57 protein-coding genes, 1 pseudogene and 1 riboswitch (1 of these 59 only partly in view) are annotated in these 55,791 nt (G+C 63.8%); of the genes and pseudogenes, 26 read left to right on the forward strand and 32 right to left on the reverse strand.

What is annotated here, in order from left to right; translation table 11 throughout:
- Both ASG84_RS09460 and ASG84_RS09470 read right to left on the reverse strand, forming a co-directional pair.
- A pseudogene (locus tag ASG84_RS09460) lies at positions 1–293 on the reverse strand (hypothetical protein); the annotation flags it as partial.
- A 431-nt stretch (positions 294–724) separates the two neighbouring features.
- Positions 725–1,141 (reverse strand): MarR family winged helix-turn-helix transcriptional regulator, encoded by a 417-nt coding sequence (locus ASG84_RS09470; protein ID WP_057476787.1) that lies wholly within the window; start codon positions 1,139–1,141, stop codon positions 725–727.
- Positions 1,142–1,240: 99 nt separating this feature from the next.
- Between ASG84_RS09470 and ASG84_RS09475 the strand changes: the two genes are divergently transcribed.
- Positions 1,241–2,158: an alpha/beta hydrolase gene (locus ASG84_RS09475; RefSeq protein WP_057476788.1), complete on the forward strand. Its 918-nt coding sequence runs from the start codon at positions 1,241–1,243 to the stop codon at positions 2,156–2,158.
- A 75-nt stretch (positions 2,159–2,233) separates the two neighbouring features.
- Here ASG84_RS09475 and ASG84_RS09480 read toward each other — a convergent pair whose 3' ends face one another.
- The 6 genes from ASG84_RS09480 to ASG84_RS09505 all read right to left on the reverse strand — a co-directional run bounded on the left by ASG84_RS09480 (position 2,234) and on the right by ASG84_RS09505 (position 9,877).
- Positions 2,234–3,310 carry an XdhC family protein gene (locus ASG84_RS09480; protein ID WP_057476789.1) on the reverse strand — a complete coding sequence of 359 codons (1,077 nt, stop codon included), beginning with the start codon at positions 3,308–3,310 and terminating at the stop codon, positions 2,234–2,236.
- A gap of 1 nt (position 3,311) precedes the next feature.
- Entirely contained in the window at positions 3,312–4,754 is a 1,443-nt protein-coding gene (locus ASG84_RS09485; protein ID WP_057476790.1) for an NCS2 family permease, read from the reverse strand.
- A 110-nt stretch (positions 4,755–4,864) separates the two neighbouring features.
- The gene (locus tag ASG84_RS09490; RefSeq protein ID WP_235581606.1) at positions 4,865–7,189 is read right to left on the reverse strand and encodes a xanthine dehydrogenase family protein molybdopterin-binding subunit; all 2,325 of its coding nucleotides are present in this window, start codon (positions 7,187–7,189) and stop codon (positions 4,865–4,867) included.
- Complete coding sequence (locus tag ASG84_RS09495; RefSeq protein ID WP_057476791.1) at positions 7,186–8,538, reverse strand: 8-oxoguanine deaminase; 1,353 nt, start codon at positions 8,536–8,538, stop codon at positions 7,186–7,188. The genes ASG84_RS09490 and ASG84_RS09495 overlap by 4 nt, the downstream gene beginning before the upstream one ends.
- Positions 8,535–9,008 carry a (2Fe-2S)-binding protein gene (locus ASG84_RS09500; RefSeq protein ID WP_032378620.1) on the reverse strand — a complete coding sequence of 158 codons (474 nt, stop codon included), beginning with the start codon at positions 9,006–9,008 and terminating at the stop codon, positions 8,535–8,537. Before ASG84_RS09500 ends, ASG84_RS09495 begins: the two co-directional genes overlap by 4 nt.
- A gap of 2 nt (positions 9,009–9,010) precedes the next feature.
- Positions 9,011–9,877, reverse strand: coding sequence for an FAD binding domain-containing protein (locus tag ASG84_RS09505; RefSeq protein ID WP_057476904.1), 867 nt, complete (start codon positions 9,875–9,877; stop codon positions 9,011–9,013).
- Positions 9,878–10,024: 147 nt separating this feature from the next.
- Between ASG84_RS09505 and ASG84_RS09510 the strand changes: the two genes are divergently transcribed.
- On the forward strand, positions 10,025–11,530 hold the full coding sequence (locus tag ASG84_RS09510) for a PucR family transcriptional regulator (RefSeq protein ID WP_235581607.1): 1,506 nt from the start codon (positions 10,025–10,027) through the stop codon (positions 11,528–11,530).
- Positions 11,531–11,554: 24 nt separating this feature from the next.
- Positions 11,555–11,851, forward strand: a complete 297-nt coding sequence (locus ASG84_RS09515; protein WP_057476792.1) for a putative quinol monooxygenase — start codon at positions 11,555–11,557, stop codon at positions 11,849–11,851.
- Positions 11,852–11,919: 68 nt separating this feature from the next.
- Here ASG84_RS09515 and ASG84_RS09520 read toward each other — a convergent pair whose 3' ends face one another.
- Positions 11,920–12,312, reverse strand: a complete 393-nt coding sequence (locus ASG84_RS09520) for a winged helix-turn-helix transcriptional regulator (protein ID WP_057476793.1) — start codon at positions 12,310–12,312, stop codon at positions 11,920–11,922.
- Between the two features lie 128 nt (positions 12,313–12,440).
- Here ASG84_RS09520 and ASG84_RS09525 point away from each other — a divergent pair, with 128 nt between their 5' ends.
- Positions 12,441–13,355 (forward strand): zinc-binding dehydrogenase, encoded by a 915-nt coding sequence (locus tag ASG84_RS09525; RefSeq protein WP_057476794.1) that lies wholly within the window; start codon positions 12,441–12,443, stop codon positions 13,353–13,355.
- The gene (locus ASG84_RS09530; protein WP_057476795.1) at positions 13,355–13,744 is read left to right on the forward strand and encodes a nuclear transport factor 2 family protein; all 390 of its coding nucleotides are present in this window, start codon (positions 13,355–13,357) and stop codon (positions 13,742–13,744) included. Before ASG84_RS09525 ends, ASG84_RS09530 begins: the two co-directional genes overlap by 1 nt.
- Here the strand turns inward: ASG84_RS09530 and ASG84_RS09535 are convergent.
- The 4 genes from ASG84_RS09535 to ASG84_RS09550 all read right to left on the reverse strand — a co-directional run bounded on the left by ASG84_RS09535 (position 13,741) and on the right by ASG84_RS09550 (position 19,904).
- On the reverse strand, positions 13,741–15,603 hold the full coding sequence (locus ASG84_RS09535) for a bifunctional diguanylate cyclase/phosphodiesterase (protein ID WP_235581608.1): 1,863 nt from the start codon (positions 15,601–15,603) through the stop codon (positions 13,741–13,743). The genes ASG84_RS09530 and ASG84_RS09535 overlap by 4 nt on opposite strands.
- Before the next feature lie 82 nt (positions 15,604–15,685).
- On the reverse strand, positions 15,686–18,055 hold the full coding sequence (locus ASG84_RS09540; RefSeq protein WP_057476796.1) for a lysylphosphatidylglycerol synthase transmembrane domain-containing protein: 2,370 nt from the start codon (positions 18,053–18,055) through the stop codon (positions 15,686–15,688).
- 9 nt (positions 18,056–18,064) lie between these two features.
- Positions 18,065–18,652 (reverse strand): GNAT family N-acetyltransferase, encoded by a 588-nt coding sequence (locus tag ASG84_RS09545; protein ID WP_057476797.1) that lies wholly within the window; start codon positions 18,650–18,652, stop codon positions 18,065–18,067.
- The gene (locus ASG84_RS09550; protein WP_057476798.1) at positions 18,621–19,904 is read right to left on the reverse strand and encodes an MFS transporter; all 1,284 of its coding nucleotides are present in this window, start codon (positions 19,902–19,904) and stop codon (positions 18,621–18,623) included. The genes ASG84_RS09545 and ASG84_RS09550 overlap by 32 nt, the downstream gene beginning before the upstream one ends.
- Positions 19,905–19,993: 89 nt before the next feature.
- On the opposite strand from ASG84_RS09550, the gene ASG84_RS09555 reads away from it, so the two are divergent.
- Together ASG84_RS09555 and ASG84_RS09560 are read left to right on the forward strand one after the other, a co-directional pair.
- The gene (locus ASG84_RS09555; protein ID WP_057476799.1) at positions 19,994–20,308 is read left to right on the forward strand and encodes an ArsR/SmtB family transcription factor; all 315 of its coding nucleotides are present in this window, start codon (positions 19,994–19,996) and stop codon (positions 20,306–20,308) included.
- Between the two features lie 33 nt (positions 20,309–20,341).
- On the forward strand, positions 20,342–21,490 hold the full coding sequence (locus ASG84_RS09560) for a macrolide family glycosyltransferase (protein WP_156399449.1): 1,149 nt from the start codon (positions 20,342–20,344) through the stop codon (positions 21,488–21,490).
- Between the two features lies 1 nt (position 21,491).
- On the opposite strand, the gene ASG84_RS09565 is transcribed toward ASG84_RS09560, so the two are convergent.
- Together ASG84_RS09565 and ASG84_RS09570 are read right to left on the reverse strand one after the other, a co-directional pair.
- Entirely contained in the window at positions 21,492–21,950 is a 459-nt protein-coding gene (locus ASG84_RS09565; RefSeq protein WP_057476801.1) for a hypothetical protein, read from the reverse strand.
- A gap of 19 nt (positions 21,951–21,969) precedes the next feature.
- Positions 21,970–22,296: a hypothetical protein gene (locus ASG84_RS09570; protein WP_032378612.1), complete on the reverse strand. Its 327-nt coding sequence runs from the start codon at positions 22,294–22,296 to the stop codon at positions 21,970–21,972.
- Positions 22,297–22,325: 29 nt separating this feature from the next.
- Between ASG84_RS09570 and ASG84_RS09575 the strand changes: the two genes are divergently transcribed.
- Positions 22,326–23,078, forward strand: a complete 753-nt coding sequence (locus ASG84_RS09575) for an alpha/beta fold hydrolase (RefSeq protein ID WP_057476802.1) — start codon at positions 22,326–22,328, stop codon at positions 23,076–23,078.
- Here the strand turns inward: ASG84_RS09575 and ASG84_RS09580 are convergent.
- The 5 genes from ASG84_RS09580 to ASG84_RS09600 form a co-directional block, all read right to left on the reverse strand.
- Positions 23,067–23,810: an AIM24 family protein gene (locus tag ASG84_RS09580; RefSeq protein ID WP_057476803.1), complete on the reverse strand. Its 744-nt coding sequence runs from the start codon at positions 23,808–23,810 to the stop codon at positions 23,067–23,069. The genes ASG84_RS09575 and ASG84_RS09580 overlap by 12 nt on opposite strands.
- A gap of 9 nt (positions 23,811–23,819) precedes the next feature.
- Positions 23,820–24,497: an AIM24 family protein gene (locus ASG84_RS09585; RefSeq protein WP_057476804.1), complete on the reverse strand. Its 678-nt coding sequence runs from the start codon at positions 24,495–24,497 to the stop codon at positions 23,820–23,822.
- A 1-nt stretch (position 24,498) separates the two neighbouring features.
- Complete coding sequence (locus tag ASG84_RS09590) at positions 24,499–25,107, reverse strand: AIM24 family protein (protein ID WP_057476907.1); 609 nt, start codon at positions 25,105–25,107, stop codon at positions 24,499–24,501.
- A gap of 76 nt (positions 25,108–25,183) precedes the next feature.
- The gene (locus ASG84_RS09595; RefSeq protein ID WP_235581609.1) at positions 25,184–25,858 is read right to left on the reverse strand and encodes a response regulator; all 675 of its coding nucleotides are present in this window, start codon (positions 25,856–25,858) and stop codon (positions 25,184–25,186) included.
- Positions 25,855–27,483, reverse strand: a complete 1,629-nt coding sequence (locus ASG84_RS09600) for a sensor histidine kinase (protein WP_057476806.1) — start codon at positions 27,481–27,483, stop codon at positions 25,855–25,857. The genes ASG84_RS09595 and ASG84_RS09600 overlap by 4 nt, the downstream gene beginning before the upstream one ends.
- Positions 27,484–27,587: 104 nt before the next feature.
- Here ASG84_RS09600 and ASG84_RS09605 point away from each other — a divergent pair, with 104 nt between their 5' ends.
- The 4 genes from ASG84_RS09605 to ASG84_RS09620 are packed head-to-tail and all read left to right on the forward strand — an operon-like array spanning position 27,588 to position 31,007.
- Positions 27,588–28,568, forward strand: coding sequence for a Bug family tripartite tricarboxylate transporter substrate binding protein (locus tag ASG84_RS09605; protein WP_057476908.1), 981 nt, complete (start codon positions 27,588–27,590; stop codon positions 28,566–28,568).
- Positions 28,565–29,104 carry a tripartite tricarboxylate transporter TctB family protein gene (locus tag ASG84_RS09610; RefSeq protein WP_057476807.1) on the forward strand — a complete coding sequence of 180 codons (540 nt, stop codon included), beginning with the start codon at positions 28,565–28,567 and terminating at the stop codon, positions 29,102–29,104. The genes ASG84_RS09605 and ASG84_RS09610 overlap by 4 nt, the downstream gene beginning before the upstream one ends.
- A complete protein-coding gene (locus ASG84_RS09615) occupies positions 29,104–30,621 on the forward strand; it encodes a tripartite tricarboxylate transporter permease (RefSeq protein WP_057476808.1) in 1,518 nt (505 codons plus the stop codon). Before ASG84_RS09610 ends, ASG84_RS09615 begins: the two co-directional genes overlap by 1 nt.
- Complete coding sequence (locus ASG84_RS09620) at positions 30,618–31,007, forward strand: universal stress protein (RefSeq protein WP_057476809.1); 390 nt, start codon at positions 30,618–30,620, stop codon at positions 31,005–31,007. Before ASG84_RS09615 ends, ASG84_RS09620 begins: the two co-directional genes overlap by 4 nt.
- Positions 31,008–31,070: 63 nt before the next feature.
- Here the strand turns inward: ASG84_RS09620 and ASG84_RS09625 are convergent, their stop codons facing one another.
- A complete protein-coding gene (locus ASG84_RS09625; RefSeq protein ID WP_200936538.1) occupies positions 31,071–32,048 on the reverse strand; it encodes an LLM class F420-dependent oxidoreductase in 978 nt (325 codons plus the stop codon).
- 59 nt (positions 32,049–32,107) lie between these two features.
- Between ASG84_RS09625 and ASG84_RS09630 the strand changes: the two genes are divergently transcribed.
- Positions 32,108–32,485, forward strand: coding sequence for a VOC family protein (locus ASG84_RS09630; RefSeq protein WP_057476810.1), 378 nt, complete (start codon positions 32,108–32,110; stop codon positions 32,483–32,485).
- A 6-nt stretch (positions 32,486–32,491) separates the two neighbouring features.
- Here ASG84_RS09630 and ASG84_RS09635 read toward each other — a convergent pair whose 3' ends face one another.
- Both ASG84_RS09635 and ASG84_RS09640 read right to left on the reverse strand, forming a co-directional pair.
- Positions 32,492–33,601, reverse strand: coding sequence for a S1C family serine protease (locus ASG84_RS09635; RefSeq protein ID WP_057476811.1), 1,110 nt, complete (start codon positions 33,599–33,601; stop codon positions 32,492–32,494).
- Between the two features lie 38 nt (positions 33,602–33,639).
- Entirely contained in the window at positions 33,640–35,184 is a 1,545-nt protein-coding gene (locus ASG84_RS09640) for a metallophosphoesterase (protein ID WP_057476812.1), read from the reverse strand.
- A 69-nt stretch (positions 35,185–35,253) separates the two neighbouring features.
- Between ASG84_RS09640 and ASG84_RS09645 the strand changes: the two genes are divergently transcribed.
- Positions 35,254–36,087 (forward strand): DUF72 domain-containing protein, encoded by an 834-nt coding sequence (locus tag ASG84_RS09645; RefSeq protein ID WP_057476813.1) that lies wholly within the window; start codon positions 35,254–35,256, stop codon positions 36,085–36,087.
- Positions 36,088–36,138: 51 nt separating this feature from the next.
- On the opposite strand, the gene ASG84_RS09650 is transcribed toward ASG84_RS09645, so the two are convergent.
- Positions 36,139–36,936, reverse strand: coding sequence for an IclR family transcriptional regulator (locus ASG84_RS09650; RefSeq protein WP_057476814.1), 798 nt, complete (start codon positions 36,934–36,936; stop codon positions 36,139–36,141).
- A 149-nt stretch (positions 36,937–37,085) separates the two neighbouring features.
- Between ASG84_RS09650 and ASG84_RS09655 the strand changes: the two genes are divergently transcribed.
- From ASG84_RS09655 to ASG84_RS09670, 4 genes are read left to right on the forward strand one after another with little or no spacing between them, the layout of a single operon-like run.
- Positions 37,086–37,946, forward strand: coding sequence for an isocitrate lyase/PEP mutase family protein (locus ASG84_RS09655; protein WP_057476910.1), 861 nt, complete (start codon positions 37,086–37,088; stop codon positions 37,944–37,946).
- Positions 37,943–39,208, forward strand: a complete 1,266-nt coding sequence (locus tag ASG84_RS09660) for a 3-isopropylmalate dehydratase large subunit (RefSeq protein ID WP_442970914.1) — start codon at positions 37,943–37,945, stop codon at positions 39,206–39,208. Before ASG84_RS09655 ends, ASG84_RS09660 begins: the two co-directional genes overlap by 4 nt.
- On the forward strand, positions 39,205–39,756 hold the full coding sequence (locus tag ASG84_RS09665; protein ID WP_057476815.1) for a hypothetical protein: 552 nt from the start codon (positions 39,205–39,207) through the stop codon (positions 39,754–39,756). Before ASG84_RS09660 ends, ASG84_RS09665 begins: the two co-directional genes overlap by 4 nt.
- Positions 39,753–41,072, forward strand: coding sequence for an MFS transporter (locus ASG84_RS09670; RefSeq protein WP_057476816.1), 1,320 nt, complete (start codon positions 39,753–39,755; stop codon positions 41,070–41,072). The genes ASG84_RS09665 and ASG84_RS09670 overlap by 4 nt, the downstream gene beginning before the upstream one ends.
- A gap of 262 nt (positions 41,073–41,334) precedes the next feature.
- On the opposite strand, the gene ASG84_RS09675 is transcribed toward ASG84_RS09670, so the two are convergent.
- A complete protein-coding gene (locus ASG84_RS09675) occupies positions 41,335–41,901 on the reverse strand; it encodes a TetR family transcriptional regulator (protein ID WP_057476912.1) in 567 nt (188 codons plus the stop codon).
- Positions 41,902–42,018: 117 nt separating this feature from the next.
- On the opposite strand from ASG84_RS09675, the gene ASG84_RS09680 reads away from it, so the two are divergent.
- Positions 42,019–43,602 carry an MFS transporter gene (locus ASG84_RS09680; protein WP_057476817.1) on the forward strand — a complete coding sequence of 528 codons (1,584 nt, stop codon included), beginning with the start codon at positions 42,019–42,021 and terminating at the stop codon, positions 43,600–43,602.
- Positions 43,603–43,671: 69 nt separating this feature from the next.
- Here ASG84_RS09680 and ASG84_RS09685 read toward each other — a convergent pair whose 3' ends face one another.
- Positions 43,672–44,430, reverse strand: coding sequence for a GTP pyrophosphokinase (locus ASG84_RS09685; protein WP_057476818.1), 759 nt, complete (start codon positions 44,428–44,430; stop codon positions 43,672–43,674).
- Here ASG84_RS09685 and ASG84_RS27380 point away from each other — a divergent pair.
- Complete coding sequence (locus tag ASG84_RS27380) at positions 44,429–44,590, forward strand: hypothetical protein (protein WP_156399450.1); 162 nt, start codon at positions 44,429–44,431, stop codon at positions 44,588–44,590. The genes ASG84_RS09685 and ASG84_RS27380 overlap by 2 nt on opposite strands.
- Positions 44,591–44,851: 261 nt before the next feature.
- Here the strand turns inward: ASG84_RS27380 and ASG84_RS27925 are convergent, their stop codons facing one another.
- Both ASG84_RS27925 and ASG84_RS09690 read right to left on the reverse strand, forming a co-directional pair.
- Positions 44,852–45,007 (reverse strand): DUF6131 family protein, encoded by a 156-nt coding sequence (locus tag ASG84_RS27925; protein WP_094611554.1) that lies wholly within the window; start codon positions 45,005–45,007, stop codon positions 44,852–44,854.
- Between the two features lie 92 nt (positions 45,008–45,099).
- Entirely contained in the window at positions 45,100–47,049 is a 1,950-nt protein-coding gene (locus ASG84_RS09690; RefSeq protein WP_057476819.1) for a helicase-related protein, read from the reverse strand.
- Between the two features lie 48 nt (positions 47,050–47,097).
- Here ASG84_RS09690 and ASG84_RS09695 point away from each other — a divergent pair, with 48 nt between their 5' ends.
- The 3 genes from ASG84_RS09695 to ASG84_RS09705 are packed head-to-tail and all read left to right on the forward strand — an operon-like array spanning position 47,098 to position 50,294.
- Positions 47,098–47,811 (forward strand): type 1 glutamine amidotransferase, encoded by a 714-nt coding sequence (locus tag ASG84_RS09695; RefSeq protein ID WP_057476820.1) that lies wholly within the window; start codon positions 47,098–47,100, stop codon positions 47,809–47,811.
- A 9-nt stretch (positions 47,812–47,820) separates the two neighbouring features.
- A complete protein-coding gene (locus ASG84_RS09700) occupies positions 47,821–48,999 on the forward strand; it encodes an alpha-hydroxy-acid oxidizing protein (RefSeq protein ID WP_057476821.1) in 1,179 nt (392 codons plus the stop codon).
- Complete coding sequence (locus tag ASG84_RS09705) at positions 48,999–50,294, forward strand: alpha-amylase family glycosyl hydrolase (protein ID WP_057476822.1); 1,296 nt, start codon at positions 48,999–49,001, stop codon at positions 50,292–50,294. The genes ASG84_RS09700 and ASG84_RS09705 overlap by 1 nt, the downstream gene beginning before the upstream one ends.
- On the opposite strand, the gene ASG84_RS09710 is transcribed toward ASG84_RS09705, so the two are convergent.
- Entirely contained in the window at positions 50,287–50,598 is a 312-nt protein-coding gene (locus tag ASG84_RS09710) for a hypothetical protein (RefSeq protein WP_057476823.1), read from the reverse strand. The two genes, ASG84_RS09705 and ASG84_RS09710, sit on opposite strands and share 8 nt — an antisense overlap.
- Before the next feature lie 105 nt (positions 50,599–50,703).
- Positions 50,704–50,796: riboswitch (TPP riboswitch) on the forward strand.
- 48 nt (positions 50,797–50,844) lie between these two features.
- On the opposite strand from ASG84_RS09710, the gene ASG84_RS09715 reads away from it, so the two are divergent.
- Complete coding sequence (locus ASG84_RS09715) at positions 50,845–51,606, forward strand: 3-oxoacyl-ACP reductase (protein WP_057476824.1); 762 nt, start codon at positions 50,845–50,847, stop codon at positions 51,604–51,606.
- A gap of 1 nt (position 51,607) precedes the next feature.
- Complete coding sequence (locus ASG84_RS09720; protein ID WP_057476825.1) at positions 51,608–52,876, forward strand: LLM class flavin-dependent oxidoreductase; 1,269 nt, start codon at positions 51,608–51,610, stop codon at positions 52,874–52,876.
- Here the strand turns inward: ASG84_RS09720 and ASG84_RS09725 are convergent.
- Positions 52,861–53,457, reverse strand: a complete 597-nt coding sequence (locus tag ASG84_RS09725; protein ID WP_156399451.1) for a TetR/AcrR family transcriptional regulator — start codon at positions 53,455–53,457, stop codon at positions 52,861–52,863. The genes ASG84_RS09720 and ASG84_RS09725 overlap by 16 nt on opposite strands.
- 86 nt (positions 53,458–53,543) lie before the next feature.
- On the opposite strand from ASG84_RS09725, the gene ASG84_RS09730 reads away from it, so the two are divergent.
- A complete protein-coding gene (locus ASG84_RS09730) occupies positions 53,544–54,479 on the forward strand; it encodes a quinone oxidoreductase family protein (protein WP_057476827.1) in 936 nt (311 codons plus the stop codon).
- A gap of 28 nt (positions 54,480–54,507) precedes the next feature.
- Here ASG84_RS09730 and ASG84_RS09735 read toward each other — a convergent pair whose 3' ends face one another.
- Positions 54,508–55,398 (reverse strand): alpha/beta fold hydrolase, encoded by an 891-nt coding sequence (locus ASG84_RS09735; RefSeq protein WP_057476828.1) that lies wholly within the window; start codon positions 55,396–55,398, stop codon positions 54,508–54,510.
- Positions 55,399–55,410: 12 nt separating this feature from the next.
- On the reverse strand, positions 55,411–55,791 hold the final stretch of the coding sequence (locus ASG84_RS09740; protein WP_235581613.1) for a PDR/VanB family oxidoreductase. Its footprint extends 639 nt past the window's final position; only the last 381 of its 1,020 coding nucleotides appear in the window; its start codon lies beyond the right edge, outside the window; the stop codon is at positions 55,411–55,413.

The following is a 55,791-nucleotide window of genomic DNA, read 5'->3' on the forward strand; positions in this document are numbered from 1 at the left end:
TCTCGCGCCAGCTCAACGCCTCTAGCCCCGGCCTCGAATGCTGTCCGTACTAGGGGTAGTCGCGTGTGCAGGGCAACACCGACCGAGATGTACGATTCGGCGACCGTCGCCGAGCAGCCCAACGCGGCCGCCATCTCGGTGCGCCCGTACCGGCTGTAATGCTTGAACTCGGTGTCGTGGGTGATCCAGGTCCGATGGACGTCGTAGCAGGCGGCGATCTTCCGGGCCGCCTGACGATTTTCTGCCTGCGCAGCGGCGGTCAACGCCTCCAGCGACACGATAGGTACAGCCATCCCCATTCACCCCCCGGTGACCCGAAACAAGAACGCATGTTCGAACTGGGCAAAGAGTATCGCGACCCTCCGACAAGAAACGAAAACCCGCGATCCAAGGCCACTGAGCTGCACGTTTTCGTACAGGGTCCAGCCAAGTAATCCGTGACGCGGGGTGAGGTTACGACCGGACGTCGTCTTCCCGAACCTCTGAACCGCGATCTCGTCCACAGCCGAGGCAACGGCGGAACTCGCCAGAACAGTTGTTCATTCGCCTTTCCGAGCCGGAACACGTTGTGTCACAGGTACTGCCGAGACCGCTGGTCCCGCATGGGCAACCCAAGGCCTCTCTGCCCTGCCGGCCGGGGTCGGCTCCGGCCGGCTGAAACAGCACGCACCACTCGTCTCGCAAGCCGAGTGAGTTGTGAGGCAACCCGCCCTGACTGCGTCGCCTAATCGTCCGTGACGAGCGACAGCAGGATCCTCTGAAAGTCGACTCTGTCTTGCTCGTCCAACTTGTCCATCATCGCGCCGAACTCTGCCGCGAGAGCAGCGAGTGCTCGCTCCAGGACCACTCGGCCCTCCGCCGTTGTCGATAGTCGATGACGACGCAGATCGGTTTCATCGATCTCCCGGGTAACCAAGCCCTTAGCGACAAGTGCACGAAGATAAACCGTGACACTGGCCTTGGGCAACATCAGGTGTGCAGCCAACTCGGCCGGATATTTGCTGTTGTCCACCTCGTCGAGAACGAAGAACTCCTTGGTCTCGATCCCGAGATCGTCCAACTGCGGCGATGCCGCGTTCATCACTCGAGTCAAGAGCCTGTGGTTCAACTTCCACAACTGTGCCGAATCGGTCGACTGCATACACCTCTCCTCAACTGGTACAGTTTCGTACTAGTTCCATATCGAACAATCATGTTTTGCATACATTGCGAAGCTGAACAAGAATACGGGAGAAGCTTCATGATCGAGCACCTATCCATCCCTCGGGGCACCCTCACCTTGGCAGCCGATCTACACCTACCCGACAATGTCGATCGGACGCAGCCGCATCCACTCATCGTGCTGTCCACTCCGGGTAGCAGCGTCAAGGAGCAGATCGGTGCCAACTATGCGGTAGCGCTCGCCCGCCGGGGAATCGCAGCCATCACGTTCGACCCCGCCTACCAAGGCCAGAGCAGCGGCGAACCACGCGATCTCGAAGATCCCTACCGTCGGGGCGAGGACATCTCTTACGTGATCGACGAAGTGACAACACTCGACATGATCGATGCCGAACGCATCGGAACCCTCGGGATCTGCGCCGGAGGCGGCTACGCAGTCCACACGGCCCGCACCGACCACCGCATCAAAGCCGTCGGCACCGTCGTCGCGAGCAACATCGGAGCGGCCTGGCGCGCGGGCTCAGCTCCCAACGGCCCAGCTGCAGCCCTCGACGAACTCGCCGCGGCCCGATCAGCGCACGTGGCCGCAGGTACGGTCGAGCGCGCGAACTGGCTGCCCGATACTCCCGAAGACGCAGTTGCACTTGGCATCACGGACATCGACAGCACCCAAGCGATCGCCTTCTACCGGACCCCGCGCGGCAGCCACGAACGTTCCACCAACCGCCGACTGTCACGAAGCGATTCACTTCTGATGGGCTACGACGCATTTCACCTCGTCGATCCGCTGCTCACCCAACCCCTCCAAGTGATCATCGCCGGTCGGAAGGGCAACACCGGCCAGTACGAAGCAGGAATGGCATTGTGGGAAATGGCCCCGAATCCCGTCGACCTGCTCATCGTCGACGGTGCCGGCCACTACGAAATGTACGACGAGGCGGAGTACGTGGATCAGGCAGTCGACAGGCTCTCGACGTTTTACAACCAGAACCTCTGATCGCTGAGTGGAGCCCGGGAATCGAGGAGCCGTGGCAGCGATACTGCATGTGGCTCCGAGCCCCGAGGCATCGAACTATGCGTACTTGGCGTCCGCCCCGTCGTGGTGAATCGGGCCCGCTGTTCGTGTCAGTGGCAGCGCACTACCCCCACGTCGCACGGCGACGAATTCCGCCGCGATAGCCAGCGCAGTTTCCTCGGGCGTTCGGGCTCCCAAGTCCAAGCCGATCGGCGACTTCAAGCGTGCGAGCTCCTGCTCGGTCAATCCGACGTCGCGCAACCGAGCCGCGCGATCGTCGTGAGTTCTGCGCGAACCCATCGCCCCTACGAATGCAACGGGCAATCTCAACGCCACCTCGAGCAGCGGCACATCGAATTTGGCGTCATGTGTCAGCACGCAGATCACCGTCCGGGCATCGACTTCCGTCCGCGCCAGGTAGCTGTGCGGCCATTCGGTGACCACCTCGTCGGCGTCGGGAAACCGCGCTGCAGTGGCGAATACAGGTCGAGCATCACAGACCGTCACGTGATAGCCGAGGAACTTGCCCACGTGGGCGAGAGCCCCGGCGTAGTCGATGGCCCCGAAGATCAGCAGCCGCGGGGCAGTGGCGTACGACTGCACGAACACATCTAGGTCCGGCCGGCAGCGCACCGACCGAATGCCGGTACCCCCGGAGTCCAACATGGCCAGTGCCTCACCCACGACCACTGCGTCGACGTCCGACAAACCGGTCGTCCCCATGGTCGCCGAGGACGAGACCGCGAGCGATTGCCCGGAGCCGTCGAGCATCGTCACCGTGGCCACCGCAGTGTCCGACGCGATAGCCGCGAGCACAGCCCGCGGAGGGCCGAGGCGTACGAACACCTCGATCACTCCCCCGCAGGTCAAGCCGACAGCAAAAGCGTCGACGTCGCTGTACCCGAACGACTCTCGCCTGGACTCGCCGGTTTCGAGAACCTGCAGGCACAGCTCGTACACCGCGCCTTCGACGCAGCCACCGGAGACGCTGCCGACGGCCTCTCCATCGGCGCAGACCGCCATCGCGGCACCCGGAAGCCGTGGAGCACTTCCGGATACCGCGATGACCGTCGCCACCGCGTAGGGAACACCGTCGTGGTCCCAGGCAGTCAGACGATCGACGATCTCTTTCACGTTACGAGATTCCCAACGCTTCTTCGATGGGGTGCAGGGCGAAGTAGATCACGAATATGCCCGACATCAGGTACAGCAGCCAATGCGTCTGGCGTGCTTTGCCTTTGGCGAGACGGACGAGGGTGTACGAGATGACACCCGCCGCGACTCCGACGGTGATCGAGTAGGTGAAGGGCATCAGCACGATCGTCAGGAAGGCCGGAATCGCGATCTCGGTGTTCTCCCAGTCGATCTTGCGTACGTGCGTCATCATCAGCGCTCCCACCAGAACCAGCGCTGGGGCTGCTGCTCCGACAGGGACAACGCCGGCCAACGGGGTGAAGAAGATCAGGCTGGTCAGTAGTCCGCCGGTGACGACGCTCGCGAGACCGGTTCGGGCACCTTCGGTGACGCCGGCCGCGGACTCGACGACCGCGGTGTTGGCGGATCCGTTGATCGCACCTCCAACGATGGCACCGATGCCGTCGACGGTGAGGATGCGACTCAATCCCGGCATCCTGCCCTGCTTGTCGACCAGGCCCGCTTCCTCGCCGACACCCAGGATGGTTCCCATCGCGTCGAAGAATCCCGAGAGCACGAGCGTGAACAGCACCACCGAGGCCGTCACGACCCCTGCCCGAGCGAATCCACCGAACAGGTCGACGTTGAACAGCAGGTCGAATTGCGGAGTGGCGACGATGGAATCAGGCACTTTCGGTACCACCGGACCCCAGGCCTTCGGATCGATGTCGAACACCGAGTTCAGAATGATCGCCAGGTTGGTCGCGACGAATATCCCGATCAGCATCGCGCCCGGCACTTTCCGAACGAACAGCATGATCATCAGGATCAGGCCGACGCAGAACACGAACACCGGCCAGCCGGCGAGCTTGCCGAACGTGCCGAGAGTGACTGCGGTGGAGGCGGCCTCGTGGTGACCGACGAACCCGGCGTCGACCAGGCCGATGAGCGCGATGAAGGCACCGATGCCGACCCCGATCGCCTGCTTGAGCACCAAGGGGATCGCATCCATGATGAGCTGCCGAATGCCGGTGAGGGCGAAGACGACGATGATCACGCCCTCGAGCACCACCAGGCCCATTGCCTGCGGCCAGGTCATGTACGGGGCAGCCTGAAACACCACGATGGGGGTCACGCCGAGGCCGGCCGCCATCGCGAGGGGCGCGTTGCCGACGACGCCCATCAATATGGTCGTCAGGCCGGCAGACAGAGCGACCATCGTCGACAGTTGTGCCGCATCGAGCGTCGCGCCCGTGACATCACGCGCATCGCCGATGATCAGCGGAATGAGGACGATCAGGTACGCCATCGCCACGAAAGTGGTTACACCGCCGCGGATCTCACGCGATACCGAAGAGCCTCGGCCGGTGATATCGAAGAACTTGTCGATCTGAGATCGACCCCGTCCACTCTTGCGAGTACTGGGTGTGTGTACATCGGTCATGATCGGCCCTCCCAGGGCGTGATCAACCTTTCTCCGAGCGTGTGACGGTGACCGTGCCGGGGGAGTTGGCCTCGGGTCGCGCTGTGCTGGAGAAGGTCTCATCGAATGAATCAGGGGTTGACGATGTGTTCGGGTCGAACGGGAACTCGGGTCAAGGCGAGCCCGGTGGCGTTGCGGATGGCAGCGACGACGGCGGGCGTCGACGACAGCGTGGGCGGCTCGCCTGCGCCGCGAAGGCCGTAGGGTGCCAATGGATCCGGGTTCTCGAGAATGTCCAGCTTCATGGGCGGCATGTCGAGAATCGTCGGGATGAGGTAGTCGGTGAACGACGGGTTCTTCACCAAACCGTCGACGACGACGATCTCCTCCATGACCGCAAGGCCGAGGCCTTGGGCTGTGCCGCCGTGGATCTGGCCCTCGAGCGAGAGACGGTTGAGGATCTTGCCGACGTCCTGAACAGCGGCCATCTCGACCACTTTCACGAGCCCCAGATCGACGTCGACGTCCACCACGGCGCGGTGGACACACAGGGCGAGCTGGGTGTGGCTCGCGCCCTGCCCGGTGACCGGATCCATTCCGCTGGTGGGGCGATGGTGAAATTCGCGTGTCTGCTCGATGACTCGGTCGCCGAGGACGTCCTCGATCGTCGCCAGCACACCGTCGGTGGCGGAGACGATCTTGCCGCCGTCGAGGCTCAGGTCGGCCACCGCACGCCCGAGGTACAGGCCGGCCAGGACGAAGATTGCCTCGCGGACGGCCTCGCACGCGGTCTTGACGGCACCACCGGTCATGTACGACTGGCGTGACGCCGAGGACGATCCCGCGTTTCCGACCTTGGTGTCGGCCGGGTGGATGACGACCTTCGTGACGCCGAGTTCGGTGCGAGCGATCTGCGCTTCGAGCGTCACGAGCCCCTGACCGACCTCTGCCGCGGCGGTGTGCACCAATGCCGTTGCCTCGCCGCCGATCACCTCCAGTCGAACGCGCGCGGTGGAGTAGTCGTCGTAGTTCTCGGAGAAGCAGATGTTCTTGATCCCGACGCCGTAGCCGATCCCGCGTACGACGCCTTCGCCGTGCGTGGTCTGCGAGGCTCCGCCCGGCAGGTTCCTGATGTCCGACGCATCCAGCGCAGCAGGCAGTTCCATCGCTTCCGCTCGGGCGAGCATCTCGGCGAGCGGTGCGGGCGCTTCGATGACCTGACCGGTCGCGAGGATCGAGCCCTGGCTGACGGCGTTGATCTGACGAATGGCGACCGGTCCGATCCCGCAGGCTTCACCGAGCTTGTCCATCATCGACTCGTACGCGAAACATGCTTGCACTGCACCGAACCCGCGCATCGCACCACACGGCGGGTTGTTGGTGTAGACCCCGTACGCGTCGATCTCGATATTCGGGATGATGTACGGTCCGACGCCGAGCGAGGCCGCGTTGCCGACGACGTTCAGGGTGGCCGAGGTGTATGCACCACCGTCGAGGATGATCTCGACATCGGCGAACACGAGTTTGCCGTCGCTGGTCGCACCGTACTCGTAGTGCATCTGCGCCGGGTGGCGGTGCACGTGACCGAAGAACGACTCGTAACGGTTGTAGACGATCTTGACGGGCTTGCCGGTGTGCATGGCGAGCATCGCGGCGTGGATCTGCATCGACAGGTCCTCGCGGCCACCGAACGCTCCGCCGACGCCGGCGAGCGTCATCCGGATCTTCTCTTCGGGCAGACCGAGGCACGGGCCGATCTGCGCGAGGTCGTTGTGCATCCACTGCGTTGCGACATACAGATCGATGCCGCCGTCCTCGGCCGGTACGGCGAGTCCGGATTCCGGTCCGAGAAATGCCTGGTCCTGGATCCCGACGGCGAAGTCGCTGCTGACGATGACGTCCGCGGTCGCCCGAGCGGCGGCGACGTTGCCGACGCGGACCGGCTGATGCCGCGCCACTCCGCCGCGTTCCTGCACCTTCGGGTATTCCGGATCCAGGGCTGCGCGGCGGGCATCGGTCAGGGGCTCGAGCACGTCGTAGACGACCACGATCTTTTCCATTGCGCGCCGGGCGGTCTCGGGATGGTCGGCGGCGATGAGCGCGATCGGTTCACCCTCGTGTCGTACCTCGTCGAAGGCCAACACCGGCTGGTCCCACGTGTGGTCGAGTCCGAAGCATTTACGTCCAGGCACGTCCTCGTGTGTGAGCACAGCTTCGACACCGGGTGTTGCCAGTGCCTTCGAGATGTCGACGGAGACGATCCTCGCCCGGGGATGCGGGCTGCGAAGCGTTGCGCCCCAGAGCATGCCGTCGATGAACAGGTCCGAAGAATATGCGAACTCGCCCTTCACCTTCAGCGTGCCGTCGGGTCGCAGTGGGCTGTCGCCGACGCGGCCGCGGCCCGGGGCCGGGATGTCGGCGGGAGCTTGCCGGGGTGTGGTGGTCGGGGCGCTCACAGTACGTCCTCCGCGAGTGTCATCAGGCGACGGTGCGCATCGGCTCCGGCGCGGCCTATCTCGTCCTGTGGTGCGCTGGTCAGAACATCGTTCTCGACGATCGTTCGACCGCCCACCATCAAGCGAGCCAGCGGAGGTGTCTGCCCGTAGGCGAACGCAACGACGGGGTCGTCCACGGCCGAGTAGAACCCGTCGGTGCGCCAGATCGCGATGTCGGCCAGCTTGCCGACCTCGAGCGAACCGATCTCGCTCTGCCGTCCCAGTACTGTTGCGCCGCCCAGGGTTCCGATCTCGAGTGCCTGACGCGCGGTCAGGGCCGTCGGACCGAACTTGGCTCTCTGCATGTACATCGCCTGCCGCACCTCTCCGGCCAGCGGCACCATCTCGGCCGAGGCGGAGCCGTCGACACCGAGGCCGACGGGTGCGCCGGCCGCGAGGAGATCGGAGATTCGGGCGATGCCTGCGCCCAGACGTGCATTGGAACTCGGGCAGTGGGCAGTGCCGGTGCCGGTGGCCGCCATCTTCGCGATGTCGGAGTCGTGCAGGTGGACTGCGTGGGCGAACCACACGTCGTCACCGAGCCAGCCGACCTGCTCCATGTACTCGACCGGGGTGCAGTTCATCTGAGCGAGGCAGTGCTCCTCCTCGTCGAGGGTCTCGGCCAGGTGGGTATGCAGCCGAACACCTTTGGAGCGAGCGAGCCCGGCGGACTCCACGAGCAACTCTTTACTGATGGAGAAGGGCGAGCAAGGTGCGACCGCGATGCGGAGCATGGAACCGAAGGAGGCGTCGTGATAGGTGTCGATGGCCTCGGAGGTGGCGGTGAGGATGTCGTCGAGTGATTCGACAACCTCGTCCGGCGGCAATCCGCCGTCGGACACACCCCGGTCCATCGAGCCGCGGCACGGTTGGAAGCGGACACCGATGCGCTGTGCCGCATCGATCTCGGCGGCGAACAGATCGCCTCGGCCCTTGGGGAAGATGTAATGGTGGTCGGTGCTCGTGGTGCACCCGGATTTCGCCAGCCATCCCAGACCCGCTGCGGCGGCTCCGCCGACGACTTCGGCGTCCATCTTGGACCACGGCTTGTACAGTGCAACAAGCCATTCGAACAGGGTGTTGTCCTTGGCAAGACCTTGAGATGCCCACTGGTAGAGGTGATGGTGGGTGTTCACCAGGCCAGGGGTGACGAGGCAGCCGGACGCATCGATCGTCTCGGCCCCGGCGATGACCGGTGCCGGGCCCGAACCGATGGCGCTGATCGTGGTGCCCTCGACAACGAGGTAGCCGTTCGGGATTTCGTCGCCGACGATCGGAGCGATGTACGCACCGGAAATGACAGTGGTCATTTGGCCTCGGCCTTTCGGGTTGCTGCGAGCCGCACGGCGTCCAGGATCTTCTCGTATCCGGTACAGCGGCAGAGGTTTCCGGCGAGAGACTCGCGAATCTCGACATCGGACGGGTTGGGAACGCGCTCGATGAGATCGTGCGCCTGGACTACGAGTCCCGGGGTGCAGAAGCCGCACTGGACGGCTCCGCACTCGACGAACGCCTCCTGCATGGGGTCGAGCTTGTCACCGTCGGCGAGGCCTTCGACGGTACGAATCTCGCGGCCCTCGACCTGGCCGGCGGCCACCAGGCAGGCGCAGGCCGGGATACCGTCGAGATAGACGGTGCACGATCCGCATTCACCTTGCTCGCACGCGTTCTTGGATCCGGGAAGACCCATGCGCTCACGCAACAGGTACAGCAGGCTCTCGCCCTCCCAGACGTCGTCGGCTTCCATGTCTTTTCCGTTGATGGTGCAATTGACTCGCATGTTCAGGCCACCTTCCGTGCGGCTGTGAGGTCTCGCCATGCCCAACCCAGCGTGCGCCGGGCCATCACGGAGAGGGCGTGCTTGCGGTAATCGGCAGTGCCTCGTACGTCGTCGATGGGACTTGCTGCCGCACTGACCAATCGCCCGAATTCCTCGGAGACGCGCGGATCGAGGGCGCCGTCCCAGTCGAGTTCGGCCGCGAGGTAGTTCTCGGCATCGTAAGCCCGCCGGGGCGTCGGCGCAGCGGAGCCGAGTCCGGTGCCGACGCGGCCTTCCTGCGGAAACAGTGCGATCGAGAACGAGCACACGGCAATGACCATCGCGTTGCGAGTGCCGATCTTGGAGAAGTACTGAGGTCCCGCAGCCGGCATGACGTGGAACGCTCGGATCAGCTCGTCGGGCTCGCAGCAGTTGCGCTTGACACCGAGGTAGAACTCGGTCGCGGGGATCATCCGCACGCCGCGTGCGGCCGACTCGACTTCCACGGTGGCGCCTGCAGCAAGCAACGGCGCGTGCAGATCACCGGCGGGGGATGCGCCGCCGAGATTGCCGCCGACGGTGCCGCGATTACGGATCTGCGGGGAACCGACGGTGCGGGACGCTTGTGAGATGCCCGGAAGCCTGGCTCCTAGCTCGGCGATGATGCGCACGTACGGCACGCCTGCTCCGACCCGGAGCGTTCCGTCGGCCAGCTCCTCCCACTCGGTGAGTTCGGTGATCGGGTTCAGGTCGAGCAATCCGCCCGGCCGATGCAGGTCGAAGTTCATCTCGACCATGACGTCGGTGCCGCCCTGGATGGGCACCACGTCGACGTCGTCGGCCTTGGCGGCCAACGCATCGACCCAGGTCTGTGGTCGCAGGAAATCCATGTTCGGTGCTCCGCTCGCTGTCAATATTCTGTGTTCACCCAGTACAGCCGCCGAGCGAGACAGGAACGAGAGACAGGAACGACGAAGTATGACGCCGATCACAGTGTAGGTTTTGGAGGATCCTACGAAGAGGAGGTCGATGACACCGTGAGACTGCGTGATCTGGCCGATCTCCCCGATCTGAAGCTGCAGCCGGTCGTGACTCCCGAGCATTTCGACCCGACGATCAGGTGGGTCGTCACCACCGACATGCTCGATCCGAGCCGTTATCTCAGTGGCGGCGAACTGGTGTTGACCGGCTTGATGTGGCGGGCGGGCCCGGAGGATTCGAGAACCTTCGTGCGGGCGGTGTCCAAGGCCGGAATCGCGGCGCTGGCGGCCTCCGATGGCGGTGTCGTGCCGGACGACCTGGTCGATGCCTGCCGCGAACACGGTCTGCCTCTGTTTCGGGTGCCGGCCGACATCGCGTTCGCCACGGTCACCGAAAGTGTCGTGCGTCAGCTCTCGACGGCGCGAGCATCGGATCTGAGCCTCGTGCTGGATCGCCATCGACGCCTGGTGGCGAGCGCCGGACCCGGCGGCGGCCTGGGGCCGCTGTTGGAGATGGTGAGTTCCGATCTGGGTATGAGGTGCTGGGTCGTCACGTCGTCGGGACGCGTTCTCGCCGGATCCGAGAACCCGCCCGACACTGCGGCCGTGGCGCAAGAGTTCATTACGTCGGTACGTCTGCCGCGGTATTGCCCAACGCAGCGGGTGTCGATCTTTCCGGTCGACGGGGAGGCCACTCCTCGCGTCGTGGACTGGTTCGTTGCTTTCGAAAGCGATTGGCAGACATGGGATGTTCCGAGAACATCGCTGGCCGGCCAGTTGGCGTCGATCGTCGCCGTCGAACGCGGTCGCGCCGACGAACGAGTGTCGGGATCGGGCATCCTGGCCCAGGAATTCGTCCGCTCCATCGTGGGTGGCGCGTCAGCGGCCGACATCCTGGCGCAGATGCACGTCATCGGACTCGACACCGAAACACGCTATGCGGCAATCGTTGCCGCGACCTCCGGAGAGGCGTTACGGCTCGGTGAGTTGCGGCCATTGCTGCGAGAATTGCTGGCGCCGCTCGACATCACGTTGGGAGTGGTCGAGAACGAGGCCATCGCTCTGGTGGAGGCCCGCACCGACAAGACCGACTCCATTCGGCGTGCCGTCCTGTCCGTGGCCCCGGGATTGATCGGTAGCGGCACCACCATCGGGGTCAGTGCCCCCACCGCGGCCGCCGACATCAGAAGTGCAATCGAGGAAGCGCGCTACGCTCGCCGGCTCGCCGAGGGGCGGGGTGCGGATTGCAGCGTCGTCGGGCATGACGAATTGGCCACGCTGGCAATACTTCTGGCAAATGTTCCTGACGACGTCCGGCGGATGTTCACCTCGAGGCTGCTGGATCCTCTGACGGAGTACGACGATCAGCACAACAGCGATCTCATCGCCACGCTGTCGGTCTACCTCGACACCAACGGTGCCTGGACCCGATGCGCCGAGCAACTACACATGCACGTCAATTCGGTTCGGTACCGAATGCAGCGCATCGAGGAACTCACCGGTCGTGACCTGTCGCGACTGGAGGACAGAATCGAGTTCTACTTGGCTCTTCGGCTGAGATGATGCGTCCCGGTCTACCCTGGAGGCATGGCTCTCATCGCAACACTGGATCTGACGTTCAAGCCCGAAGCTCTCGCCGATGCGCGTGCGCTGCTGCGCACGGTGCTTGCCGATACCCGCGCGTTCGAGGGCTGCCTCGGCGTGGAGGTGTGGGTGGACGAGGAGAACGAGGCGCATGTCGTCGCCTACGAGACGTGGGAGTCGGCCGAGGCCGACGCGAAGTACCGCGAGTTTCGCGCCGGGCCGGGCAAGATCACCGAGATGCCGCCGCTGTTGGCCGCCGCGCCTGTGCTGACGAAATTCACCGTCGATTCGTCGATCTAGCCTCGGTACCGAGGTCACGTGGAGTGCACGTCGGCGCCGAATCTGCGCGCCTCACCGACGGCACGCCGTCAGCCGCGGGGCGCCGCGTCATATTCCGTACGGGCCTTTTCGATCAGGTCCATGTGCTCGTAGGACCAACTGCGAATCACGGCAACCGCCTCGGCAAGATCCGTGCCGAGCGGAGTCAGTTCGTATTCGACTCTTGCCGGGACACTTGCATACACAGTGCGTTTCACCAGCCCGTCGCGTTCGAGAATGCGAAGTGTTTGCGTCAGCATCTTCTGGCTGATCCCGTCGACAGTGCGTCGTAATTCTTGAAATCGCAGCGTGCCGCGTTCGAGTGCGTACAGGACCAGCAAGCTCCAGCGGTCACCTATCCGATTCACGACTTGCCGTGTCGGACAGCCGGCGGCGAGTACGTCGAAGCGTCCGTCCGGAGATGTGGTCGGGGACGTGGACATTGCGCTGACCTCCTTGGTTACCGCGGGGTGCCTGCAGCACTTGATACTGCCTACTTACGAAAGTAGCCCACATTCGCAAAGCTGGTCTCCAGAAGATCCCGATCCTCCGGCATCCGAGGGAGCCAGACATGAAAGCAATGATTCCAACAGCGCCTCAGCAGGTTACGTTCGGCGATGTGGCCGAGCCGGTGCCCGCCGACCACGAGGCGGTGGTCGAAGTAGCTGCGTACTCGGTCAACCGTGGTGAAACGTTCCTGCTGGATTCACCCTCCGCCGGGTGGCGGCCGGGGAAGGATCTCGCGGGCACTGTAGTCGTGGCGGCAGCCAACGGCACTGGACCCACGCTCGGTACACGGGTAGTGGGGCACGCACCGCACTCTGCGTGGGCAGAGCGTGTGGCGGTGAGCGCAGCGTCGTTGGCGGAGGTTCCCAGTACGGTCGAATTGACGACGGCCGCGGCTCTTCCACTTGCGGGGCTGACGGCGCTCAGGTTGATTCGCCGTGCCGGATCACTGATCGGTCGCCGCGTGCTGATAACCGGAGCGAGCGGAGGGGTCGGCCACTATGTGGTGGAACTCGCGACCGGTGCCGGTGCGGTTGTCACTGCGGTGTCGGCCACTGCCGAACGCGGCGCGAGACTCCGTGAGTTCGGTGCTGCCACCGTGACCCATGTGGGCGACGCCGAGGGCTGGTTCGACGTGACGATGGACTCCGTCGGTGGTGGTTCTTTCGCCGAGGCGCGTCGGCGAACCAACCCCGCCGGAACGGTGATCTGGTTCGGACAGGCAAGTCTCGAGCCGGTGACGCTGAACTTCTTCGAATGGGTCGACGGAACGGTGGGCGCACGAATCGAGTTGTTCCACTACGAGATCAGCGATCGCACGGACAGCGAAGACCTTGCCACGTTGCTGCGGCTGGTGACCGAGGGTCGACTGCACCCCGAGATCGGCGCGCTGCTGCCGTGGAAGGACACCGCGCTCGTCATCGACGATATCCGCGAGCGCCGGCTTCGCGGAAACGCTGTGCTGCAGGTGACGTCGTGATGCGTACCGCCGATGTGCTCGAATCCTATCTGGCAGCACTCACCACCGGTGACCTGGAACTGATCGCGAAATCGTTCGCGTACAACGCAACCTGGACGCTGCACGGCACACTGCCCATCTCGGGCACCAAGGTCGGTCGCGATGCCATCATGGAATTTCTGGTCGGCGGCGCTGAGCTCGATCGAACGGGCAGTCAGCGACTCATATTCGGCCAGAGAACAATCCAAGGAAACCGTGCGGTTCTCGAGTGGCAAGTTCGGGGCGTCGCGGAGGCTACCGGACTCGACTATCACAACAACTATTGCGGAGTCTTTGTTGTCGAGGGATCCGAAATAGTCGAGGTGCGTGAGTATCTCGACACGCAGCATGCCGCCGAAACACTGTTCTAGGTTGAGACGCCCCGTATCGCATCCGCCGATCGAGGCTTGCCGGTGAGGAAGCCCTGCACCATGTCGGCTCTGAGTTCGACGGCGACCTGCAGTTCCGCCTCCGTCTCGACCCCTTCCATGATGACGGTGGAGCCGATTTCGTGCGCAAATCCGATCACCGATGCAGCAGCGGCCCGTCGGACCGTATCGGTGTCGATTCCGTGCACCAATGCGTAGTCGACCTTGAGAGTATCGGGCCTCAGCTCGACCACTTGGCGTAGGCCGGCGAAGCCGGCACCGACGTCGTCGACGGAGATCGAAATTCCCTCGACGCGCAGGGATTCGATGGTGCGAGCGACGGCGAGGTAGTCGTCGACCCGTTCGTGTTCGGTGATCTCGATGTGAAACGCTCGGTCTTTCTGGAACGGTCGTAGCCTCGCAGCCAGGTCCGTGGAACGAATGGTCTCGGCAGATGCGTTGAGGGAGATGAAAATTCCGCGAGGCAGAGACTGGGCGGCAACGAGGGCACGGTCGATGGCGGCAACCTCGAGAAGCGGCCCGATTCCGGCGTTGGTGGCGTCGCGAAACCACATCGTCGGCGAGCCGAACCCGAACGGAAAACGCGACAGCGCCTCGTAGCCGACGACGGTAGTGGTGACGGTGTCGCAGATGGGTTGGAACACCACGTCCGGCCCACCTCGGGAGATCAGACCTTCGATGCGTGCGCGAATGTCGGCGCGCGTTCCGGTGCTGCTCCCGCGCGCGCTGCCGTCGTCCTCGGCCAGCCGAGACTTGTTGCGATACATCTCGATATCGGCCAGCGCGATCAGTTTGCGCACCACCGTCGGGGTGACGGGTTCGTGCCCGAGAGATTCCACGGCAGATCCGAGGCTGGTGGTGAACGGCGGCCCGGAGAACGTCTCGTCGAGACCGCTCCGGATCTTGTCGACAGTCGATTCGATGTCGCCGGGAGAACCGACGTGGACCACCACGAACTCGTCTCCACTCAGCCTCGAGACCACCGACGACCGCGGGACCGCAGCGGTGAGTCGCGCTGCGATCTCGATCAACACGGCGTCGCCGGTCGGGTGACCGAACCGGTCGTTGATTTCCTTGAATCGGTCGATGTCGAGAACGGTGACGCCGATGGTTCGATCGGATGCATCGTCGGCATACGCGATTCCGACGCCGTCGATTGCTTCGAGCAATCCACGCCGGTTGTACAGTCCCGTCAACGAATCGGTGACTGCACCCGACGCCCGAGAACGCAGATATCGAATGTAGGCCCGCATCATCAGTGGGGTGAGGTACAGCGTGACGACGGTGACCGCGGTCGCGGCCACCAGCCACAGGTTCGTTCCCTGATTCACCGCGAGGACGGACAGAGCGAGCACCGTCGTCAACGAGACGGCGAGGTGAGCCCACATCACTCGAAACGAACTGGCAATGACGGTGAAGACCGCCACGATGGTGAACATCATGCACCCGGTCAGCGGAACGAGGTAGTTCGTGCTGCTGAACAGGGTGGCTACGACGCCGATGTCGGCGTAAAGAACAAAGGCGTTGGCCACTCGTGGTGACGGCCACGGCCGCAGGAACCAGGCGAGCGCCACCGGAATCGTCGTCAACGAGCCGATGAAGATGTAGACGTCGAGGCCCTCGTAGTGGATGCCGGTGGCAGACATCAGGACGCCGGACACCCCGAACAGGAGCGTCACGACTCCGATGAAATAACGCACCCACCGCTCACGCGCGGTGTTCGCGAAGTAGGTGTAGTCGTCCTCGACACTGTCGAGAGGGGTGCCGATCCCAGGTCTGTACTGCGTGCGGCCTTCGGCCTCCACCGTAATCCCTGGTCTGGAAATGGGCGTACCTCTCATGGGCAGATCCCCGGCCATCACGAACGCTACCAGCGTGACCTCTGGCGAGGCCGAAATCGGGCGTACCCGTCGTCCTACGGGGTCAGACCATGTCTTTCTCGGTCATCCAACGCAGCGTGGGCCACCCGAGGAACACCGGCAACCAGCAGGTCAGCACGCGGTAGAGCAACACCGACGGTACTGCGATCGAGGCAGGTAGACCGAACGCCGCAAGACCGCCGATCAGGGCGGCCTCCACGGCACCGACGCCGCCGGGTGTCGGGGCAGCGGAGGCCAATGTGCCGCCGATCATCGTCACGACGGTCACGGTCACGAAGGTCGTGCCACCGCCGAAGGCTTCGATGCTCGCCCACAATGCCAGCGCTGCACCTAATGTCGTTGCGGCGCAACCAAGAATGATGATCGAGAAGCGCTTGGGATCTCGCGCAAGCTCGCCCAGTTCGGTGAGGACTTCGGTGACCTGCGGCCGGACGGCCACTTTGAGCCACAGCCTGAGCTTGGGTACGAACATGAACGTCCCGACGACGCCGAATGCGGCACCGGCGATCAGATACAGCACGGTGTTGCCGGGCACCATGTTCGACAGTCCCGAGGAGGTACCGGCGACGACGCTGAAGAAGATCAACAGGCTCACGTGCGTGATCACCTGGACCGATTGTTGCAGTGCCACAGCCGCAGTCGCGCGAACAGCGCCCAGTCCGCCCTTCTGCAGGAATCGCACACTCAGAGCCAGGCCTCCGACGCCCGCGGGGGTCGTCGTCGCGGCGAAGGTGTTGGCAACCTGCATGACCGTCAGATTCCAGAAGCTGACCTTGCCGAACGCGCACGCCCACAACGCAGCTCCGGCACCGACGTACGTCAGAGCCGAGACCGCCAACCCGAGCAGAACCCACCACCAGTTCACCGAACCCAGTTCGGTGACGAACGCAGGCACCGCACTGATGAACGGGTACGCGACGTAGACCAATCCGATCAACAACACGAGCGAGATGATCTGGTTTCGGCTGAAGCGAGTGACCTGTTCGGCCTCGATCTTGGCGGCACCGGTCTGCTCGAGCACCTCGAGCCGGACGGCCTTCATCGTCTTGCCTGCGTCGTGAACCGATTGACGAATCCGAGACGGAATGGCCGACTTGGTGAGCCGGCCCGATGCCGCGATCACGGTATCGAAGCCGAGGACTCCGACGGCGGTCGCAACGGCACGGCGAGGGCCGAAAAGGTCTGCGGTGGTGAGGAGTAGCTGCGCCACATCCGATTGCATCTGGGCATCGGACGCACCCAGTTCGGCGTGGCCGTAACCGCAGAACAAGGCTCGACCCTCGTCGATTCGGAGTTCGCCTCGATGCAGGTCCCCGTGCGAGATCTGGTTCTCGTGCAGGGTGTTCAGTGCCTTCCACAACGCGGTGAGGGTGGCGTCGTCGTGCTCGGCCTCGATCGACTGACCGTGGGGTAGGTCGTGCGCGTACAACGTCCACCCCCGATCGAGCGCCGCTACCGCCAGCGGATGGCTGCCCGCCGCACCCAGCCTCTCGATGGCCAAACCCATCAGGGCTCGATGCTCGACTGCCCGGCGCATCGATGCATGGAGTGGCGCAGTCTCACTGCCCCGTCGCGTGATCCAGCGCCAGAACTGTCGGAGGGCGCCGCCGCTGCGCTGATTCTGCCCGTACAACTCGACCACTACGTCGGCGTCGGGCGTGTGTGCGTTCAACACCAATGGACCCGGTCCGGCGGGACGCACCACGGTGAACTTGTCGATGGTGACGCCGCGATCGCGGAACAGACGAACTGCTGCGTCGAGCGGAACCTCGAGAGCGGGTGTGCCGACCAACAGGACGATGACGGCTCCGACGAGCCACCCGACGGCGAGGCCGAGCATCGAGCGAGCCGGGACGACGGTGGAGACGACCAGATGAATCGGCACGAACGCGAGCAACAGCGTCCACCATGCCCGACGCCACCGCGCGGGTAAGCCGGGGCCGGACACCGTCAGGGCCGCAGCCAACATGGCGATCCAACGTGAGTCGTCGAGGAACTGCGAGAGGAAGGTATCCAGTCGCTCGGGAACGTCCAGGTCCCAGGTGGGAGTGGAGATTCCGGTGCCGGTGATCGACAGCGCCAACGCGGCCAGCAGTGCCGCTGCTGCGTAGCCGGCGAGCAGTTTCCATTTACGGCCGGCAATCAGGCCGATCAGCACTCCGAACGGAAGCGCGAGAATGGCGACGCCGTAGACGATATAGACGGCATTGGACTGATCGGGGCTGAGTACACCGACGATGTTCGACACCGATTGCTCGAGCGCATCCCACTGATTTCTGGTGATCAGCGAACCGGCGATGACCACACCGAGCAGCACCACAGCCGACACGACCCGAATGATGTCGCTGGTTCTTCGCACCAGCGGTTGAAGCAGGTTCCCCGCTACGGGAATGTCCCGCCCATCCACACGCATGGGGCCAACCTACCGTGCGGTACGCCTGCGGAGTTCGTTGCGGACGGCGGGCCATTCGGATTCGATGATCGAGAACACCACGGTGTCGCGCAGTGAACCGTCGGGCATGCGTTGATGATTGCGCAGAATGCCGTCCTGCTTGGCACCGAGCTTTGCGATCGCAGTGCGCGATTGCAGGTTCATCCAGTGCGTGCGAAATTCGACGGCGATGCAGCCCAGTTCCTCGAAGGCATGCGTCAGCAACAGTAACTTGCTCGCGGCGTTGGTGCCGGTTCCGTGCGCGGAGCGGGCATTCCAGGTGTATCCGATCTCGACCCGGCGGTTGGTCGAGTCGACGTTGCAGAACGTCGTCGCACCGATGATCTGGCCGGTGTCGTTGCGGCGCAGCGTGAACGGAAGCATGTTTCCTGTTTCGAGCAGTCCGAGACGGCGATCGATCTCTGCCGCCATGTCCTCGGGTTTCGGAACGCTGGTGTACCAGAGGTTCCACAACTCGCCGTCGCGGGCGGCGTCGGAGAGTCCTTCGAGATGGTCGTGGCTCAGCGGCTCCAGGGTCACGAGATCGTCAGCGAGGGTCACCGGTTGCAGGAAAGGCATTCGCCGACGATACGTCGGATCGTGCCGTCCGGGAAAGAGCAATGATTGCCGCTGCGGTGACGGCGACAGCGGCGACGACGACGGCGATCACCTCGGTGAACGCGTACGAGTAGGCATCGGCGAATCCGGGTTGCCCGGATGCAGTGGCGTCGGCGTCGACCTCGTTCGACACCCGCCCGCGGATGAGGAAGGCCAGCAGCCAGGCATAGCCGGCGACCGCGATGGCCTCGCTGCCGATGCGGAACAGGTTGAGCACCCCGGCTGCGGTGCCACTGCTGTGCGGCGGAACCGCGGCGAGTGCTTCGCCGTCGACCAGGCCGATGGGCAGACCGAAGCCGAGCCCCACTGCGATCATGGGGACCACCACGGCGGCTAGCGGTACGCCGGGCTGCAGCGCCAGCATGCCGAGGTTGCCGAGTACGAGGAAGCCGAGGCTCGCGAGGATGACGCGAGTGGGCGTGATGGCGTCGAACATTGTGCTCAGTCGTGCGACGGTCAGTGGGGCGAGAAGAACCGGGATGGTCATCGCCAGCATGAACAGTCCCGCCCGGCCGGGGGTCAGGGACGAGACGGCGCTCAGGGCAGCGGGCAGATAGGTGAGCAGGGTGACGAAGCCGATGGCTCCGGCGACCGGGACCAGGCACAGGGCGAGGAATCGACGGTTGCGCAGAAGTGTGAAGTCCAGGAGACGGTTCGCGGTGCTTTCGCTTCGCAGCGCAGGCAAGGCCAGGGTGCCCACAGCCGCAACCAGAAGGACAATCGCTTGAGCAGCGAATACCCCGCGCCAGTCGACCGCGGCGATCAGCAGGCCGGAGATAGTGGGCCCCAGAGCCAAGCCGAGCCCGTTCACGGTGCCGAACAGTGCGAATGCCGTGGCCCGCGCGGTCCCGTGAAAATGCAGCGACAGAATCGACGTCGAGCCCACCAGAACCGCGGCGGCACCGATGCCCGCGACAACCCGCGCCGCGTCCAGTACGAGTAATGAGGGCGCGAGTGCGCTGACCAGGCTGGCGGTGGCAGTGAGCAGCACACCGATGCGGAACGACGTGCGGTGGCCGATGCGATCCGACACCGCACCCCAGACGACGGTGAACAGGGCGAACGCGACGTTGAAGCCGTTGACGACCCACTGCAGCGGCGTGGGATCGGAGCCGAGATCGGCTGCGATGACCGGCAGCGCGATGGCGGTACCCGAGATCGACATCGGCACGACGAACTGCGCTGCAAGTACGACCGGTAGAACTGCCCTCATGAATCCCCCTGGGTCTAGGTACGATACTTTTCGTACTAGAACAGGTTTCAAGGTACGGCGCAAGTCGTACCTTGACGCGGGAGGAGCGCATGGCAGACGAGAACGGGCATCCGGAGCCCGAGGAAATGCAGCTCGGTGCAGTGATGTCGGCACTGGCGGATCCGCTGCGTCGTAAGGTGGTCACCGAACTCGTCGGCGACGACGACGGTGCCGAGCGAACGTGCATGTCCTTCGAGCTCGGTGTCACCAAATCGACTCTCACACATCACTTTCGAGTGCTGCGAGAAGCGGGGCTGGTCTTTCAGGTGGACCGCGGTAACAGTCGGAAGGTCACGCTGCGTCGCCGAGAGCTCGAGGATCGGTTCCCCGGTCTGCTCGATCTGATCGCCAACGAAAACCGCTAGCCCGAAGCGGACGCCCGTCGTACGGTGATGCCCATGCACATCGCAATGATCGGCACGACGGCTCCCAGTCATATCTATCCATCACTGGCCGTCATTGCCGAATTGGTGCGACGAGGTCATCGCGTCACGTATGCCGTCGGAGATTCTCTGCGGCACATGGTGGAACCCGTAGGCGTGGAGGTGGTCTCGTTCGAGTCGATACTCCCTGACGGAGAGGCGTCGTGGCCCGATGATCCGGCCTCGGCCATGCAGGTGTTCCTCGACGAGGCGATACAGTCGTTTCCGGTGCTGACCGCGGTGTACGACGACGATCAGCCGGAGCTGTTCCTGTACGACATCGGCGGCATGACTGCACCGGTCCTGGGGGTGCGCTACGGGGTGCCTGCCGTGCAACTCTCGCCGACGTACGTGGCGTGGGACGGGTATGCCGAGGATCTCGGGGACGGGATGGCCGCTATCCGAGAGTCGCCGACCGGTGTCGTCTACCGCGATACCTATGCAACCTGGTTGCGAGAGAACGACATCGACGTTGATCCGTGGGAGTGGATCACGTATCCGGCGCACTGCCTGTCGCTGATTCCACGGGTGATGCAGCCGCATGCAGACCGAGTGGCCGATTCGGTGCAGTTCGTCGGCCCGTGCCTGGATCCGGTACGCCTGAGTGATCGCAGTTGGACGGCACCCGAAGCCCCTGTCCTGTACATCTCGCTCGGTACCGGATACAACGAGCGACCCGAGTTCTACCGCATGTGCATGGAGGCGTTCGGGAACACGGACTGGCATGTGGTGATCTCCATAGGCCGACGCGTCGACCCGGCCGTGTTGGGTGACCTCCCTGCGAATGTCGAAGTACACGAACATGTTCCGCAGCTCGCGGTACTGGACGCCGCCACCGTCTTCGTCACCCACGCCGGGATGGGCGGGTGCACCGAGGCGCTGTGGTTCGGCGTACCGACCGTGGCGGTACCGCAGGCTGTCGATCAGTTCGGCAACGCCGCGATGCTCGCCGAACTCGGGGTGGGCGTGCACCTGGACTTCGAGAAGGTCACGACTGTGATGCTCGCCGAGGCTGTGGCCGAGTCTCGCGAATTCGGTTCACGTGCAGCAGAACTCGGTGCCGAGGTGCGTGCGCACGGTGGCGTCGAACAAGCCGCGAATGCGGTGGAGGCATTCGGCCGCTGAGTTACGTCGCGAGTGCGCGTAGCTCCTCGAAGGTCGAGGCGTAGGTTTCGCGGACCTGATCCCAGGATGCCGTCATGTCCACGCTCTGCGGATCGGGAGTCGGTAGCGCGTAACCGTACTGGGAGCGAGGCACCGGATTGCCGGGTAGCACGAGCACCTGGGTGAACGCCGCGGAATCGGGATTGAAAGTCAGGGTATGGGATGCGACGTTGCGGCCCCAATCCTCCGACGGCCACGACAGAAAGATCACGTGTTGCGGGTTGGCCGCGACGTCGGTGTACGAGACGTAACTTCCGTAGTGATCCTCGCCCGGAGACATGATCTTGTACGCGCCGTTGTCGGTGTAGATCAACAGTGCCTCGGCAAACGGCTTCTGATCGAACAATGCCGTGTATCTCAGCGCCTGCACGAACACGGGCCGACCCAACGGAATCGAGATGGGCTCCTGCTGTGTGGTCATGAGGTTCGAAGGTACCGATTCAGTCCTCCAGAACGCTGACGCTCACGCCGTAGGGCAGGAAACGGACCCGTCGACGCGGGTCGGTGTTGTCCTTGTGCGCACGGAGGGCATCGAGTTCGGTGGCGTAGAGCTGGTCGATCTGCGGTGATCCGGCGTCGTCGACGCTGTAGATCGCCCAGACCCCGTCACCCTTCTGACCGGTGGTTTCGGGCTCCGGCGGAGCTTTCGGCGCTCCGACATTCGAGGCGAAGAGCGAGCCGACAACCTCGCGCAGTCCCTCGGTTGCCTCGCGCGCGAACTTGTCGAAGTCGTCGGATCCGAATCCGAAGGGACCTTGGTTGGCCATGGCAGTACCTCCTGGGGTGATACTCCAGTATGCGCGTTTTCTCCGAACTGCCGCCGAGCGTCCGCGCGCTCACGTTGCCGGGCCGCACCGACCCGGCTCTGGTCTTTCTGCACGGCCTCGGATCGGCGGGTGTCCCGGCATTCGGTGCTGTTGCCGCAGACGCGACGTTCGAGGGTCGAGAGCGGCTGCTGCCGGATCTGCTCGGCTTCGGTTTCAGCGATCGCCCGCTCGATTTCGGCTATTCGCTCGACGACCATGCCGCTGCCGTTGCGGACCTGCTCGATCAGCGTAATCTGACGTCGGTCGACCTCGTCGGCCACAGCCTGGGTGGATCGATCGCCACGGTGCTCGCCTACCGTCGACCCGATCTGGTGGGCCGACTGATCGTGCTCGAACCCAACCTGTTGCCGTGGGACGGCACCGCCAGTGTCGAGATTGCCCGGCAGTCGGAGGCCGAGTTCGTCGATACCGGTATCGACCGATTGATCGCCGAATCCGATCCGGAATGGGCTTCCACCCTGCGGATTGCCGATCCGGTTGCACTTCATCGCACCGCCGTCAGCCTGTGCGTGGGACCTGATCCGACGGTGCAGTCCATGCTGGAGTCGCTCACTGTACCGCGGTTGTACGTCTACGGAGACCGCACCGGTGCGCCGAGCCAGGAGTCTCGATTGGCTTCCGCAGGGGTGCATTTTGCATGCATCGACAATGCCGGGCACGTCATGATGTTCGACAATCTCGCCGGCACCGTCGAGGCGATGCGGGCCGGGCTACTGCTGTAGCCGGGCCCCGATGGTGTTGTGCAGAGCCCGCAGCGAGTTCTGACCGAGAGAGACCGTCTGCGATTCGATGTAGCGCAACAGGTGCGAATCGTTGAGCACCTTCTCGCTCGACTGGATCAGCACGGTGCCGGCGCCGGTGAAGTCGAACTGACGCTCCTCGCCGCTGTTGGCACCGAGAAATCCGCGTGCCGCGCCGAGGAAGTTCTGCATCCAGTCTGCATCGAAGTGATGCGACGGGGACGGGCAATCTGCCCATCCCACAAGCGCTTCCGGGTCGATGCGAAGCGGCGGCTCGGCGAACATGACGGTGCCGTTGGAGGAGGCCAGGAACTTTCCGGTACCGAGCAGTGTCAGAAATCCGGGGACGATGGACTGCTTGAGGTCCAGAGTCGGCTCGAACGCAAGCAGATTCGCAGCTCGGATCGTCAGGTTGCCGTCGTCGAGGTCGTAGCTGTTGATGTTGAATCCGCGATCGCCGAGGATCAGCTTGCCCTGCCCCTGCGCCAGTACCCAGTCGTTGGAGTACAGCGGAGACGAGAACCGCGCGGCGACGATGGCAGGCATCGACGTCTGCCCGAGCGGCTCGAAGCGAATGTTGCCGTAGTACGCGATCATCGCGCCCTTCGAGGTGAACCACGGCTGGCCTGCGAGTTCGACGCAGAACGCATAGTCGTTGCCGGGCACGTTGTCGTTGACCGGCAGGGTGTACGGGGTGTGAATGTCCAAACTCATTGCCGCTCCCTAGAACTTCTGCTCGGACGCCTGGACCCACACGGTGCCCATACCGGTCATCTTCAACTGGATCGCCTCGCCGCTGCCCTTGCCGACGGCGTCGCGCCAGCCGACATTGGCGGAGATGTCGACGTTGATGTTGCCGATGTGGCACACGTACGCCTGCGGATCGACCACCACCTGTGGGTGATCGGGCCCGACCTGCAACGGTGTAGCGCCGCCGTGCGAGAGGACCGCGACGCTGCCCTGACCGGTGAGTTGCGTCGTGAACAGACCTTGCCCGGTCATCGCGCCGCGCACTGCTCCGCGGACGCCACCCTGGGAGGTCAGGGCGACGATGGAACTCTGCAGGTACCCGTCGTGCACCAGGAGTCGATCGGCTTCGACGGTCAGCATCGACGAACCGTCGAGGTGGATGATCTCGACGTACAGTCCGGCGTGACCGTAGAAGACCTCGCCCTGCCCCTCTGCAGCCATCATCGCCACGTGTTCGCCCGCCATCATCCGGCCGGCCATCCCGGCGACGCCGCCCATGCCCGGCATGGCACCGGCCGAGCCGCCCATCGAGTGCGGAACGAACCGGACGTCGCCGGTGTAATAGAGCATCGACCCACGACGCGCGAGCACGTTCTGATTCGGTGCCAGAACGGATTTCACGACTTTGCTGTTGACGAGTTCGAGTGGCACGTCAGCGCTCCTCGGGTTGGATGTAGACGACGCCCTGGCCGTCGAAGCGGAGGGAGAACGCCTCGCCGCTGCCCCCGCCGATGGCGGAGCGCCACGTGACGTCGGTGACGAAGCTCTGGTTCAGTTGGCCGCGGTGGGCGACGAATGCGTCGGGATCGACGACGAGGGGGTACTGGGGATCGACGGCGAGGGCAATGATCGGCCCACCCTTCGACAACAGCGCCACGGTGCCGGATCCGCTGACGACAGTGGTGAACAAACCCTGTCCCGACGATGCGCCACGCAGGCCGGAGAACTTGACGTCGGTCTTCAATTGACCTGTGAGAGCGAGTAATTGGGAGGATTCGACGTGAAGATTGTCGCCCTGCACCTCGACCAGCGTGATGTCTTGGGCATCGGCAGCAAAGTAGACCGTGCCCTTACCCGATACGTCCATCAACGACAGTGACTCTCCGGTCACCTTCTGTTTGAGTGCGGCGCGGAATCCGCCGCCACCGCCCATCCCGGCGCTCTTGAAAGCAACATCGCCCTCATAGGCCACCATCGAGCCCGACATCGCGCGCAGGGAGTCACCGGTCAGGTCTGCGACCAAGACACGGTGCCCGTTCATCCTCAGCTGAGCCACGGGGGAACTATGCCACTGCTCACGCCGTCGTGGCTACTGCTGGAGGTATGCCGGCGTGCCACTATCGACGGCGATACAGCCGTTCGGGTCGCCCGGCCCTGCCGTACTGCAGCCGGATATCGAGAATCTCGTGTGTCAGGTAATGCTCGAGGTATCGGCGTGCACTCACGCGCGAAATCCCGACGAGATCGGCACATTCACTCGCCGACAATTCGGTTCCCGGCGTGATGACGTCGAGCACCGACTTCCCTGTCTCGGCGGACATTCCCTTCGGCAACTGCACGCGTTCGGCGGCGGCGGTTCCACGACCGAACAGAGCGTCGACGACACCCTGGTCGAGCCGATCCGTGGACAGAGCCTTCCGGCGCGCCAGAAACGCGTCGAGCTTGTCTCTCAGGTTCACGTACTCGAAGGGTTTGATGAGGTAGTCCGTGGCACCACCGGTCAGCGAAGCATTGACGGTATCCAATTCGCGAGCGGCGGTGATCATGATGACGCCTACGGCGTTGTTCTGCGCGCGCAACGTTCGGAGGACGTCGAGCCCCGATGCGTCCGGAAGATGGACGTCGAGCAAAACCAGATCCGGCTGTAGTTCGGCAATGGCAGTGAGTGCTTCCGCTGCAGTACGAGCTACACCCACTGCCCTGAAGCCGTCTGTCCGGTCCACGAAGCGACGATGAATGTCGGCCACCATGAAGTCGTCGTCGACCACGAGGACGGTCATCGATGCGCTCATCGTTCTCCTGTGCTCTCTCGCTCCGGCAACGGGATTCGCACCCGGAATCTAGCGCCCCCGGTGGCGGCGTCGTCCACCATCGCTGTTCCGCCGTGTTGCGTACTGACCAATCGGACCAGAGCGAGACCGATTCCGCGCCCGCCGGGTTGGTCGGGTTTCGAGGTCACTCCCCGTGAGAACACGGATTGTCGCATGTGTTCCGGCACCCCTCGGCCCGAGTCGGTGACGTCGATGACCAACTCGTCTGTGTCGTCGATGACGACCGTGATGGCACGCTCGCCGCATTCGCGCGATGCGTCGAGTGCGTTGTCCACGAGATTGCCCACCACCGTGATCACGTCCGTCGACATCGCGGGGTCGAGCGGTCTCAGGTTGGATGCGGGGTCGAGAGTCAGGCGCACGCCGATCTCTGCGGCCAACGACGTCTTCGCAATGAGTAGCGCTGCCACCGCCGGATCGTGGATGTGTGCGGTGATCGATTCGCTGATCTCCGCCCGCCTACGGGTGAGGGTGCCGACGAGGGCTGTCACCTCGTCGTAACTGCCCAATTGGGCCAAGCCGGAAATGGTATGGAGTTGATTGGCGAATTCGTGAGTCTGGGCGCGGAGCGTATCGGTGACACTGCGGTGTGACGTCAGCTGACTCTGCATCGACGCGAGCTCGGTGCTGTCACGCATCGTGGTGACGGTGCCGATGTGTTGTCCGCGGCTGGTGGCGGTGCGGCGGTTGAGTGCGAGCACCCTGTGCGCGGTCGTGACGATGAAGTCCGCCACCTCTCCGTCGGACTTCAGAACGTCCAGTACCCCGTCGTCGATGCCGACGTGGTCCACCTGCTTGCCGACCACGGTGGGATCGAGCCCGAGAAGTGTGCATGCGCTGTCGTTGATCACGGTGATGGTGCCGTCGTTTCCGATGGCAATCACCCCCTCACGGATACTGTGCAACAACGCTTCTCGATGGTCGGCGAGGCTTGCGATCTCTGCCGTCTCCAGGCCGAACGTGTGTCGCCGTATCCGGCGAGAGAGCAACCACGACCCCACGGCACCCAGACCGGCACCGATTGCCAGGTACAGAATCAATCTCGCTCCGGACTCGGACAACAGTGTCCACGTAGACGGGTACCGCTCCGCCACGGTCACGATGGCGAGCACCGAACCATCGGGTGCCAGGACGGGAACGTGGCCGGCAATGGACCGGATGCCCGCAGATTCGATGTCACCCGACCACCCGCGGCCGTCGAGGACGTCGCTGTCCCCCAGTGCGGCTGAGCTACCGATTCGGGTGGGATCGGTGGACACGATCACAGCACCGTCGGTGGACACTATTTCTGCCAGCGATGCGCCGGAGAGCGCGACCGCCCGATCTACGTCGGGTGCGAGCACTCGTTCCACCAATGGCGCGTCCAGCTGATCACGAACGACGGGAGTCGACGCCAGATTCTCGGCAACGGAAAGCATCCGAGCTCCGCGCAGGTCGCGAAATTCGTCGGTGGACTGCTCTATCGATATCGCGGCGACGGCACCGAGTACGAGGGCGAGGACGGCGAGCTGCAACACCAAGTACTGACCGGCGAGGGTGAGGGTGTGTCGTCGGTTGACTGCTCGTCGACTCTGTCGTGACCACAAAGAACTTAACTTCCATTGGTTTCTCAAAAGTGACTCGCATCACGTTGGAATCGATACTTGCTACCGATCACAGTCTCACAGAGACCGAACCGAAACGAGGACCGATGCCCAGAAGGCTGACAGTGGTGTTGGCACTGATCCCACTGCTCGTGCTGGCGCTCGCATCATGTGGCGTCACCCGAGGCGACGAAGGCGAGGGGCTGCACCGCATCCGGATGATGGTGCCCAACAGTCCCGGTGGTGGTTACGACCTCACTGCACGAAGCGCAGTGAAGATCATGGAAGAAACCGACATCACCGGCCGCGTCGAGGTCTTCAACGTCATCGGGGCAGGCGGAACCGTCGCCATGGCTCGATTGATGAACGAGGCAGGCAACGACGACCTGATGATGATGATGGGACTCGGTGTCGTCGGCGCGATGTACACCAACGGCTCGACCGATCGAGTCTCCGACGCCACCCCGCTCGCCAAGATCGTCGAAGAACAAGAGGGAATTCTCGTCCCCGCGGATTCGCCGTTCCAGACCGTCGGTGACTTCGTCGCGGCGTGGAAAGCAGACCCGTCGTCGGTGACGATCGGCGGCGGATCTTCCCCGGGTGGGCCCGACCACCTGTTTCCGATGGAAACCGCGCGCACGGTGGGCGTGGATCCGACAGCCGTGAACTACGTGTCCTACGACGGCGGCGGCGATCTGTTGACGGCTCTGCTGGGCAACAAGATCTCCGCGGGCACGTCGGGGCTGGGCGAGTACATCGATCAGATCGAGGCCGGACAGGTGCGAGTGCTGGCCGTGTCGGGAGCCGAGCGACTTCCCGGCATCGATGCACCGACCCTGACCGAAGCCGGTATCGATCTGCAGTTCACCAATTGGCGCGGTGTTCTCGCACCGCCCGGAACACCCGAAGACGTTCGTGCACAGATGGTTGCGGCGTTGACCGAGCTGCACGGCACCGACGAATGGAAGGAAGCGCTCGTGACCAACGGATGGATCGACGCATTCGAGACCGGACCTGCTTTCGAGCAGTTCCTGCGAGATCAGGATGCCCGGGTCGAGTCGACACTCACAGAACTGGGACTCGTATGACCGCCACGGTCGACCGCACCGACGATAGCGGTGAGACTGGGTCGGAGAAGGTCGGTCCGGACCGCGCGCAGCTCCTGGTCTGCGCGGTACTGCTGGTGGTCGGCGTATTCTTGATCGTCGACGCGCTCTCTCTCACAGCGGAATTCGCCAAGGTCGATCCCGTGGGTCCCAAGCTGATTCCCATCGTCGTGGGGATCGCGATGCTCGTCTGCTCCGTCTTGCTCGCCGTGGCAACCCTCAGGGGCAGCCGAGGTGAGCAGGACGGTGGTGAAGACATCGACACCTCTACTCCGGCCGACTGGACGACCGTCGGACTGCTCGTCGGGCTCTTCGTGGCAACGATCGTGCTGGTGGACACGCTGGGTTGGGTGATCGTCGGGGCGATGCTCTTCGGCGGGGCCGCAACGATTCTCGGCAATCGACACTGGATTCGTAACCTGGCCATCGGGCTCGTTCTCTCACTTCTGAGCTTCTATGCGTTCTACGTCGGGCTCGGGATACCGCTGCCTGCAGGCATTCTGGACGGAATACTCTGATGGACAATCTGAACTGGCTGATGCAAGGCTTCTCCGAAGCCGTCACCCCGATGAATCTGCTCTATGCGTGCATCGGAGTGCTGCTGGGCACCGCGGTGGGTGTACTGCCGGGGATCGGCCCGGCAATGACCGTCGCATTGCTCCTTCCGATCACCTACAACGTCAGTCCCAGTGCGGCATTCATCATGTTCGCCGGAATCTACTACGGCGGCATGTACGGTGGCTCGACCACGTCGATCCTGCTCAACACTCCGGGCGAATCGTCGTCGGTGATCACCGCTATCGAAGGCAACAAGATGGCCAAGGCCGGGCGGGCCGCGCAAGCACTCGCCACGGCCGCCATCGGATCGTTCATCGCCGGATCGATCGGAACCATGCTTCTGGTGCTGTTCGCCCCCATCGTCTCGCGGTTCGCGGTGTCGCTGGGAGCGCCCTCGTACCTGGCAATCATGGTGCTGGCCTTGGTCGCTGTGACTGCGGTACTCGGCAGCTCGAAATTGCGCGGATGCATCTCTCTGCTGCTGGGACTCGCCATCGGACTCGTGGGAATCGATTTCCTCACCGGCCAACCCCGGGCGACCTTCGGTGTAGCTCAACTTTCCGACGGAATCGACATCGTGGTCATCGCTGTCGCCGTGTTCGCACTGGGCGAGGCCCTGTGGGTCGCTGCGCATCTGCGCCGCAAGCCGGCCGAGGTGATTCCCGTCGGGCGCCCATGGATGGGCAAGAGCGATTGGAAGCGATCGTGGAAGCCGTGGTTGCGCGGTACCGCATACGGATTCCCGTTCGGCGCGTTGCCCGCCGGCGGCGCCGAGCTGCCGACGTTCCTGTCGTACATCACCGAGAAGAAGCTGTCCAAGCATCCGGAGGAATTCGGCAAGGGTGCCATCGAGGGTGTTGCAGGGCCAGAGGCAGCCAACAACGCCTCTGCGGCAGGCACTCTCGTGCCGATGCTGTCGTTGGGTCTGCCCACGAATGCCACTGCGGCAGTCATGCTCACCGCGTTCGTGTCATACGGAATTCAGCCCGGACCGACGTTGTTCGACAAGGAACCGCTGCTGATCTGGACGTTGATCGCGAGCTTGTTCATCGGTAACTTCCTGCTGCTCGTGCTCAACCTCCCGTTGGCACCACTGTGGGCAAAGCTGCTGCGCACACCGCGGCCGTACCTGTACGCGGGAATTCTGTTCTTTGCCGTGCTGGGTGCCTACGCCGTCAATCTCCAGTGGCTCGACCTGGTTCTGCTGCTGATCTTCGGATTGCTCGGACTGATGATGCGGCGCTTCGGACTACCCGTCCTGCCACTCATCATCGGCGTCATCCTCGGTCCACGAGTGGAGCGTCAACTGCGCCAGACGCTGCAGCTCGGCGGCGGCGAATGGAGCAGCGTCCTCTCCGAACCCATCGCCATCGTCGTCTACGTCGTCATCGTTCTGCTACTGGCTGCGCCGTTCGTGGCAAAGCTCGTTCGGCCCCGCACTGCACCCACCCTCCAGAAGACGAAGGAAAATGCATGATCGTCGTCGGCTACACCCCTGACAAATTCGGCGCCGCGGCACTCGAGCACGGAATCGCCGAGGCCAAGTTCCGCAACACCGGCCTCAAGGTCGTCAACACCTCCACCGGCGACTCCTTGGCCGATCCGCGATTCGCGGATTCCGAGGCCGTGACGGAGTTGCACGCCACCCTCGATCGTTCCGGTGTCGAGTATGTCCTGGACCAGGCTGTGGTCCCGGATACCGTCGACGCACTGCTCACCGTCATGGACGGCGACGATGCCGATGTGCTGGTCATCGGAATCAGACACCGGTCAGCAGTGGGCAAACTGCTGATGGGCAGCTCCGCCCAGCAGCTGCTGCTCTCGTGCCCCAAGCCGGTGCTGGCAGTCAAACCGCCTCGATAGCACCGGTTGGGTCCTGCTGTTGTCGCCTGCTCCGCCACACGTGCGGAGCAGGCGACAGCCGTGTCAGACGAGAGGCTTCAATGCCTTTCCTGCCAGCTCGACGGCTCCTGGCTGGTGCCCGTTGGTGATCAGGTTGATGATGACGCCGTCGATGCCCTGATCGAGGACGCGCTTCTGCACCTGCTCGGCGACATCGTCGGGGGTTCCGCAGAAGTGGCGATCGGTGGCCTTCGCGGCATCCTCCTCGGAGAGGTTCGTCAGATCGAGGCCCTGCTTCAGCACGAACTCGCGCTGCAATTCCTTGGCCTTGTCGCCGTCCTCGTCGATGATGACGAACGCGAGGAAGCTCGTTTCGAGGTCCTTCGGGTCGCGGTCGACTTCCTCGCACCGAGCCTGAACGGCCGCCATCTTGCGCGGCAATTCGTTTGCGTCGCAGATGATGTTGAGGTGATCTGCGAACTGGGCAGCCAGGCCGAAGGTCTTCTTCTCGCCACCACCGCCCAGCATGATCGGCAGATCGTCGCGAATGCGCGGCTCGTTCATGGCGTTCTCGACCTGGTACCAGAGGCCGTCGAACGTGGGACGCTGGCCGCGGAGCATGGGTTCGATGATCTGCAGGGCCTCGTCGAGACGCTCGAACCGATCGGTGAAGGTGCCGAATTCGAGTCCGAAGCTCTGGTGCTCGAGTTCGTACCAGCCGGCTCCGATGCCGAGGATCGCGCGACCGCCGCTGACGACGTCGAGCGTGGTGACGGTCTTGGCCAGGATCGCCGGATTGCGGTAGGTGTTTCCGGTGACCAGGGCGGAGAGCTGGATGGTGTCGGTGGCCGTCGCAAGGGCGGACAGCGCGGAGTAGGCCTCGACCATGGGCTCGTCGGGCTTGCCGATTCCAGGGAGTTGGTAGAAGTGATCCATCACGAACGCGGTGTCGAACCCGGCCGCTTCGGCCTCGCGCGCCTGCGCGATGACCTGGGGAAAGAGTTCTGCGACCGAACCGTCGTAGCTGAAGTTGGGCATCTGGTAACCGAGGCGAATAGTCACGGAAGCCACGCTACTCGGATATCGGCCCGTGGCACGTGAGAGAGCGCGATAATTCGTCCATGACCACCATTGATCTGGCCCGAGCACCGTTCTCCGGATTCGCCGTCGACGACCTGCCTGCGGCCCGCACGTTCTACGCCGACACCCTCGGTCTCGAGGTGACCGACAACGAGATGGGGATGCTCGAACTACACCTGGGAGCCGCGACGGTGCTGGTCTACCCTCGGCCCGGCCACGTGCCGGCGCAGTACACCATCCTCAACTTCCCGGTGGTCGACATCGAGGCTGCAGTCGATGTGCTGACCGCAAAAGGTGTTGCGTTCCAACAGTATCCAGATATGGGGACCGACGACAAGGGAATCTTTCGACACGGTGGGCCGCTGATCGCCTGGTTCACAGACCCGGCGGGCAATGTGTTGTCGGTGTTGCAGGCCTGATCGCCCTCAGGCGCTCGGGGTTCCCTGGGCGAGAGTGACTGTGCCGGTGGTGGTTACGCCTGCATCGTCCACCCACTCCACGACGGCGGTATCGCCCGGGATGCGACCGACGAGTGCCTCCGACAGATCCGCGGAGGACTGTACGTCCGTTCCATCCAGCGAGACGATGATGTCTCCCGCCGACAAGCCGAGAATCTCCGCGGGAGAATCGGAGTTCACCGAGACGACGGCCGCACCCATCGCCGGTTTGTTCTCGAAGACCGACACGTCACGCACCGAGACCCCGAAGTACGGCGTCGGGCCCACATGCACTGTGCCGCCGGACCGCCCGGCCAGCACCTGATCGAGTACGGCAACCGCCTCGCCGATCGGGACGGCGTAGGCCTCGGGTGCCTGTGGTGGTGTGAACTCGGTGCCGTTGCGCGCCTCGTCCGACAGTCCGGCGGTGTTCACACCCACCACCCTGCCCCAGGCGTCGAACAGTGGCCCACCCGAATCTCCCGCTCGCACATCGGCATCGACGCGAATCATCTTGTCCAGCGTGTTACGTGAGCCGTCCACCGAACTGCGAGTGCGCACCTGCTGATCGAGGGCGGTCACAGCCCCGGGCGCCGGTACCAATACCCCTGCGCCCGAGGCGTTCCCGATGGCAGTGACTGCATCACCCACGTCGGGAAGTGGGTCCGTGGCCAACTCGACCACTGGCAGGTTTGCCGCGGTGATCAATTGCACGACCGCCACGTCACGAGATTTGTCGTAACCCAGCACGGTGGCGTCGTAGATCAGTCCGTTGCCCATGTTCACTGCGCTGATCTCGGTGGCGGACTCGACGACGTGGAAGTTGGTGAGCACGATTCCGTCCGGGGTGACGACGAAGCCGGTGCCGGCGACCCCGGAAAACCCGGCTGTCGCCGTCAATGTGACGACGGCGGGATCGACCCGAGCCGAGAGCTCCTCGAGGGTCAGTGGTGGTGGTTCGACGACGGGAGCAACGGGTGGGACGGGTGCAGGCGCGGCAGCGAAGTCCGCGGTTCCGGGGTCGAGTGGGGGCGTCGCGAACAGCCACATACCGGCAGCGACCAGCGTCAGAACCACCGCTCGTCCACCCGACCGCATAGGGATCGATTATGGTCCGATGGCGTTGGAGGTGCCAGCTAGTTGACGATCACGGCCCGGGGGACGTCGGCGCGCAACGTGAAATCGGTGACGAACTCGCCGTCCTCGGGTCCGTATCGGTCCTTTATGTCGTAATTCTCGACGTCGAACGCGTCGAGTGACGGCGAATGGGTGGTGACGGCCATCGAGCCGCCGTCGACGTCGAACTGGAGCAAACGCTGAAAGCCGGTACTTCGCTCGCCGTCGACCTCGAAGTACTGGTAGTCGGCCAGCAACTGCACGACGGTGCGGTCGGTGTCGCCGACATTCTCGTCGACGACGGCAACCTGACCGTCCACGTGCCCGGACAAGACGAGGAAGACCGACTCGTGGGGTACGACGAGTCGATTCCAGATCTGTTGACCCGAGCTCGATCCGATGTCGCCGAACCCCATCAGCTTCTTCTCGCCGAGTTCGTCGAGGTAGTAGTGCGTGCCGATGACAACGTTGCGTTCGGGGTGATCGTCGAGTACCCGTTCTGCCCACTGCATGACCTTCTCGGGTGGGTTGTAGCCGATGAAGAGCATGAGGAATTTCGCGCCGGCGATGTCCACCAGATCGTAGTGTGCCGAATTGTCCTCAGCGGTAAAGGAACCGCCCCAGTACGGCTGATCGCGATAGCGCTGCGGGCCGAAGTACTCGTTGTAGAGTGCGTGATTCTTCTCGTGCTCACCGGGCACCAACTTGCCCGCTGCGTTCCAGATGTTGTCGTGGTTGCCGGGCAACACGCCGTGCGCGATGCCGGCGTCCTCGAGGATCTGCATCGATGCGCTGGCGGCCTGAAACTCTTTGCGGGCCTGGGCATCCGGCCGACCCGGGCTGATCCAGCTCTGAATGAGGTCACCGGTGTGCATGCTGTAGTCGATCTTCAACTCGTCGGCGTTGTCGGCAGTCCACTGTGTCATGTCCGAATACACACCGGGGTCGTCGCGCGAGATGTACTGGGTATCGGTGATGTGCTGCAGCGCGAAGTCGTAGGTGTCGGCGTCCGCGAAAGCCCTGTCGGGGGTGGCGTTGGTCTCGGCGAACGAACGATCCGCCCGAGGACTGTCGATGACGAGAACCTCGACAGTTCCGCTTGCACTGGCGACCTCGGCGCTCAGTTCGATAGGCCCGCCGGGTGTCGGAGGTTCGGCTGCCGCGAGCGGCGGACCCCAATCGGCCGTCGCTTCGTTCCACACGTGCAACGCGAGATCGTTGTTGTTGACCGAGCGCCCGGACCAGTTCAGCGTGGTTCTCTCGGTCCCCGGCACCACCGACACTGTATAGCGAAGATACGGGTACTCGTCCCACCCGGACGTCTGCATCTCGGTGGTCGACGATTCGACACCGACCTCGTGCCTTATCGGATCCGATTCGGCGGCGATCCCCGCCACCATCGACGTGGTGATCGCTGCGGGCACCGTCGTCAACCCGACACCCGGTACCGCAGCGGCCTGACGAGGCGTCGGCTGGTCGCGACGTTCGGCTGCCGCGTCGGCGCAGCCGACAGTGAGTAACACACAGACCAGCGCCAGGGAGCCGAATGCCGATGGGCGCTGCATGCCATCGAGGTTACCGATACCAGCGCCGGAGCCGCGGCGACGACGCTACTGCCCGTCTACAGTCGGCTCATGTCCGCGCAGCGTCGACCTCGGGTTTCGATCGGTATTTCCGGCTGGACGTACGCACCGTGGCGAGGAGATTTCTATCCTGCGGGCTTGGCGCACCGAAAAGAGCTCGGGTACGCGTCCGAGCATCTGACCTCGATCGAGATCAACGGCACCTTCTATGCGATGCAGAAGCCGGCGAGCTTCACCAAGTGGCACGACGAGACGCCCGACGACTTCGTGTTCGCCATCAAGGGTGGCCGATACGTCACGCACATCAAGCGGCTCGTCGGTGTCGAGTCGGCATTGGCGAACTTCTTCGCCACCGGGGTCCTCACCCTCGGGGACAAGCTGGGTCCGTTCCTGTGGCAGTTGCCGCCGAACCTCGAATTCGACGCGCAGAAGGTGGCGGACTTCTGCACACTGTTGCCTCGAACAGTTTCGGCTGCAGTGTCGTTGGCGGAATCGCGGGACGACAAGCTGGCAGAGGATCGAGTGTTGTTGCCTGCGCCGTCGTCTCGGCCGATTCGGCACTGTGTCGAAGCCCGGCATTCCAGTTTCGCCTCCGACGCGGCAGTGGAACTGTTGCGCGAGAACGGCATTGCGATCGTAGTTGCCGACACCGCCGGAAAGTACCCGTATATCGACACCCCCACAGCGGATTTCATGTACGCCCGGTTGCACGGGGACGAGGAACTGTACGCCAGCGGGTACACGGACCAGGCCCTCGATCGATGGGCGCAGAAAATTGCCGAGTGGACGTCGGCGGGACGCGACGTCTTCGTGTACTTCGACAACGACATCAAGGGTTACGCGCCCTTCGACGCCATGAAGCTCATCGAGCGCGTCGGTAGGTAAGTATTCTTCTCTCTACCGTCGAGGCTAGAGATGTGAATACTCACGTAGCTGTTAACTCGATGCAGGTAGAGCCTCTGCGACGCGTGACAGGCTGCGCGCCGCCGCGAGAATCGTCTCCACCTTGTCCGTCAGGGCTTCGCCTTCGAAGGTCTCCACGCGGCCACCGACGCTGATCGACGCCACCACCACCCCGTCGCGTCCGAGAATCGGTGCGCCGACTGCCGCGACACCCGCAAGGTAGTCGGAGTTGCTCAGCGCATATCCCTGAGAGCGGATTCGGTCGAGATGGCCGATCAACTTTTCGGGCGAGGTCAACGTCCGGTTCGTGTATGCGGGGAGTTCGCCGCCCAGCCAACGATCGCGAATGCGAGCGGAGAACGCCAGCATCGCCATCGGGCCGGCCGTGGCGTGATAGGGCAGGACGGATCCGATCGAAATGCCGGCCACCACAAGCGGATTGCTGCCTTCATGGCGATCGATGCACACCGCACCCTCGTCTGCGGGAACCATCAGGTAGGCAGTATCGCCGAACTTTCGCGCGATGTCGGACAGGTACGGCTGGGCGGCACCGCGGATGTCGAGCTGCGTCAGTGCGGACGAGCCGATCTCGAACACCGGCATGGCGATCCGATACGAACCCTCCGCCGTTCTGTCGACCCAGCCGGCATGAATCAACGTCGTCATCAGACGGTGCACGGTCGTCTTGTTCATTCGACTCGCTGTCGTCAGATCGTTGAGCGTCCACACCGGATGCGTCGTGTCGAAATGATCGAGCAGAGCGCATGCCTTCACGACGGCACCGACGATGTCGCGGCCGGCCTGAGCGTCGGACTCGGTGGGAACTGCCACGGGTTGTTCCTTCCGGTCGGGTGAAGCGTCGACGCCATCCTACGAACCGACGGCCGATGCGGTATCGATCGACGGGTGTTGACTTGTGATCCGAGCCACTCTAAATTCGGAAGGCGTTCCGCAATACGAAACGGAGAGTGCTCGTGACGATGACTTTGAGAGGCCTGACCGAACAGGGCCTGGTGTATGCCCCGGGCGTGTGGGACGGGTTGACGGCCAAGCTGGCCGAGCAGGCAGGCTTCTCGGCGCTGTGCGCGTCCGGCTTCGCCGTCTCGGCTGCGCTGGGATTGCCCGACGCCGAGCTGTACACCATGACCGAGAACCTTCAGGCGGTCCGAACCATTCGGGAGGCATCGTCTCTGCCCCTGGTTGCAGACATCGACACCGGCTACGGAAACGCCGTCAACGCTGCGCGCACCGCGACTCGGTTCGCCGAGGCCGGTGTCCAGGGCGTGTTCATGGAGGACCAGCTGTCGCCCAAGAAATGTCCGATCTGCGTCGGCGAGCCGGTGGACTTGATCTCTGTCGAGGAGGCGTCGGGCAAGGTTCGGGCGGTGCGTGATTCGATGCCGGACGACGTTCTCCTCATCGCACGCACCGATGCGCGTGGCGATGATGCGATACGGCGTGCGCAGGCGTACGTCGACGCCGGAGCCGACATGATCATGCCGGTGACGAAGACGTTCGAAACCATCGAGCAGTGGGAGAACTGTCACCGAGCGGTCGGGGTTCCGCTGATGGCCACGCTCACCGCATCGACGTGGACCGAGCGGGAGTTCACTCCAGAGGTGCTGGCGCAGATCGGCGTGCGGCTGGCCCTGCTGCCCACTCAGGTGCTGATGGCCGCAACCGGTGCCGCGCGCGAGGCTCTGCGCCGCCTGGCCGCCGGCGAAGCTCCCGCAGATGTCAGCGCCGACGCCTTGCAGCACAACGAGTTCGTGGACCTCATCGGCTTCCCCGAAGTCGAAGCGCAGCAGCGCAAGTACCTTCCCGCGGAGTCGAACCGATGACATCGGACTCTTTCACGATGGTGGAGAAGATCCTCGGCAGAACCTGCGGCGGTGATCCCGTGCGTGCCGGTGAGAATCATGCGGTGCGTCCGGCTCGAATGATCGCGTACGACTTCCCCGGATACACCGATGTGATGTTCCGCCAGATGCGTGACGACTTCGGCATCACCTCGCTCGAGGACCCGTCTCGGTACGTCGTCTTCATCGATCACATGTTGACCAAGCTCGACGATCGGGAACAAGAAGTGCACCAGGTGACCCGGGATTGGTGCGAGTACTACGGAATCGAGCTGCACGAGGGCCGCGGCATCGGGCACCAACTTACTGCCGAGCTCGGCCTGGCCATCCCGGGTGACTTCCTCGTGCACTTCGACGGCCACATCAGCGGAGTCGGGGCGTTCGGTGCGTTGGGCTGGGGTATTCGGCGCGATCTGATCGAGGCATGGGTGACCGGCCAGCTGTACGTGGACATTCCAGCCACCACGCGATTCGATCTGTACGGCGAGTTCGCGCCGGGAGTGGACAGCCGCGACCTGGTACACACCATCATCGACCTCGTCGGGGCCGACGGGTGCGCACATCAGGTGATGGAATTCGGTGGCCCCGGTGCCCGGTCGATGAAGATCGACCATCGTCAGGGACTGTGCGGCATGGCCATGTTCACCGGAGCCGTGTCCGCGATCTTCGAGCCGGACGAAACCTCGCTCGCCTACGCCAACGATGTTGCGAGACAGTCTTTCACGCCGGTCTATCCTGACTCCGGTGCGACCTACGCAGCTCGGCACACCATCGATCTCACCCAGATCGTGCCGCAGGTCGTTCAGCCTGGCTCGGCGCGTGCAGTCAACACCCAGACTGCCGCCGAACTCGCCGGCACGCCGATCACCAAGGCGTTCATCGGCTCCTGTGCCAGTGGGCGAATCGAGGATCTGCGGGCCGCAGCCCTTGTACTCGACGGGCGCACCGTCGCCCCCGGCGTGGAGCTCAATGTCGTGCCGACATCACAGAAGGTGCACGATCAGGCCGAGCAGGAGGGGCTGCTCGACGTGTTGCGTGCCGCCGGTGCGCACATAGCAGTGTCGAGCTGCGACTTCTGTTTCGGCTACCAGAAGCCGTTGGCGGCGGGCGAGAATTGCATATCGACCGGCGTGCTCAATATCTCCGGACGGATGGGCAGCTCGGACGCCAACATCTACATGGGTTCTCCGTACACCGTTGCCGCCAGCGCGCTGGCCGGCACGATCCAGCAGGTGGGCTCGTGAGCGCCTACCCGCCTCCGCCCGACGTCATCTCCGGCCGAGTTGCCTGGGTCTTCGGCGACGACTTCGACATCGATCTTGTTGTCGGCGTTGCGAACATCAAGTCGTACGATCCCGAGCATCTGCGGTCGGTCTGCATGGCCGCATACGATCCGGGTTTCGTCGATCGCGTTCGGCCCGGCGACATCATCGTCGGCGGCCGGAACTTCGGCTACGGCCACCCGCATTACCCACCGATGGTGGCTCTGCGTAACGCGGGTATCCACGCCATCGTGGCCGAGTCGTTCTCGCCGGGGTTCTGGCGTGGAGAGACCTTCAACGGAGTACCCCTCATCACCGTTCCGGGTGTCTCCAGCGCGGTGAAAACCGGTGATGCCGTCGAACTCGATTGGCGACGAGCATCATTGACCATCGCCGACGGCCGATCGATGGTGGGCACCGCGCCGAGCCCTCGTACAGTCGCAGTGATCGAGGCCGGCGGATCGTACGAACTACTTCTTGCCGAACACCGAAGCAAGCAACCACTCACAAGACAGGGAACAGCGCGATGACGAACGTCGACCAGCCTTCTGCGGTCACCAGCGCACCGAAAGCCGACACCAGCACCGCACGCCGTGCGGCGCTGGCCGGTGGCGTCGGCACGCTGATCGAGTACTACGACTTCGCCGTCTACGGCTTTCTCGCCGTAGTCATTGCGCCACTGTTCTTCCCGTCCACGAGTCCCGGCGTATCCATCCTCGCGACGCTGGCTGTATTCGGAGTCGCATACGTCGCACGCCCTCTCGGAGGCATCTTCTTCGGCCGCCTCGGCGACAGAAAGGGCCGTCGACAAGCGTTGGTCGTGACGGTGGTCTGTATGGGTATCGCGTGTGGAGTCCTGGGAATGCTGCCCACTCACTCGAGTGTGGGAGTGCTGGCACCGATTCTGCTCGTCATCATCCGCCTGGCCCAGGGCTTTTCGGCCGGAGGTGAAATCGGCGGTGCGGCAACCTATATCGCCGAATCAGCACCGCCGAACCGGCGCGGATTCTTCGGGTCGTTCACCCCGGTCGGTTCCACCCTCGGGTTTGCGGTCGCCGCAGCCGTCGTCGGAGTGGTCGCCCTCATCACGACCGACGACCAGATGTCGTCGTGGGGCTGGCGCATTCCGTTCCTGCTCGCCCTTCCGCTTGCCCTCGTCTGCCTGCGAGTGCGGCTGAAGCTCGAGGACAGCCCGGAGTTCGAGGAAATGGCAGCCAAGAACGAGGTCGCCAAGAGTCCGTTGAGCGATGTCGTGAAGAAGCAGCCCTGGTCGGTGCTGCGAGTCGTTGGCATTGCTATTGCCATGAACGGTTCGGGCTACATCGGGCTGACATACTTCAGCGTTTACCTCATCAACGATCTCGGATTCTCCAAGGATTCCGTCTACTGGACATCGGCAATAGCAATTGCATTGGCCTGTGCGACTTTCCCGTTGAGCGGCATGCTCACGGACAAGTTCGGTCGCAAGCCGGTACTGCTCGGCGGCTATGTGGCGTACGTGGTGATTGCGCTGCCGGTGTTCATGATCCTCGGTGCGACGTCGTCGATCATCGTGGTGGGTTGCGTGTACTTCGTCTACATGGTTCTCAACGGAGTCGTGCAGGTACCCGCGTTCCCGCTGTTCACCGAACTCTTCCCTCGGGCAGTTCGATACACCGGAGTGTCCTTGGGCTTCAACATCGGAACCATCGCCGCGGGCGGAACAGCTCCGTACGTCGCCGCCCAACTGGTCGAGTCGACCGGCAACGCAATGTCACCCGCGTACTGGGTCATGGGTGTCTGCGTGATCGGTGTACTCACAGTGCTGACCATCAAGGAAACCGGACGCGACACACTGCCGGTGTAGTTGGGCAGATGCCATCCACGGTTCGAGACTCGCCCCACCACGTGCCACTCGACGTGGTGGGGCGTCTTGCGTGTGGGCGGCCGAGGACGCAGTCGACCGAGCTCGGCAAACGCGAGCGCAATCGCCAGGCGCGTTCGGATTTGCGACCGGGGCGGTGTCTACTTCGCTCGCGTCTGGCAAACGCGCGCGCGTTTGCGGAAATCGGAGCTGCTACACCAGTATTCGAGACTCTCGCGCTGAAGCTAGAAATAGGTAGACAGCGCTACGGAGTGCAGAGTCGTCGCACAGCCGCCTCGATTTTCGAAGCCCGACGCTGAATTTCGGCGTCGTCGGCCGACTCGGCGGGTGTACTCGGCGCGGTCATCCAGGCCGAGGTGATGCCGAACATCATGGTGATCAGATCGTCGACGGTGAAGACGTCGGAGATCAGGCCGTTCCGTTGGGCTTCGGCCATGGCATTGCGTCGCTCTCCGATGACCGAGTGGATGTCGTCGGTGCCCGATGCTGCCATGCCGCCCTGGAGTTGGGTCCATAGAAGTAGGCGGTGTTCCTCGGGATGCGCAGCGAGATGAAGGTATTCGCGCGCTGCATAGCCGCCGAGGTCGTCGACTGCGAAGGGGACTTCTTCGATGAATCGCGCGAATCCGTCCTCGACCACAGCGCGGAACAGGGCCTCTTTGTCGCCGAAGTACGCGTACAAGCGCTCCTTGCTGGCCTTGGCCGCTACCGCAATGCGATCGACCCTGGCCCCGGCCAGTCCGTGCACCGAGAACTCGTCACGGGCGGCGACGACGATGCGGGCGCGGGTCGCGCTGGCGTCAGGTTTCATGGCGGCCACCATACCGCCAACCAACTAGTTCGTTTGACACTCGGTGCCGAGTGGCCTACCTTTCTGCTCGGGACATTTTTCGTGCCCAGAATCAACGAGTACGAGTGGGGTAGAAACATGTCGCAGCACTCCGAGCGCGAAGCGCCGGATCTGAATCCGAACTACGAGCGCCGATGGCTGGTGCTGTGCATTGTCGCCATCACGCAGCTCACCATCGTGCTGGACGGCACCATCGTCAACATTGCGTTGCCGCAGGCGCAGCTGGACCTGGGCATCAGCGACAGCAGCCGTGCCTGGGTCATCACCGCCTACGCGTTGTCGTTCGGCGCACTGCTGCTGCTCGGCGGACGCATCGCCGACTACTGGGGACGCAAGCGCTCGTTCATCGTCGGCATGGCCGGCTTCGCCGTGGCCTCCGCTATCGGCGGGCTCGCTCAAGAAGGCTGGCAGCTGTTCATCGCTCGCGCCGGCCAGGGTGTCTTCGCTGCACTGCTCGCCCCCGCGGCACTGGCCATCCTGACGGTCACCTTCACCGACACCAAGGAGCGCGCCAAGGCGTTCGGTGTGTTCGGCGCAATCGCCGGCGGCGGCGCAGCCGTCGGTCTGCTTCTCGGTGGTGTGCTCACCGAGTACGCGAACTGGCGCTGGTGCCTGCTGGTCAACATCCCGGTCGCAGTGTTCGCCATCGCTGCAGCGGTGCCGCTGGTGAAGGAGAGCAAGGCTCACGGAGACACCCGCTACGACCTGCCCGGCGCAATCCTCGTCGCTCTCGGTCTGGCCTCGCTGGTCTACGGCTTCACCGAAGCCGAGGACGGCTGGGCGACGGTACCCACTATCTCGTTCATCGCGCTCGGCCTGGCCCTGCTGGCGGCATTCGTCTTGGTCGAATCCAAGTCCGACAACCCGTTGCTGCCGTTGAGCGTGCTGCTCGACCGTGACCGCGGAGCCGCGTACATCGGCTCGGCCGTCATCGGCGCTGCCCTACTCGGTGGCACGTTGTACCTCACGTTCTACTTCCAGATCGTGCTCGAGATGAGCCCGGTGATCGCCGGGGTCGCGTCGCTGCCGATGACCGGCGGAATCCTGATCACCGCTGCGCTCGCGTCGGCACTCGTGCCGAAGATCGGACCCAAGCCGCTGATGGCTGTCGGCCCGATCGTCTCTGCGATCGGCCTGCTCCTGCTGACGCAGATCGGCGTCGACACCTCGTACTTCACGCACGTGCTGCCGGGAGTCGTGTTGCTCGGCCTCGGTCTCGGTCTGCTGATGGTCCCGATGCAGAACGTCGCGCTCATCGGCGTTCCGGACCACGACGCAGGTGCCGCGTCTGCTCTGATCAACGCCACCCTGCAGGTCGGCGGCGCACTCGGTGCGGCGGTGTTCACCACCGTCTACACCTCGTCGAAGACCTCGTACCTGGCCGAGAATCCCGCGCCCACTCCGCCCGCCGGCGTTCCCGCGGAAGCTCTCGCCGGCCAGGAAGTGCCCAGCGACGAGATGCTCGCCGCGCTGCCGGAGCCGATCCGCAACTTCGTACTCGCGACCATCGACCACGCGTTCTCGGCCGAGGTCTCCGGCTACGCCTGGGCGTTCGGCACCGCGGCAATTCTCGTCGCGCTGGTCAGCCCGGTCGTGCTACTGCTGGTCCGCGCGAAGAAGGACGACCTGCCCGTCGGCGACACCCCGGTTCACATCGGATAACGCCGGTAGGACACAACCCCGCTGCTCGCCCGTCGAGCAGCGGGGTTTTCGGTATTCGAAAGTGTGTTTTCAGTCCGGATCGATCGCGTCGGCCTGCGCGGTGAGCAGCATGTGCAGCAACTCGGGAGGCAGAGCCATCGGGGGCATCGCACCGAGGGTGATGGAGTTGTCGGAATCTCCGTTCAATTCCTCGACCTCGTCGTGCAGACTCTCCATCTTCTCGTCCAGTGTGTTGGCCGTTTCGGCGGCCTCGGTCAGTTCCGCCAACAGGTTGGGCGGTATCTGCCCGCGATACTTGTAGAAGATCTTGTGCTCGAGGCTCGCCCAGAAGTCCATGGCAATCGTGCGGATCTGGAGTTCGACCAGTACCGGTTGGACGCGGTCGGACATGAAGACCGGGATCTCGACGATGAGGTGCAAACTCTTGTAGCCGTTGGCTTTCGGGTTCGCGATGTAGTCCTTGACCTCGACGACCCGAATGTCGCTCTGACTGCTGAGCATGTCCGCGATGCGGTACGTGTCGGAGATGAAGCTGCAGGTGATGCGGACACCGGCGATGTCGAAGATATTCGCGCGAATGGCGTCGAACGTCAGGGGGCAGTTCTTTCGCTGCGCCTTGTCGAGGATGCTCTCGGGTGTCTTGAGCCGCGACGAGACATGCTCGATGGGGCTGTAGCGGTGGATGTGGGTGAATTCTTGCTTCAGGATGTTGATCTTGGTGATCAGCTCGTCGATCCCGAACTTGTAGCTCATCATGAATCGCGTGAAATCTTGTCTCAGTTGACCCAGGTCGACCGCAGTCTCACCGTTCTTCATGACCTCGCTCATGACCACGATTGTCCACGACGGCGGGCCGAGTGCGCGCGGCGCGGGAATCGAAGCTGGCATCGCTGCACGTCGGACCGAGTTCCGGGGTGAAACGCACGAGACCACAGCTCTCGCATTGATGGGTTCGGTGATGGCCTCGGTCGCACGAGCAGGCACGTGAACCCACCAACACCGAGCCGGCGACGAGCGGATGGCCATTGGTGCAGTGGGTAGGCGCTCGTTCGGCCCATCGATCGCCGACGCGATAGAGCGAGCCGGCAACCGGGTCGGATTCACGCTCGCCGGATGCCATCGCGCGCAACCGCCTTCGAGAATATCTACCGCCCGATATGGACCGCCCGAAGTGGCTCGGCTGGCTGCGTCGCCAACTCCGGGGGCCTGCTCATGTTAGCAGCTATCGAACGTATGTTCTAACGCCTGGCTAAAACCACGTCTTGCGGCCACCGACTGCGCGCCCCATCGAACCGAGCAACGTCAGAACCGCGCCGACGACCACCAAAATGATGCCGATCGTCGTCAAAATTGAAATGCCGGCGAAATAGCCGATGAGGGCGAGGATAATTCCGAGAACGATCATGACTACTCCTGGTGCCACTGTGAGCCCACTACCGACGAATGTCGATGGGACCGAACCTACTCGGGCACGTGGAGGATTGCTCACAATTGTCGCTATTTTTCGGCATCCACTTTCGCCGCGAGGAATGCCTCCGGGTCGATCAGATCCGCTTGCCCGACGATCGATCCCAGATCCGCGATGCGCTCGACGCCGGTGAGCACCATCTCCTCTTCGACGGTGCCCTCTGCGTAACCGTAGTAGCAGGTCGACGTCGTGTGGTTGTGGTCCTTGTCGATGCGGTTGGCGCGGCCCTCGATCTGCCTGATGTCGATGGGTGTCCATCGAGGATCGTGAATCAGAGTCACGCGCGGGGCGAGAGTGGACACTGTCCCTTCGGGAAGCAGTAACTCGTTGGTGTGCAGGTTGATTGCGCTGGTGGTGGTCGAGACGATGACCGACGCGTCGCCAGTCTGGAAGCGCCTGATCGACGCCTCCTGCTCCGGGCTGCTCATACTGCCGTCGACCACGGCAACGTCGAGTCCTTCGTCCCGCAGAGTCTGCGCCAGTGCCGCGACGGACTCTCGGTAGAACATGGAGACGAAGACCTGGTTGCCGGCTTTGACCCACGTCCGCACCTGGTCCGCCGACGCGGGAATGCGCAGGTACGAGCACTTCTGGCGAAATCGCAGCGTCGCGGCACGGGTACTGGGGTTCTTCTGCAGCACTCGTCGTCCACCGACGGCTTTCCAGTTCGGCAGGCCTACCTCTTTGCGGTAGTCCACCCACGCGGAGTTGTACAGCCGCTTCTGCGCGGCGGTGAGTTCCTGACCGAGTGGTTCCCGCGGGGTCGGCGGCGACGGCCGCGAAATCGACCACGGCACGGCACCTCCCGACAGCCAGCCGTGCACTGCTGCGATGTCCAGCGCCCGCTTCGCTGCGTCCTCCGGCTCCCACCGCCACGTGGTCAACCCCGTCGTCGCCTTGCCTGCCTTGACGGCGAACCCGGACTCGATCAAAAACTCCGCCCACTTCATCGTCACTGCATAGCCGAGATATTCGTCGTCGCCCAGAATCTCGACACCACGGCTGCGCTCTACTGCGCGAGCCATGTACGCGAAGTGCAACGGCTGATAGCCGGGCGTCGCAGACATCCACACCACCGAGCGGGCCGCCTCCTGATATCGCCAGAGGATCTGCGACTGCTGGGACTCGATGTTCATCAGTGCGTGCGATTCGTCGGCAATCACCACATCCATATCGAATCGCAGCTCACCGAGCGAGATGGTTCGTTTGTTCTGTGTCCGTTTGCGTTTGCCCAGATCGGTCTCGGGCGGAACCGACAGAAGTTTCTTGGTGGACTGATACGTGATCAGCAGCCAGCGCTTGCGGTCGGACGGCGCGATGTCGGCCTCGCTGTCGGCGATGGTGCGACGCCATCCCGGTAGCGCGCCCTTGGGCGCGACCACCAGAACGGTCCCGATCTCGGCCGCCGACATCTGCCGCACGGCCTCGCACACAGCCAGCGTCTTGCCCAGGCCCGTCGAATCCATCTGCGCGAAGTACGGGAATCCCGCGTCGAGCGCAGCGAGGTGTCGTCGTACCGATTCGAGTTGAGTGTCTCTGGGCTGCATCGCCCGCTCCCGAACCGTCTCGTCACGCCAGACATCGTTGGCATCGTCCTCGAGCCACCGTTGCAGGCTGTACGGCGTCGACTCGTAGGGCTGCAGATACTCGGGCAACTCGACGCCGTAGTACGCGAACACCCGAGGACCGGGATACCAGCGCGCCCCGGCCGCGCCCGCCGCCGATCGATCCTCGAACGGCACGTCCAGTACCCAGACACGCTCGCCGGGATCGGGAACCCGGAGGTCCGGTGCGGCAGCCTTCCGTGGCGAGGTCTTGCGCGGCGCTGCCCGCTTGCGTGGTGCGTTCTTCTTCGGGGCAGCCTTCGTCGTTGCAGGCTCACCGTTCTTCGCGGCTGCGAACTTTCGCGCAGCACTGCTCTGCCCGGCCTTGACGGTGCGGGCAGTGGTGGATCGGGCTGTGCGTCTACGAGGTGGCATCGGATCCAGTCTGTCGTACGGTGTGCACGAACACCGTAAAGGAGCCCTGTGACATACCCGAACCACCCGCGCGCCGTCGTTCTCGTCCACGATCAGGATCCAATCCTTGCGCGACGCGACATCGGCACTCTCGATGCCGAATTGCGCACCAGGGGTTTCCAGTTGGACGTGCACTCCTTCGACCACAGCCCCGATGTCGCTCCGCCGACGCTGTCCGACGCGCAGGTGCTGGTGGTCATGGGCTCGCCCGATGCTGCCTACGACGACACGCTGACGTGGCTCGCGCCGGAAATTGCATACGTGCAGGACGCGATCGATGCGCGGGTCCCGATCCTCGGTGTGTGCTTCGGTGGGCAGCTGCTTGCGCGGGTACTCGGCGGCACCGTCCGCAAGTCCGAACACCCCGAGTACGGATTCGTCGAGGTGGACACCTCCGATCCCGAGCTCATCGCCGAGGGCCCGTGGATGGAATTCCACGGCGACACGTTCACTGCTCCCCCGCAGGCCACGGTCATCGCCCTGAACGCGGCCGCGCAACAGGCATTCGTCTGTGGTCCGCACCTCGGGTTGCAATTCCATCCCGAGATCGACCTCGATACTTACGACGCATGGGCGGCTGCGTGGGACCGCGATGGCGTCGAACACGGGGTGGACGTGGACGAGATCAGGAGGGATATCGCCGACGCGGAACTCGCAGCTCGGGCGCGGTGCTCGGCCCTGCTGGACGCCTTTCTCGCCCGATCCTCGGCGGTGCCCCGGTAGGGTCGAACGATGACCGAGGCCAGGCCCAGCAACTTCAGTGATCACCAACTCGGCATCTACGCCGCCGGGATGTTCGCCCAGCAGACGCCGCCGATCACGACCAATCTGGCGAGGCTCGAGGATCAGGCCGCCGAGAAGCTCTCGCCGGAGGCCTTGGGTTACATCGTTGCCAGCGCGGGCAGCGGATCGACGGCGCGGGCGAACCGAGCGGCATTCGACAAATGGGCCATCACGCCGCGAATGCTGCGCAGCTCGGCGGCTCGTGATCACGCCTGCACCGTGCTGGGTACCGAGATGCCGGCTCCCCTGCTGATCGCGCCCGTCGGCATCCAGACTCTCGCCCATCCCGACGGGGAGCTCGCGACCGTTCGCGCGGCTGCGGAACTCGGTGTGCCGTACATTCATTCGACGCAGGCCTCGCATTCGTTCGAGCAGATCGCCGAGGCAGGCGGAGATGCTCCGCGCTGGTATCAGTTGTACTGGCCGACCGACGAATCGGTGCTGCTGAGCTTTCTGCAACGCGCAAAGGACACCGGTTTCACCACGTTGGTGCTGACTCTCGACACCACGTTGCTGGGCTGGCGGCCCGCCGATCTCGACCGCGGGTACCTTCCGTTCCTGGCCAACCTCGGTATCGAGAACTATCTGAGCGATCCGGCGTTCCAAGCCGGACTCGCGCAGCCGGTCGAGGAGAATCCCGTTGCGGCCGCGATGCATTGGGCGCAGATGTTCCCCAACCCGGGGCTGTCGTGGAAGAACCTGGCGTTCCTGCGGGAGCACTGGGACGGCCCGATCGTGCTCAAAGGCATCTGCACCGTCGGCGATGCGCGAGAGGCCGTCGCTCACGGAGTCGACGGCATCGTCGTTTCCAACCACGGTGGACGTCAGATCGACGGGGCCAAGCCATCTCTCGACGCGCTGCCGTCCATCGTCGATGCGGTCGGAGACGATCTGACGATTCTGTTCGACTCCGGTGTGCGCACCGGTGCCGACATGGCCAAGGCGCTGGCGCTCGGTGCCGATGCGGTGTTGCTCGGCCGGCCGTTCCTGTACGGCCTCGCGCTTGGCGGGCAGGAGGGTGTGGCACACGTATTACGTTGCCTACTCGCGGAATTCGATCTGGTGACGAGTTTGTCGGGGCACACCGGTGCCGCCGAATTGGGCCGCTACTCGATCGAGGCGTCCTGATGGAGTGGACGAAGCACGCCATCTGGTGGCACCTGTACCCACTCGGCTTCACCGGCGCTCCGGTGCACGGATGGGACGGTGAATCCCAGTCGGACCTGCACCGGCTGAACAGAATCGAGAAGTGGCTCGACTACGCCCTCGAACTCGGCGCGTCGGGCATCGCCCTCGGGCCGATCTTCGAGTCCGAGAAGCACGGCTACGACACCATCGATTACTACCACGTCGACGGCAGACTCGGCACCGACGAGGACATCGAATCCTTGATCGCGGCCGCACACTCTCGCGGCCTGAAGGTCATGTTCGACGGCGTCTTCAACCATGTGGCACAGAGCTTCCCGAAGTTCCGTGAGGCCCTGGCCGAGGGCCCTGACTCCGAGGCTGCCGGGTGGTTCCACATCGATTGGTCCGGGGACGAACCCACGCACCGCAACTTCGAGGGCCACGACGAACTGGTGGCACTCAACCACGAGAGCCGGCACGTGCAGGAGTACGTCGTGGACGTGCTGTCGCATTGGCTGGACCGGGGCGTCGACGCCTGGCGACTCGACGCGGCCTACGCAGTGCCGCCGCGCTTCTGGGCCGCGGTGCTGCCGAAGGTTCGCGAAAAGCACTCGGAGGCATACTTTCTCGGCGAGGTCATTCACGGCGACTACGACCGGATCGTCTCGGCCTCCATGCTGGACTCGGTCACCCAGTACGAACTGTGGAAGGCGATCTGGAGTGGTCTGAGCGAAAAGAATTTCTTCGAGCTCTCGCATGCCTTGGAACGTCACAACGGCTGGCTCGACGCCTTCGTGCCCGCCACCTTTGTCGGAAATCATGACGTCAATCGCATCGCCAGCGTCATCGAGGACGAGCGACATCTGCTGCACGCATTGGTGGTTCTGTTCACGGTGGGCGGGATGCCGATGATCTACTACGGCGACGAGCAGGCCTTCCGCGGCATCAAGGAGGATCGCGTCGGCGGTGACGACGAGGTGCGTCCCGAATACCCGGAGACGTCCGAGGATCTGGCCCCGTACGGTTGGCCGGTCTATCGCGTGCATCAGGAGCTGATCGCAGTGCGGCGTCGCAATCCGTGGTTGTACTCTGCGCGCACCGAGACGCTCGAGCTCACCAACACCGCACTGGTCTACCGCGTGTACGCGGAGGACAATTCGATGACGGTGGCGCTCAACCTCGGCGACGAGGCCATCGACTACCCGGCTCAGGGCAGCGAAGTACTGGCCGGTGAGGCGCAGCTGAACGACGGACGGGTGAGCGTTCCGCCGCACGGCTGGGCCGTCATCAGCTGAGTGCTCTGGCCGCCTTGGCGCGGTCGAAGAATGCCAGCAGGTGTGTCAGTTGTTCGTCGGTGACGGTGAGTATCACTCGGTCGCCGTTGTAGTGGATGCTGCCGTCGGGAGTCCGCAGACCGACGGTCACTCTGGTTCCGCGGCGCGTCGGCTTCGCATCGACACCGAGGTGGTCCACATGCCATCGGCACCGACCGCCCGACGCGACGGTCACCGCGGCGTCGAACACTTCGACCGTGCGATGGTCGAGCACGAAAATGACGTTCTCGTCGAGGTGATACTCCAGGTAGACGCGTTCGGTCATGGCGGCACAGTAACTTGTCATCGATCTATTCGGATGTCTAGCGCACGATCTAGAAGGCCGTATCGACGGCAATGCAGCGCTACGACGTGGCCGGTGGGTACAGTCGAACGCGACACGGGGTGCCCGACAGGGCTGAGATCACACCCGTCGAACCTGATCTGGTTAGGACCAGCGAAGGGAATGTCGTGACGTTCGGTATTCCTGTCCCCTCGTGACGGTCCCGACCTCGAACGAGAGGCGAGGCGCATGAAAATCGACGAGCAGACAGTGTTGGTCACCGGGGGTGGGCGCGGACTCGGAGCAGCGATCGCCGCGGCGTTCGCCGGTCAGGGCGCACGTGTGGTGATCGACTATCGCAACAGCAAAGAGGCGGCCGAAGCGCTGGCGGACAAGCTCGGCGACCGTGCGTTCGCCGTTCAGGGCGATGTGACCGACGAGAGTGCGATGGCCTCGGTGTTCGACTCCGCCCGTGCGCACTTCGGCTCTCCGATCACCACCGTCGTCAACAATGCCTTGGCCGACTTCTCCTTCGACGGTGATGCCCGACCCAAGGCCGACACGATCACCTGGGAGCGTTTCGACGCTCAGCTGCGCGGCAGCGTTCGCGCGGCGTTGCTCACCACCCAGGCCGCACTGCCGGGGATGCGCGAGGCTGGCTTCGGCCGAATCATCAACGTGGGCACCAACTTGTTCCAGAATCCGGTGGTGCCGTATCACGACTACACCGCGTCGAAGGCCGCACTGCTCTCGCTGACCCGAACGCTGTCCGCGGACCTGGGCGCAGACAACATCACCGTCAACATGGTCTCGGGCGGACTGCTGCGCACCACCGACGCCAGTGCCGCCACCCCGGCCGAGGTGTTCGACTTCATCGCGGCCTCGACCCCGCTGCAACGCGTCACCACACCCGAGGAATTCGCCGATGCTCTGCTGTTCTTCGCCTCGCCGTGGGCGCGGTCGGTGACCGGTCAGAATCTGGTGGTCGACGGCGGACTGGTCAAGAACTGAGATGCACCTCAACGCGTTTCTGTACGGCTGCGGTCATCACAGTGCAGCGTGGCGGCATCCCGATTCGCGAGTGCAGGATCTCGGCGACATCGCCTACTACGAGGAGTTAGCGCAGCTGGCCGAACGGGGAAAGTTCGACGCCGTGTTCTTCGCCGACGGCCATTCGGTTCGCGACCCGGCGGGAGCTGGCACCTGGTTTCTCGAGCCGATTACGGCGCTGTCCGCCATGGCCAGAGCGACCACCCACATCGGTCTGGTCACCACTGTGTCGTCGACGTTCTACACACCGTTCCATGCCGCGCGCATGCTCGCGTCGTTGGACCACATCAGCGGCGGCCGAGCCGGGTGGAACGTCGTCACCTCCATGTTCGACGCCGAGGCACGCAATCACGGGATGGATGTCATCCCGGCTCGTGAGGAGCGGTATGCCCGCGCCGAAGAGTTCGTCGATACGGCACTGGCGCTGTGGGATTCGTGGGACGCCGATGCGTTGACGCTCGATCGCGCCGGGATGTATGCAGACCCGGCAAAGGTGCATGCCATCGATCACGACGGCAAACACTTTCGCGTCGACGGTCCGTTGACGGTGCCGCGATCACCTCAGGGCAGGCCGGTGCTGTTCCAGGCGGGGGCGTCGGGGCCGGGTCGTGATCTGGCGGCCCAGTACGCCGAGGCGATCTACGCCGTTGCCTACGATCTTGTTGCAGCGCAGAGCTATTACGACGACGTGAAGGCGCTCATCGCCCACGCGGGCCGAGACAGTGCGGCAGTGGGCATCATGCCGGGTTTGGTGACTTACATCGGATCGACGATGGACGAGGCCCGACGCAAGAAGGTCGAACTGGATCAGCTGCTGCCCAACGAACAGTCGCTGGCGATGCTGTCGACCTTCACCGGACAGGAGTGTGCTGCTTGGGAACTCGATGATCCGGTGCCGCCGCTCCCGCCCGCGTCCGAGTTCCCCGGACCTCAGGGCCGCTACGAGACGATTCTGCGCATCGTCGAGAAGGACGGCCCCACCGTGCGTGAGTTGCTCGGCACGCTGGCTGCCGGCGGCGGGCATGCCACGATGATCGGCACGCCGGAGTCCATCGCCGACGAGATGGAATCGTGGATCGGTCGCGGTGCCGACGGATTCAACCTGATGTGCCCGCGCTACCCGGATTCATTGGCCGACTTCGTCGAGCACGTGGTCCCGATTCTGCAGCAGCGTGGCCTGTTTCGGTCCGAATACACGTCGTCGACGCTGCGGGGTCATCTGTCTCGCTGAGCGGGGCGTCCGAAGACGCCACTATCGACGAACGCCACGAGGGCGTCGAGGCCGTCCTCGCTCGAGCCATGCCACTGGCGAGCAAAGTTTTCCGCCGCACCGCCGATCAACATGGCTGTGACTCCGGGAGGTGCGGGTAGTTCGACGCCGGACTTTTCGAATGCGTGGAGACGCTCGACCCAGGGCTCGAATTGGACCTGCGTGAATCTTTGCAATCGTTCGGCAAATTCGGGGCTCACCCGTGCGGCGTCGCGGAGGGCATCGACGACGACCCGGTGGCGAGTGAGCAACTGCCAGAACACCTCTAGGTGGGGTCGCATGGTGGGGTGATCGCGGGCAGACGGATCCTGTGTCGCGACGATGATGTCCGCGTCCTCGCCGATCTGCTCGGCCAGGGCGAGGAGCAATTCGTCTTTGCCGGAGTAGTGGTTGTAGAACGATCCGGCCGAACGGCCGGCCTCTCGAGTGATGTCGACGATCTTTGTGTTGAGGTACCCGGTACGGGCGAAAACCGCACGAGCTGCATTTTCCAGCTCGATGCGAGTCTGCTCGGCCTGTTGGGCCCGACTGGTGGCTGCCACCGTGGTCCTTCCTGTTGACATCTACGAGGTCACATTACACACTGAATCAAAATTCAGTGAATAGTGATTCGGCAAAGGATGCAGACATGAAGGCAGCAGTTCTGAAGGAGTTCGGGGTACCGACTTACACGGACCATGACGATCCGGCCCCGGCCGACGGCCTGGAGGTGATCGACGTCGCGGCGGCGACTCTCAACGCCGTCGATATCGTCATAGCGGCGGGTACGCACTACCTCAGCCCGCGGTCGCTGCCGACGGTGATCGGCATCGAAGGCGCGGGTACCACGCAGGACGGTCGCCGCGTCTACTTCTCACCGGTGCTCTCGCCCCATGGTTCGATGGCCGAACAGACGTTGGTGCCGACGGCATCGCTCATCGAACTACCCGACGGGCTGGACTTCTCGACCGCCGCGACACTGGGTAACGCGGGCCTGGCCGCGCTGATGCCACTGACCCACGGGGCTCGAATGACACCGGGGGAGAACGTCGTGATCCTCGGCGGCACCGGAGTGGTCGGGCGCCTCGCTGTACAGGCGGCGCGATTGCTCGGCGCAGGATCGATCACGGTCGTTGGACGTGACGAGAACGCCCTCGAATCCACCCGTGAACTCGGGGCCACGGCGACGGTTGCCATCGGCGACAAGAGTGTCGAGGAGCTGAGTTCTGCCATTCGACAGGCATCGTCAGGTGCTGATGTCGTTGTCGATTATGCCTGGGGCACAGTTGCTCTCGCGGCCCTGCATGCGGGTAACCGTCTCGTTCGGCTGGTGCAGATCGGTGACCGAGCCGGAGCCGAGACCACCGTCCCGGCGCAACTCATGCGTTCCCTCGGAGCAAGCATCCTCGGATTCATGCCGCTGCACTACGGGCAGGGTGCGACCTCGCAGGCGTATCGCACCCTGACCGGCTGGGCTGTCGCCGGGCGGATCGCAGTGGAATACGAGAACATGCCACTGGCCGAGGTGGCGAATGCATGGGAGCGAGCCCCACGAACCCGTCACAAGCTGGTACTGGTCCCCTGACCCATCAGCCCATCAGCCCATCGACCCATCAGTCCAGCGAGTCGATGAATTCCTTTGTCAGTCTTGCGATGTCGTCGGCGTGCGAGATCGGCGACCAATGCCCCGCCGGAATGTCGTTGCGGGTGAGGTTCTTCACCCACTTGCCGGTGTCGTCGTAGTGGTACGGACGCACTGCGACGTCCTCGGTGTTGACGATGAGCTGAACGGGAATGTCGATGTATCGATCCCGCGGGTTGGTCAGCAGCGGAATGATGTTGGCGCGGTACAGCTTGGTTCCGTTGGTGGCATCCGACCACAGGGTGGGGTTCTGCGTGACGAGCGCCGGGTCGACTCCCGAGAACTCCTCGAGGAATGCCGGCCAGCCCTTGGCGAACTGCCGTTTGATTCGCAGGTTGGCAAGGATCGGGACGTGGAAGGTTGCGGTGTACCAGGACGCGCGTACCTGGGCGAGCACCTGTTTGATGCCGGTGAGAGTGGGTTTGCGCAATCGCGACTGCGACCACTTTCCGAGATGGTCGAGGTTGGGTCCCGAAACGGAAGTGTAGGAACGGATTCGATCCTTCGCCTGCGGCTGGGCCGCGGCCTCCCATACCTCGACGGCCCCCCAGTCGTGTGCGAGCACGTGCACCGGGGCATCGGGGCTGACCGCATCTGCCACGGCGTAGAAGTCCGACGCGAGGCGGGCCAACTTGTACGCCGACTGCTCGGTGGGCACTGTGCTCTCGCCTGCTCCGCGCGAGTCGTAGCTGATCACCCGGAAGCGATCCTCGAGCTGGGGCACGATGTGGCTCCACAGTTCGTGAGTATCCGGCCAGCCGTGTACGAGGACGATGGGATCGCCGTCGGGGTTGCCGCTCTCGAACACCGCCAACCGAATTCCCTCGTTGACGACTGTCGTACGAACTGCGTTGCTGTTCAACAGTGTTCCGTTCTATAGATCGAGTACGAGGCGCGCGCTTCGGGCACGTGACACGCAGATGAGCATGTGATCGCGTTGCTCCTCCGGGGTCAATCGCGACTCCAGGTGTTCGGGCTCGCCGGAAAGCACCCGGACCTTGCAGGTACCGCAGAAGCCCTGCTGGCACGAGTACGCGATATTGGGCTTCTGTTCCTTGACTGCGGTCAATACGGAAGCGTCGGCGGCCACCTCGAGCACAGCTCCGCTGCTGATCAACTGAACCTGGAACGGCTGGCCGTCGAGAATCGGTGGCGGGCCGAAGCGCTCGAAATGCAGTGCGGTGGAGGGGCACTCACGGAAGTCGCGGCGGACGGCGTCGAGCATGGGGGTAGGTCCGCAGCAGTAGACTGCACC

The sequence above is a fragment of the Rhodococcus sp. Leaf278 genome (genome assembly GCF_001426085.1).
Lineage (GTDB): Bacteria > Actinomycetota > Actinomycetes > Mycobacteriales > Mycobacteriaceae > Rhodococcoides.

Coding starts and splice junctions, on each gene's coding strand:
- ASG84_RS09470 (WP_057476787.1), bottom strand. CDS start 1,141: ATGCAGTCGACCGATTCGGCACAGTTGTGGAAGTTGAACCACAGGCTC.
- ASG84_RS09475 (WP_057476788.1), top strand. CDS start 1,241: ATGATCGAGCACCTATCCATCCCTCGGGGCACCCTCACCTTGGCAGCC.
- ASG84_RS09485 (WP_057476790.1), bottom strand. CDS start 4,754: ATGACCGATGTACACACACCCAGTACTCGCAAGAGTGGACGGGGTCGA.
- ASG84_RS09495 (WP_057476791.1), bottom strand. CDS start 8,538: ATGACCACTGTCATTTCCGGTGCGTACATCGCTCCGATCGTCGGCGAC.
- ASG84_RS09500 (WP_032378620.1), bottom strand. CDS start 9,008: ATGCGAGTCAATTGCACCATCAACGGAAAAGACATGGAAGCCGACGAC.
- ASG84_RS09505 (WP_057476904.1), bottom strand. CDS start 9,877: ATGGATTTCCTGCGACCACAGACCTGGGTCGATGCGTTGGCCGCCAAG.
- ASG84_RS09515 (WP_057476792.1), top strand. CDS start 11,555: ATGGCTCTCATCGCAACACTGGATCTGACGTTCAAGCCCGAAGCTCTC.
- ASG84_RS09520 (WP_057476793.1), bottom strand. CDS start 12,312: ATGTCCACGTCCCCGACCACATCTCCGGACGGACGCTTCGACGTACTC.
- ASG84_RS09525 (WP_057476794.1), top strand. CDS start 12,441: ATGAAAGCAATGATTCCAACAGCGCCTCAGCAGGTTACGTTCGGCGAT.
- ASG84_RS09530 (WP_057476795.1), top strand. CDS start 13,355: ATGCGTACCGCCGATGTGCTCGAATCCTATCTGGCAGCACTCACCACC.
- ASG84_RS09535 (WP_235581608.1), bottom strand. CDS start 15,603: ATGAGAGGTACGCCCATTTCCAGACCAGGGATTACGGTGGAGGCCGAA.
- ASG84_RS09540 (WP_057476796.1), bottom strand. CDS start 18,055: ATGCGTGTGGATGGGCGGGACATTCCCGTAGCGGGGAACCTGCTTCAA.
- ASG84_RS09545 (WP_057476797.1), bottom strand. CDS start 18,652: ATGCCTTTCCTGCAACCGGTGACCCTCGCTGACGATCTCGTGACCCTG.
- ASG84_RS09550 (WP_057476798.1), bottom strand. CDS start 19,904: ATGAGGGCAGTTCTACCGGTCGTACTTGCAGCGCAGTTCGTCGTGCCG.
- ASG84_RS09555 (WP_057476799.1), top strand. CDS start 19,994: ATGGCAGACGAGAACGGGCATCCGGAGCCCGAGGAAATGCAGCTCGGT.
- ASG84_RS09560 (WP_156399449.1), top strand. CDS start 20,342: ATGCACATCGCAATGATCGGCACGACGGCTCCCAGTCATATCTATCCA.
- ASG84_RS09565 (WP_057476801.1), bottom strand. CDS start 21,950: ATGACCACACAGCAGGAGCCCATCTCGATTCCGTTGGGTCGGCCCGTG.
- ASG84_RS09570 (WP_032378612.1), bottom strand. CDS start 22,296: ATGGCCAACCAAGGTCCCTTCGGATTCGGATCCGACGACTTCGACAAG.
- ASG84_RS09575 (WP_057476802.1), top strand. CDS start 22,326: ATGCGCGTTTTCTCCGAACTGCCGCCGAGCGTCCGCGCGCTCACGTTG.
- ASG84_RS09580 (WP_057476803.1), bottom strand. CDS start 23,810: ATGAGTTTGGACATTCACACCCCGTACACCCTGCCGGTCAACGACAAC.
- ASG84_RS09590 (WP_057476907.1), bottom strand. CDS start 25,107: ATGAACGGGCACCGTGTCTTGGTCGCAGACCTGACCGGTGACTCCCTG.
- ASG84_RS09595 (WP_235581609.1), bottom strand. CDS start 25,858: ATGAGCGCATCGATGACCGTCCTCGTGGTCGACGACGACTTCATGGTG.
- ASG84_RS09605 (WP_057476908.1), top strand. CDS start 27,588: ATGCCCAGAAGGCTGACAGTGGTGTTGGCACTGATCCCACTGCTCGTG.
- ASG84_RS09610 (WP_057476807.1), top strand. CDS start 28,565: ATGACCGCCACGGTCGACCGCACCGACGATAGCGGTGAGACTGGGTCG.
- ASG84_RS09615 (WP_057476808.1), top strand. CDS start 29,104: ATGGACAATCTGAACTGGCTGATGCAAGGCTTCTCCGAAGCCGTCACC.
- ASG84_RS09620 (WP_057476809.1), top strand. CDS start 30,618: ATGATCGTCGTCGGCTACACCCCTGACAAATTCGGCGCCGCGGCACTC.
- ASG84_RS09630 (WP_057476810.1), top strand. CDS start 32,108: ATGACCACCATTGATCTGGCCCGAGCACCGTTCTCCGGATTCGCCGTC.
- ASG84_RS09635 (WP_057476811.1), bottom strand. CDS start 33,601: ATGCGGTCGGGTGGACGAGCGGTGGTTCTGACGCTGGTCGCTGCCGGT.
- ASG84_RS09640 (WP_057476812.1), bottom strand. CDS start 35,184: ATGCAGCGCCCATCGGCATTCGGCTCCCTGGCGCTGGTCTGTGTGTTA.
- ASG84_RS09645 (WP_057476813.1), top strand. CDS start 35,254: ATGTCCGCGCAGCGTCGACCTCGGGTTTCGATCGGTATTTCCGGCTGG.
- ASG84_RS09655 (WP_057476910.1), top strand. CDS start 37,086: ATGACTTTGAGAGGCCTGACCGAACAGGGCCTGGTGTATGCCCCGGGC.
- ASG84_RS09660 (WP_442970914.1), top strand. CDS start 37,943: ATGACATCGGACTCTTTCACGATGGTGGAGAAGATCCTCGGCAGAACC.
- ASG84_RS09670 (WP_057476816.1), top strand. CDS start 39,753: ATGACGAACGTCGACCAGCCTTCTGCGGTCACCAGCGCACCGAAAGCC.
- ASG84_RS09675 (WP_057476912.1), bottom strand. CDS start 41,901: ATGAAACCTGACGCCAGCGCGACCCGCGCCCGCATCGTCGTCGCCGCC.
- ASG84_RS09680 (WP_057476817.1), top strand. CDS start 42,019: ATGTCGCAGCACTCCGAGCGCGAAGCGCCGGATCTGAATCCGAACTAC.
- ASG84_RS27380 (WP_156399450.1), top strand. CDS start 44,429: ATGACCACGATTGTCCACGACGGCGGGCCGAGTGCGCGCGGCGCGGGA.
- ASG84_RS09685 (WP_057476818.1), bottom strand. CDS start 44,430: ATGAGCGAGGTCATGAAGAACGGTGAGACTGCGGTCGACCTGGGTCAA.
- ASG84_RS27925 (WP_094611554.1), bottom strand. CDS start 45,007: ATGATCGTTCTCGGAATTATCCTCGCCCTCATCGGCTATTTCGCCGGC.
- ASG84_RS09690 (WP_057476819.1), bottom strand. CDS start 47,049: ATGCCACCTCGTAGACGCACAGCCCGATCCACCACTGCCCGCACCGTC.
- ASG84_RS09700 (WP_057476821.1), top strand. CDS start 47,821: ATGACCGAGGCCAGGCCCAGCAACTTCAGTGATCACCAACTCGGCATC.
- ASG84_RS09705 (WP_057476822.1), top strand. CDS start 48,999: ATGGAGTGGACGAAGCACGCCATCTGGTGGCACCTGTACCCACTCGGC.
- ASG84_RS09710 (WP_057476823.1), bottom strand. CDS start 50,598: ATGACCGAACGCGTCTACCTGGAGTATCACCTCGACGAGAACGTCATT.
- ASG84_RS09715 (WP_057476824.1), top strand. CDS start 50,845: ATGAAAATCGACGAGCAGACAGTGTTGGTCACCGGGGGTGGGCGCGGA.
- ASG84_RS09720 (WP_057476825.1), top strand. CDS start 51,608: ATGCACCTCAACGCGTTTCTGTACGGCTGCGGTCATCACAGTGCAGCG.
- ASG84_RS09730 (WP_057476827.1), top strand. CDS start 53,544: ATGAAGGCAGCAGTTCTGAAGGAGTTCGGGGTACCGACTTACACGGAC.